Annotated in this window: 50 protein-coding genes and 1 pseudogene (2 of these 51 running past the window's edge); 7 read left to right on the plus strand and 44 right to left on the minus strand. The window is 35.1% G+C overall.

What is annotated here, in order from left to right; translation table 11 throughout:
• Positions 1 to 907 carry the 5' portion of a DUF2877 domain-containing protein gene (locus NW240_RS05175; RefSeq protein ID WP_258436424.1) on the minus strand. 26 nt of this gene lie to the left of the window's left edge, so 907 of the gene's 933 nt are visible here — the first part of the coding sequence; the start codon lies at positions 905 to 907; its stop codon lies beyond the left edge, outside the window.
• Positions 900 to 3908, minus strand: coding sequence for a DUF1116 domain-containing protein (fdrA, locus tag NW240_RS05180; RefSeq protein WP_258436425.1), 3009 nt, complete (start codon positions 3906 to 3908; stop codon positions 900 to 902). The genes NW240_RS05175 and fdrA overlap by 8 nt, the downstream gene beginning before the upstream one ends.
• Positions 3909 to 4169: 261 nt before the next feature.
• Between fdrA and NW240_RS05185 the strand changes: the two genes are divergently transcribed.
• The gene (locus NW240_RS05185; protein WP_258436426.1) at positions 4170 to 4952 is read left to right on the plus strand and encodes an alpha/beta hydrolase; all 783 of its coding nucleotides are present in this window, start codon (positions 4170 to 4172) and stop codon (positions 4950 to 4952) included.
• Between the two features lie 23 nt (positions 4953 to 4975).
• Entirely contained in the window at positions 4976 to 5908 is a 933-nt protein-coding gene (locus NW240_RS05190; protein ID WP_258436427.1) for an AEC family transporter, read from the plus strand.
• 101 nt (positions 5909 to 6009) lie between these two features.
• On the opposite strand, the gene allB is transcribed toward NW240_RS05190, so the two are convergent.
• From allB to NW240_RS05210, 4 genes are all read right to left on the minus strand, one after another.
• Positions 6010 to 7374 carry an allantoinase AllB gene (allB, locus tag NW240_RS05195; protein ID WP_258436428.1) on the minus strand — a complete coding sequence of 455 codons (1365 nt, stop codon included), beginning with the start codon at positions 7372 to 7374 and terminating at the stop codon, positions 6010 to 6012.
• A gap of 52 nt (positions 7375 to 7426) precedes the next feature.
• Positions 7427 to 8875, minus strand: coding sequence for an allantoin permease (locus tag NW240_RS05200; RefSeq protein ID WP_258436429.1), 1449 nt, complete (start codon positions 8873 to 8875; stop codon positions 7427 to 7429).
• Positions 8876 to 8898: 23 nt separating this feature from the next.
• On the minus strand, positions 8899 to 10125 hold the full coding sequence (gene allC / locus NW240_RS05205; protein WP_258436430.1) for an allantoate deiminase: 1227 nt from the start codon (positions 10123 to 10125) through the stop codon (positions 8899 to 8901).
• A 199-nt stretch (positions 10126 to 10324) separates the two neighbouring features.
• Positions 10325 to 11011: a histidine phosphatase family protein gene (locus NW240_RS05210; RefSeq protein ID WP_258436431.1), complete on the minus strand. Its 687-nt coding sequence runs from the start codon at positions 11009 to 11011 to the stop codon at positions 10325 to 10327.
• A gap of 79 nt (positions 11012 to 11090) precedes the next feature.
• Here NW240_RS05210 and NW240_RS05215 point away from each other — a divergent pair, with 79 nt between their 5' ends.
• A complete protein-coding gene (locus tag NW240_RS05215; RefSeq protein WP_258436432.1) occupies positions 11091 to 12020 on the plus strand; it encodes a hypothetical protein in 930 nt (309 codons plus the stop codon).
• Between the two features lie 2 nt (positions 12021 to 12022).
• On the opposite strand, the gene NW240_RS05220 is transcribed toward NW240_RS05215, so the two are convergent.
• The 8 genes from NW240_RS05220 to NW240_RS05255 form a co-directional block, all read right to left on the minus strand.
• Entirely contained in the window at positions 12023 to 12868 is an 846-nt protein-coding gene (locus NW240_RS05220) for a carbohydrate ABC transporter permease (RefSeq protein ID WP_258436433.1), read from the minus strand.
• Entirely contained in the window at positions 12861 to 13730 is an 870-nt protein-coding gene (locus NW240_RS05225; RefSeq protein WP_258436434.1) for a carbohydrate ABC transporter permease, read from the minus strand. Before NW240_RS05225 ends, NW240_RS05220 begins: the two co-directional genes overlap by 8 nt.
• 112 nt (positions 13731 to 13842) lie before the next feature.
• Positions 13843 to 15096 carry a sugar ABC transporter substrate-binding protein gene (locus NW240_RS05230; protein ID WP_258436436.1) on the minus strand — a complete coding sequence of 418 codons (1254 nt, stop codon included), beginning with the start codon at positions 15094 to 15096 and terminating at the stop codon, positions 13843 to 13845.
• A 108-nt stretch (positions 15097 to 15204) separates the two neighbouring features.
• Positions 15205 to 16107 carry a hypothetical protein gene (locus NW240_RS05235; protein WP_258436437.1) on the minus strand — a complete coding sequence of 301 codons (903 nt, stop codon included), beginning with the start codon at positions 16105 to 16107 and terminating at the stop codon, positions 15205 to 15207.
• Positions 16108 to 16349: 242 nt separating this feature from the next.
• A complete protein-coding gene (locus tag NW240_RS05240) occupies positions 16350 to 17351 on the minus strand; it encodes an ABC transporter permease (RefSeq protein WP_258436439.1) in 1002 nt (333 codons plus the stop codon).
• A gap of 12 nt (positions 17352 to 17363) precedes the next feature.
• On the minus strand, positions 17364 to 17768 hold the full coding sequence (locus NW240_RS05245) for a hypothetical protein (RefSeq protein WP_258436440.1): 405 nt from the start codon (positions 17766 to 17768) through the stop codon (positions 17364 to 17366).
• Positions 17713 to 18474, minus strand: a complete 762-nt coding sequence (locus tag NW240_RS05250; RefSeq protein WP_258436441.1) for a hypothetical protein — start codon at positions 18472 to 18474, stop codon at positions 17713 to 17715. Before NW240_RS05250 ends, NW240_RS05245 begins: the two co-directional genes overlap by 56 nt.
• On the minus strand, positions 18475 to 19335 hold the full coding sequence (locus NW240_RS05255; RefSeq protein WP_258436442.1) for an ABC transporter ATP-binding protein: 861 nt from the start codon (positions 19333 to 19335) through the stop codon (positions 18475 to 18477).
• 250 nt (positions 19336 to 19585) lie between these two features.
• Here NW240_RS05255 and NW240_RS05260 point away from each other — a divergent pair, with 250 nt between their 5' ends.
• Both NW240_RS05260 and NW240_RS05265 read left to right on the plus strand, forming a co-directional pair.
• Positions 19586 to 22315, plus strand: a complete 2730-nt coding sequence (locus NW240_RS05260) for an ABC transporter ATP-binding protein/permease (protein WP_258436443.1) — start codon at positions 19586 to 19588, stop codon at positions 22313 to 22315.
• Positions 22316 to 22409: 94 nt separating this feature from the next.
• Positions 22410 to 22877, plus strand: a complete 468-nt coding sequence (locus tag NW240_RS05265) for a dihydrofolate reductase family protein (RefSeq protein WP_258436445.1) — start codon at positions 22410 to 22412, stop codon at positions 22875 to 22877.
• Positions 22878 to 23009: 132 nt separating this feature from the next.
• Here the strand turns inward: NW240_RS05265 and NW240_RS05270 are convergent, their stop codons facing one another.
• Genes NW240_RS05270 through heR form a run of 4 tightly spaced genes read right to left on the minus strand, consistent with a single transcriptional unit; the run spans position 23010 to position 26966 of the window.
• Positions 23010 to 23885 (minus strand): DUF1295 domain-containing protein, encoded by an 876-nt coding sequence (locus NW240_RS05270; RefSeq protein WP_258436446.1) that lies wholly within the window; start codon positions 23883 to 23885, stop codon positions 23010 to 23012.
• A 19-nt stretch (positions 23886 to 23904) separates the two neighbouring features.
• Positions 23905 to 25710: a DAK2 domain-containing protein gene (locus NW240_RS05275; protein ID WP_258436448.1), complete on the minus strand. Its 1806-nt coding sequence runs from the start codon at positions 25708 to 25710 to the stop codon at positions 23905 to 23907.
• A 19-nt stretch (positions 25711 to 25729) separates the two neighbouring features.
• Positions 25730 to 26128 carry a DUF2177 family protein gene (locus NW240_RS05280; protein ID WP_258436449.1) on the minus strand — a complete coding sequence of 133 codons (399 nt, stop codon included), beginning with the start codon at positions 26126 to 26128 and terminating at the stop codon, positions 25730 to 25732.
• A 49-nt stretch (positions 26129 to 26177) separates the two neighbouring features.
• Positions 26178 to 26966 carry a heliorhodopsin HeR gene (gene heR / locus NW240_RS05285; RefSeq protein ID WP_258436452.1) on the minus strand — a complete coding sequence of 263 codons (789 nt, stop codon included), beginning with the start codon at positions 26964 to 26966 and terminating at the stop codon, positions 26178 to 26180.
• 284 nt (positions 26967 to 27250) lie between these two features.
• Here heR and NW240_RS05290 point away from each other — a divergent pair, with 284 nt between their 5' ends.
• The gene (locus NW240_RS05290) at positions 27251 to 29059 is read left to right on the plus strand and encodes a fasciclin domain-containing protein (protein WP_258436453.1); all 1809 of its coding nucleotides are present in this window, start codon (positions 27251 to 27253) and stop codon (positions 29057 to 29059) included.
• 121 nt (positions 29060 to 29180) lie between these two features.
• Here the strand turns inward: NW240_RS05290 and NW240_RS05295 are convergent, their stop codons facing one another.
• The 10 genes and pseudogenes from NW240_RS05295 to NW240_RS08570 form a co-directional block, all read right to left on the minus strand.
• A complete protein-coding gene (locus NW240_RS05295; RefSeq protein WP_258436454.1) occupies positions 29181 to 29876 on the minus strand; it encodes an SDR family oxidoreductase in 696 nt (231 codons plus the stop codon).
• A gap of 192 nt (positions 29877 to 30068) precedes the next feature.
• Positions 30069 to 32666 (minus strand): LPXTG cell wall anchor domain-containing protein, encoded by a 2598-nt coding sequence (locus tag NW240_RS05300; protein ID WP_258436455.1) that lies wholly within the window; start codon positions 32664 to 32666, stop codon positions 30069 to 30071.
• A gap of 291 nt (positions 32667 to 32957) precedes the next feature.
• Positions 32958 to 33305 carry a Rib/alpha-like domain-containing protein gene (locus NW240_RS05305; protein WP_258436456.1) on the minus strand — a complete coding sequence of 116 codons (348 nt, stop codon included), beginning with the start codon at positions 33303 to 33305 and terminating at the stop codon, positions 32958 to 32960.
• Positions 33306 to 33594: 289 nt separating this feature from the next.
• The gene (locus NW240_RS05310; protein ID WP_258436457.1) at positions 33595 to 34548 is read right to left on the minus strand and encodes a hypothetical protein; all 954 of its coding nucleotides are present in this window, start codon (positions 34546 to 34548) and stop codon (positions 33595 to 33597) included.
• A gap of 188 nt (positions 34549 to 34736) precedes the next feature.
• Positions 34737 to 35375 carry a nitroreductase family protein gene (locus NW240_RS05315; protein ID WP_258436458.1) on the minus strand — a complete coding sequence of 213 codons (639 nt, stop codon included), beginning with the start codon at positions 35373 to 35375 and terminating at the stop codon, positions 34737 to 34739.
• A 14-nt stretch (positions 35376 to 35389) separates the two neighbouring features.
• Positions 35390 to 35797, minus strand: a complete 408-nt coding sequence (locus NW240_RS05320; RefSeq protein WP_258436459.1) for a MarR family winged helix-turn-helix transcriptional regulator — start codon at positions 35795 to 35797, stop codon at positions 35390 to 35392.
• Between the two features lie 146 nt (positions 35798 to 35943).
• On the minus strand, positions 35944 to 37845 hold the full coding sequence (locus NW240_RS05325) for a YSIRK-type signal peptide-containing protein (RefSeq protein WP_258436460.1): 1902 nt from the start codon (positions 37843 to 37845) through the stop codon (positions 35944 to 35946).
• Positions 37846 to 38000: 155 nt separating this feature from the next.
• Positions 38001 to 39923 carry a YSIRK-type signal peptide-containing protein gene (locus tag NW240_RS05330; RefSeq protein ID WP_309302398.1) on the minus strand — a complete coding sequence of 641 codons (1923 nt, stop codon included), beginning with the start codon at positions 39921 to 39923 and terminating at the stop codon, positions 38001 to 38003.
• A gap of 157 nt (positions 39924 to 40080) precedes the next feature.
• On the minus strand, positions 40081 to 41889 hold the full coding sequence (locus NW240_RS05335) for an LPXTG cell wall anchor domain-containing protein (protein WP_258436461.1): 1809 nt from the start codon (positions 41887 to 41889) through the stop codon (positions 40081 to 40083).
• A 3-nt stretch (positions 41890 to 41892) separates the two neighbouring features.
• Positions 41893 to 41961 (minus strand): annotated as a pseudogene (locus NW240_RS08570) (YSIRK-type signal peptide-containing protein); the annotation flags it as partial.
• Between the two features lie 211 nt (positions 41962 to 42172).
• Between NW240_RS08570 and NW240_RS05340 the strand changes: the two are divergent.
• Positions 42173 to 43096 carry a glycosyltransferase family 2 protein gene (locus NW240_RS05340; protein ID WP_258436462.1) on the plus strand — a complete coding sequence of 308 codons (924 nt, stop codon included), beginning with the start codon at positions 42173 to 42175 and terminating at the stop codon, positions 43094 to 43096.
• A gap of 132 nt (positions 43097 to 43228) precedes the next feature.
• Here the strand turns inward: NW240_RS05340 and eno are convergent, their stop codons facing one another.
• The 16 genes from eno to NW240_RS05420 form a co-directional block, all read right to left on the minus strand.
• A complete protein-coding gene (eno, locus tag NW240_RS05345) occupies positions 43229 to 44533 on the minus strand; it encodes a phosphopyruvate hydratase (protein WP_258436463.1) in 1305 nt (434 codons plus the stop codon).
• A gap of 85 nt (positions 44534 to 44618) precedes the next feature.
• Positions 44619 to 46136 (minus strand): 2,3-bisphosphoglycerate-independent phosphoglycerate mutase, encoded by a 1518-nt coding sequence (gpmI, locus tag NW240_RS05350; RefSeq protein WP_258436464.1) that lies wholly within the window; start codon positions 46134 to 46136, stop codon positions 44619 to 44621.
• Positions 46136 to 46894 carry a triose-phosphate isomerase gene (tpiA, locus tag NW240_RS05355; protein ID WP_258436465.1) on the minus strand — a complete coding sequence of 253 codons (759 nt, stop codon included), beginning with the start codon at positions 46892 to 46894 and terminating at the stop codon, positions 46136 to 46138. The genes gpmI and tpiA overlap by 1 nt, the downstream gene beginning before the upstream one ends.
• 18 nt (positions 46895 to 46912) lie before the next feature.
• Positions 46913 to 48109, minus strand: coding sequence for a phosphoglycerate kinase (locus NW240_RS05360; protein WP_258436466.1), 1197 nt, complete (start codon positions 48107 to 48109; stop codon positions 46913 to 46915).
• A 66-nt stretch (positions 48110 to 48175) separates the two neighbouring features.
• A complete protein-coding gene (gene gap, locus NW240_RS05365) occupies positions 48176 to 49174 on the minus strand; it encodes a type I glyceraldehyde-3-phosphate dehydrogenase (RefSeq protein WP_258436467.1) in 999 nt (332 codons plus the stop codon).
• 26 nt (positions 49175 to 49200) lie between these two features.
• Positions 49201 to 50241: a sugar-binding transcriptional regulator gene (locus NW240_RS05370; RefSeq protein WP_258436468.1), complete on the minus strand. Its 1041-nt coding sequence runs from the start codon at positions 50239 to 50241 to the stop codon at positions 49201 to 49203.
• 220 nt (positions 50242 to 50461) lie between these two features.
• Positions 50462 to 51160: an SdpI family protein gene (locus NW240_RS05375; RefSeq protein ID WP_258436469.1), complete on the minus strand. Its 699-nt coding sequence runs from the start codon at positions 51158 to 51160 to the stop codon at positions 50462 to 50464.
• Between the two features lie 15 nt (positions 51161 to 51175).
• A complete protein-coding gene (locus NW240_RS05380) occupies positions 51176 to 51436 on the minus strand; it encodes an autorepressor SdpR family transcription factor (RefSeq protein ID WP_258436470.1) in 261 nt (86 codons plus the stop codon).
• A 141-nt stretch (positions 51437 to 51577) separates the two neighbouring features.
• Positions 51578 to 52177: an ATP-dependent Clp endopeptidase proteolytic subunit ClpP gene (gene clpP / locus NW240_RS05385; RefSeq protein ID WP_258436471.1), complete on the minus strand. Its 600-nt coding sequence runs from the start codon at positions 52175 to 52177 to the stop codon at positions 51578 to 51580.
• Between the two features lie 94 nt (positions 52178 to 52271).
• A complete protein-coding gene (locus NW240_RS05390) occupies positions 52272 to 53264 on the minus strand; it encodes a sensor histidine kinase KdpD (RefSeq protein WP_258436472.1) in 993 nt (330 codons plus the stop codon).
• Positions 53265 to 53281: 17 nt separating this feature from the next.
• Positions 53282 to 54160 (minus strand): hypothetical protein, encoded by an 879-nt coding sequence (locus tag NW240_RS05395; RefSeq protein ID WP_258436473.1) that lies wholly within the window; start codon positions 54158 to 54160, stop codon positions 53282 to 53284.
• Positions 54153 to 55076: an ATP-binding cassette domain-containing protein gene (locus NW240_RS05400; RefSeq protein WP_258436474.1), complete on the minus strand. Its 924-nt coding sequence runs from the start codon at positions 55074 to 55076 to the stop codon at positions 54153 to 54155. The genes NW240_RS05395 and NW240_RS05400 overlap by 8 nt, the downstream gene beginning before the upstream one ends.
• Positions 55077 to 55209: 133 nt before the next feature.
• Positions 55210 to 55908: a response regulator transcription factor gene (locus NW240_RS05405; RefSeq protein ID WP_258436475.1), complete on the minus strand. Its 699-nt coding sequence runs from the start codon at positions 55906 to 55908 to the stop codon at positions 55210 to 55212.
• 83 nt (positions 55909 to 55991) lie between these two features.
• A complete protein-coding gene (rpmF, locus tag NW240_RS05410; protein ID WP_258436476.1) occupies positions 55992 to 56171 on the minus strand; it encodes a 50S ribosomal protein L32 in 180 nt (59 codons plus the stop codon).
• A 29-nt stretch (positions 56172 to 56200) separates the two neighbouring features.
• Complete coding sequence (locus NW240_RS05415; RefSeq protein WP_258436477.1) at positions 56201 to 56740, minus strand: DUF177 domain-containing protein; 540 nt, start codon at positions 56738 to 56740, stop codon at positions 56201 to 56203.
• Positions 56741 to 56864: 124 nt separating this feature from the next.
• A protein-coding gene (locus NW240_RS05420) for a nucleotidyltransferase family protein (protein ID WP_258436478.1) crosses the window boundary here: on the minus strand, positions 56865 to 57671 show its 3' portion. The gene runs 414 nt beyond the window's last position; only the last 807 of its 1221 coding nucleotides appear in the window; its start codon lies off the right edge, out of view — the gene reads right to left on this strand; it ends in the stop codon at positions 56865 to 56867.

Consider the following 57671-nt stretch of genomic DNA (forward strand, 5'->3'; position numbering starts at 1 on the left):
TTTTTAGTATTATTTGTAAGTAAAATTGTGCACCCAAGAGCATATCATTTCCTGAAGTATGTCCATATGATTGGATCGAATGAATCGATTGCATTATCTGATCAGATGATTGATTTTTTATTGCCTCAATCAACTTCAGCCAAACAGGATTGACTTGTCTTGCTAGAACAGCTTGATAGTATGCTTCACTGACTTTAGTAGTTGCTTTTACTTTCAATTCTTGCTTGATGAGATCAGATAAAAATATGCTCGATTGTTCAAACGAAACAGTTGAATCTTGACGATTTAAAAGACTTTGTTCCATGACTAACATTCCTTGTAAAAAGTCATCTCCCGAAGGAGTTAGTCCAAGTCCTTTGCCAAAAAGAAATTGGACTAAATCTAACGTTTTAGCTGGGTTAGTCAATAAATCATTTTGCAGATCGCCAAGCAATGTATTTTGATAATATTTTTGTAGTGTACCTAACTTATTAAAAGCCGATTGCTGATAAACTTTGGCTTTTCTCAGGTTATCAATAAGCTGTTTTAAATCTTTAACGGTTAGCTTTAAAGAATAAGCGGGTAAGCCACAAGAATATGATTGATAGTCGACTAGATCAATTTTAAAGGGTAAAGGTCGCGTATATACAGTCCATGAATGATTCTGTTGTCGAATTTGTTCACCCGGATTCAGGTAACGCATCAATTGATTAAACACTTGGTTATTCTTTAACTGAACGCCTATCACAGAAGCCTTTTCTTGGTTAACTGCTGAAAGATAAATCAACTGATTAGAACCCTCTGCTTTTTTAGTGACTAGATTAATCCCATGCTCAAAGACAGAGTCGACCCAATATGTTTGATCTTCTAAGGGGAAAAGATAAGTCGAGATCAATAGAGCTGTTTTATCCGCTACTAGCTTATTCATCCACCTTAATTCCTAAAGATTCTGCAAAAGCGACTAAAGCTTTTTCAAAGCAAGCAATCGGAGCAGTAACCGTTCCAGCACCTACTTGGCCGACACCAGCATTCTTATGAGCGATACCAGTATTAATAATTGGTTCAATTCCTGTCTCGACAACTTTACGAATATCAATTCCTAAGTTAGCTCCACGGAAATCCCAAGTTGGAATAGACCAGTTAGGGTTTTGTGCGCTGACAATTTTTGCTTGTTCATTAGAAATACGAACTGCGTCTTCAAAACCACCTGCACCGATAAAGCGTGTCACTCCAGGTGCCGCTACAATGGCTGATCCACCTAAACCGATAGTCTCTGTAATTGCCGAGTCTCCAATATCCTTACTACCGTCTTCTTCACTATAACCAGTGAAATATAGACCCTTCGGCGTATTAACAGGTGCAGTAAACCATTGGTCACCCATAGCCGCGATACGAACACCAAAGTTTTCACCATTACGCGCCATAGTGGTAACAATACAGCCTTCTTTAATCTTACGTGCATAGTCAACAATTGCTTTACCAGTAGCCATTGCGATGTTGAGGAAGAATTGATCGGTATCTGCTAAGAATTGAATCACTTCTTGCTTTTCTTTGGCATCAATATCTAATGAGGTAATGATTGGAGCAATTTCTTTTAAGAATACGAGAGAAGCTGCAATATTTCTTTGGTGGAATTCATCACCCATGGTGATTGCTTTGGCAATCATTACATTGACATTAATACCACCTTCGATTTGACGCAAAGCTTGTCCTAAAACAGGCCCTAATACATCACGCATCCATTCAAGACGAGTGATAACTTCCTCATTGTTGGCACCAAAACGTAATACCGTTCCGATTCCTTCGTTCATGATACAGTATCCGGTTGTCCCGTCTGTTTTGTTTTCAACAATAAAGACAGGGAAATTAGCAGTGGTAATACCGCCCATAGGGCCTACTGCGCCCACATGGTGACAAGGCATGAAGATGATTTCTCCAGCATCAATTTGCTGTTGTGCTTCTTCATGATTTGAAGCCCAACCTTCAAATAGCATTGCTCCAATAACTGAACCTTGCATTGGACCCGTCATATTTTCATATTTCACTGGTGGTCCAGCATGTAAGATAACTTTTTTATCCGTATTTAATTCTGGGATAACTTCTTTAGCATATTTAACGTCCACTAAATAAGGTTGAGAATCACGCATACGACCAATTACTTTCTGGTTTGCTTCATCAATAGCCTCTGCATGTTTTTCTAATTCATTTAAAATCCTAATTAATTTCTTATTGCCACCTGCTTTTGGTCGCCAGTTGTATTGAATAGCTTTGCCTCCAAATTTAATAATGGGATCCACAAAACTTTCGATACCAATATTTATTACTCGAGGAGAAGTCATCACTAATTCTTGAACCTGTTCACTTGGGCTAGGTAATTCAACTTTCTCACCTGTGTAAGCCACACGCTCTTTAGCAGCAAATTGATAGTGAACGCCCATCAATTCTAATGCCAAACGGATAGCTTTTGCGTTAGTTGCTTCTACATAGACTCCCGCTTCTTTTAAGTTGGCTACAGCCTTATCATAGTCTTGAGGATCATTTGGTGTTCCTGTTACAGTAGCAACAACATAAACTTCACGCTCACTATCAGCCAGTTTTGAGAGATTCTCTTGAATCGTAGGAATCAAAGCGTTAGCCATATCTGGGTGAGAACCATATCCTAAGACAACATCTAATAAAATAACGCCGGTATTTTCATCTGCAAAAGCTTCTTTTAATTTTTCGATTCGAATACTTGGGTCAATCATCGGATGTGGTTTTCCTTGAGTATAGACATCGTCTCCTAAGTCCATTACTTGGAAACCATGCGTATTTAAAATATAACCTTTTTCGTTTTGAATATCTCCTAATTCTAATGCATCTGAAATTAACATAGCTGCTTCATTTGCTAAAGTTCCACCTGAGTAGAGACCTTTAACTGTTTTATCTTTTAATTGAGATTGAATTTGATTATCTAGCTCGTCCACATATTTAGCTTTGACTTCTTCACCATTCGACAAGTCGATGGCAATTCTGGCAGCTTCTTCTAATGTATAAGCTAAAGCCACATTGCCAATATGTTCGGTTGGTTTTTCACCTAAGAAAATAGCTACTACAGGCTTGGATAGGGATTGTAGTACTTTAACAACTTGATCCCTTACTTCTTTTGCAGGTGGTTTAGAAATAACACAAATGACATCTGTCAATGGGTGCTTTTCTAAAGCGATAATCGCGTCAATCATGGTGCGCGCGCCAACCGCTTCCTTCAAGTCTCTACCACCTGTCCCGATAGCGTGAACTACTCCGCCACCTAAACGGTCAATAATAGTTGTAACTTCTTGAATACCTGTCCCTGAAGCTCCAACTACACCAATATTTCCTGGCTTCACCACATTGGTAAAGGCCATTGGTATACTAGAAATGATTCCAGTTCCACAGTCAGGCCCCATAAATAAGAGACCTTTTTCATGCGCCTTTTGCTTTAGTCTCACTTCATCTTTCAATGAAACGTTATCTGAGAATGAGAAAACATGTAAATTATTATCTAGTGCCTTTTCTATTTCATAGGCCGCATACTCTCCTGGAATAGATACTAAGGCTAAATTAGCATCTGGTAATGCTTCCATTGCTTCATCCCAATTATCAACATCTACCTTATTATCAGATTTTTTCTTAACCGATAAATCGGCCAAGAAATGATCGATTTCTTCTAAAACTTTATCAAAAACTGCTTGATCTTCTGTTTCAACTACAATAGCCAAATCATTAGCACCAGCAGATTCTAATTCAGGAGTAGATAGACCGGCTCCTTTAAAGATATCCTTATTTGCATCCGTCGCCATCATAACTTGCGCTTGAGTAACACCATCCACTTTATTAACTTCTGCTGACAAAAGCATCAAGTTAATAGAGTCTTGATAATTCCCTTTTTGAATTTTTGTGAATAACAAGAAAATCCCTCCCTTTGTCTACTATTATATCGATTTTCATCAGATAATTCGATTGCTCAGTTTACAAATAAATCGCCTTCTTTTGTTCATTTCGAACAAAAATAACTTTTCTTTCATTTTAATTTTGTGGTGGATGCGTTAAAAAGAATGTTAGAATAATTTTACAATAATGGGCTCCATCTCCCAATTTAGAAGAAGGTGATTTAAATTAAACAAGTAATTGATATTTTTCAAACTCCTCACTATACAATTTCAGCCACTTTGTATAAGTCTTCAGCAACACAAAGTCAAATGCTGATTTATCTTCACGGTGGTGGACTTATTTTTGGTCAACGTGAAGACTTGCCGAGCGAATATATCGAATTACTTAATAATAAAGGATATTCGATATTAGCTCTTGACTACTTATTAGCTCCTGAAAGTAATTTAGAACAAATCATTAATCTCTTAATCAAAACACTTGAATGGTACCAAAATGAAGGTTATCAATTAGCGGAGCAATCAGACCCAGCATACTATCTCTTCGGCCGGTCAGCTGGAGGATATCTTGCCCTACAATTAGCTACAAAAATGTCGTCTGAATGGCTGAAAGCTATCATCAACTTTTATGGCTATTACAAGTTAAATGATGCGAACTTTATCTATCCTAATCCTTACCATAATAAGGCTGCAAAAGTTTCCAAAGAATTAGTAGAGACTTTCGTTCAAAGCAATCCCATCAGTAATGGAAAACAAAACGAGCGTTATTTAATCTATCTCTATTGTAGACAAGTGGGAAATTGGATTGACTTTCTAACGGACGATCCAAGCAAGTTTTCACTTACTCAAGAACAAATTGTCCAACTACCTCCCCTACTTCTTGTCCACGCTGATAAAGACCCTGATGTTCCTATTCAACAATCAAAACAACTGAACAAATTCGCTAATCAAAGTCAATTGATTGAAGTTGCTTCTGCAGATCATGATTTCGATCGAACAAATTTAATAAAAGGGCGAGAGGTTTATCAGCAAGTCATCGAGTGGCTTGATTCGCTATCAAATTAAATAAAACTTGAAAGGATGTTTTTATGCAATTAGATTTTATGTCCACACTTCAAAGTGTGCTCGTCTTATTCATTCTTATTATCATTGGTTTTTTCGCTGGTAGGTTGAAAGTGATTAGTGCCCAAGGTCAAAAAGATATTACGAACCTTGTTTTGTATATCACCATGCCGGCAACCATCTTTAATGCCATGCAATTAGACTTCAATATGGAGCGCGTACAAAGAGCTTTTACAATTTTAATAATTGTAGCCATTTGTTATACTGCAATGTTGATTTTCGGTTGGCTAGTTGCTAAACAAACTAAGCTAACCATCGCTGAGCAAGATGTTTTTAGAGTGGCCCTTCTTTTATCTAACACCTCTTTTATGGGTTACCCCATTGTCAGTAATCTCTTAGGAGAAGAAGCACTATTCTATGCGGTTATCGGTGCTGGTTTTTTATTTGAAATTATCTCTTGGTCAATTGGTATTTATTTAATGGGAAGAAATGGCTCAGGTAAGGTAGCTTTTAATTGGAAAAAAATTGTCCTAAGTCCAGGCATCTTATCGATAGTCGTTGGTTTAATCTTCTTCCTTTTTAGTTGGCAGGTTCCTCAACCCTTGGATAAAGTTTTGAATATTTTAAGTCCTGCTACTTCACCGCTAGCCATGATTGTTGTTGGTTTAATTCTATCGCGTAGTAATGTTTCTAAAATCTTCGCTAATAAATTTCTATATGTTCAAGCATTCCTCAAACTTGTGTTTATTCCACTAATCATTCTCTTTACTTTAAAAGCGCTCAATTTCTCAAACTATGAGTTAATTATTCCGACTATTATGTTAGGTATGCCTACAGCTTCTTATGTGGCTATGTTTGCGCAAAACTATGATAATCATCCTGAGTTTGCCAGTCAGATGGTCTTTATGACATCCTTATTGTCGGTTGTATCCATTCCTTTAATTACACTACTCTTTTAAATCAAACCATTCATTCAAATAAAAAAGCCCCTATGAACTAGAGTTTATCTAATTCTTAGGGGCTATTCTTTTGGTATTAATACCGAACGAATATTAATGGATTATTTAAATTCTCCGACAAATTCTTCTGTGACTCCCTTATCTTTGCTATAAACCTCATGGCCTCTAACATAAGTAGCCATAACAGTTGCACCGATTTCGCTACCAATATAAGGACTGATCTTATTACGATATTCTAAATCTTCAGCAGCTAAGACATAAGATTTATTAGGATCAATTAGAACGATATCTGCATCTTTACCTACAGATAAACTTCCTTTTGTATCATCAATACCGAAACGACGAGCTGGTTGTGTTGCAATCACTTGTGCAAATTGCTCAAGAGACATGCCACGCTTATTAACTGCTTCATCAAAGAAAACATCAACGTCATTTTGTACGCCTGAGATACCACCCCAAGCATCAAATGCATTTTCTTTATCTTTCAAGTCGGGTGTACATGGAGAATGGTCAGAGATTGATGAAATAATATCTCCTGAGAAGACATAATCCCATAAACCATCTTGAGCTTCTTTATCACGGATTGGTGGTGAACATTTAGCCACATTTCCTATAGCATCTAATTGGTCTGTTGTGAAGTATAAATAGTGTAGACAAGTCTCACAAGTTACATCCACACCTTCTTGTTGTCCTTTAATAACTGCTTCCACACCTTCTGGACAAGCCACGTGACAGATGTGAATACGGCAACCTGTTTCTTTAGCAAAAAGAATTGCACGTTGGATAGGTTCTACCTCTGTAAAGACCGGACGAGTTGCCACATACTCTGATAATTTAGATTTACCTTCTGCTTTTGCTTTTTCACCTAAGCGGTCAGTAATCGCAGCATTTTCAGCATGAATGGCTAGGACTTTTCCTGTCTTAGCAATTTGTTTCATGCCTTCATAGAGTGAGTAGTCATCCACATTTTGGAAGTCTCCATCAATTGAACGGTCGCCACAAGTTGCCATAAAGCATTTATAAGCCGTTACACCGTTCTCATTTAATTCTTGAATACCACCTGTTTCAACATTATAAGGTACAAGTCCTCCGAAAGAGAAAACATCCACCTTTAATTTACCTTGACCAGATTGGTATTTATCCTTAATACTCGCTTCATCCGTTGTTGCTGGCACTTGGTTCAATGGCATCTCTAAGAAAGAAGTTACTCCTCCCTTAGCACAAGCAGAAGTTCCTGTAACATATCCTTCCCACTCATCACGATAACCGCCGCCATTTTCAGTGATATGAACGTGACAGTCAAACATTCCCGGACTCACAATTAAGCCTTTAGCGTCAACCTCTTGATCAGCTGATAAGTTTTCGCCAATTGCAGCAATCTTTCCATCTTTAACTGCCAAATCGGTCACAACTGCGCCACTTTCTAAAATGACTTGACCATTCTTTATGACTAAATCATATGACATAAAATAACCTCCTAATAGATTTTTATTAAGCGCCCAGAATAATTAAAGATCATTACTCTGCACGATTTAATACTAAGTAAGTAAGTAATCCCACAACAAAACCATCAATCCAAGAGATTTGGGATAGAAACTCTAGGACTGGGATAAATTGACCAACAATGGAAACAATAAATCCACAAACGGTTGCGATATAAGCTTTTTTATTGACGCCAGAATAAGGATTGGCCGCTGCTTGCTCTGGTGAATAATATAAAAGATTCAAGTCAATCTTCTGTTTATCAACAAAGTAGAAATGAGCAATCATAACACCGGCTACAGGTCCTAACAAGCTTCCAATATAGTTAAGGAAGACTAGAATGACACTTCCTGATTCCATAAATTTCCACGGCATAATGATAAAACTGATAATACTTGCAACAATTACGCCTTTACGGTAATTAATTTTTTTTGGAAAAAGAGCTGTTAATTGGTAGGCAGCTGGAATAATATTACCAGTCGCATTCGTTGAAACAGTCGTCATCAATAAGACAAATGAAGCCAGGAAAATAGCGGGCATAGAGTCCCATTGATTAATAATTTGTAAAACATCACCTTGATGCGAAACACCTGTGATTGCAGCACCATTTAAAACAGTGATACTTGCAAAAGCAAAAATGACATAGGCAACTAATAACGATAAGGTTTGCCCAATTGTTTGAGACTTTGTGGAAGTTGCGTTTTGAGTAAAGTCAGAAACACTTACTCCTGGAGCAGCCCAAACGGATAAGGTAGATGCAATAATAATCAGATAAGCTAGAGGGGTTGCAACCGATTGATTAGCAGCTGTCACATGGTCAAAAATTGGTCCAAATCCACCCGCTACACTTAATCCCCAAACAACCATCCCTCCAAACACCACATAAATAAGCGGATTTAGTATGGCTGTAAACTTATTTAATACACGACCTCCTCCTAAGCCAATCATTACATTGACCAAGAAGAACACTACGAATGATAAAAAGGCTGGTACAGAAAGGCCTAAAATATTAGTGCCTTCTCCAATATTCAAGAAACCTGGCCAAATTCTACTTACTAATATTAATAAAGCTTTCGAACCTGCATAGTTTTGAACCCCGAACCATGCAATAGCTGCCACAACTCCTCTTAGGAAGCCAGGCAATTTAGATCCTGCACTGCCATAAACTGAACGCAGATGAATTGCAAATGGGATACCGTACATAGATCCTGCTTTTCCGTTAACTGTCATTAGACCCGCAACTGCTAGTCCCGCCAGAATGATAGCTAAAAACACGTGAATAGGTGCTACCCCTAAAGCAAGAAAACCACCAACGGTTAGATAGTTAGGGATATTGTGGACCGATCCCATCCAAAGGGTAAAGAAGTTAAGCGTTGACATACTACGTTGTTCTGGCTTGTTAGGCAATATATCATCATTGGTATATCCCCTTGACTTAAATAAATCAATTTGTTCTTGTTTTACTAAGACATCATTATGTTCCATTATAAAAAGTCCTCCAAATTATTTTAATAGGCCAATTCTTTTAAGGCTTCTGCTAAAGCTTGTATCCCTTCAACAATATCTACCGCCTCGGTATGTTCTTCCGGATTGTGACTGATTCCTTTGATAGAAGGGACGAAGATCATAGCTGTTGGAACTTGTGGAGCAAAAATCTGTGAATCATGACCCGCTCCTGAATGCATGGTCTGATAATTTAATTGGTTAGTCTGACAAACTTTTTCTAAGACCTTAACAATCTTAGGATCCATTGGCACTGGTGGCTCATTCATCCATAAATTCATTTCCACTTCAATCTCTTTTTCGTTACAATGTTTCTCAATAGTGGCTTCAATATATGCAGCAAATTCATCTAAAGCGTCTTGATCAGTATGTCTAGTATCTATTGAAAATTCCATTTCCCCTGGAACAACATTTACCACATTAGGCTTTACTTCTACATGGCCGAAAGTTACCACTAAAGGATCGCCAATTTCATTTGCTTTATCAATGACTTCAGAAACAATTCTAGCGTAGCAGTCGATAACATCTTTACGATATTTCATTAAAGTGGTACCGGCATGATTAGCCTCACCCTTTAATTTTACGGTATAGCGTTTCTGACCTACGATAGCATTGACTATCCCAACTTTTTTACCGGCATTTTCCAAGAAATTTCCTTGTTCAATATGTAATTCAACGAAAGCATCAAATTTATTAAAACGCGGAGAATCTATTAAGTAATCAAAACCAGCTTCCTTCATAGCCGTCTCAAAGGGAATACCGTCATTATCCTTGATTGATTCAACATCTTCTTTTTTCGCTAGGCCAAAAATGTTTTTAGAACCCCAAAAGGCGTATGGAAAACGTGAACCTTCCTCTTCTGCCATCGAAACAATCCGCAAAGATTTCTTTGGTTGACCGTATTCTTCAACCAACCCTTTAATCGCTAAATAGGCAGACATAATACCTAATTGACCATCTAAACGGCCTCCATCTACAACCGTATCAATATGCGATCCTGAGGCAATAATTGAATCTGGTTCTTCACTTCCTTCAACTGTTGCAAACATATTTCCTACTTCATCGAACTCTACCTTCATTCCTTCTTTTTCAAAAAGGTCTTTTAAAGCATTTTGAGCTTCAATCCAAGATTTACTATATAAAAGTCTTGTGGTACCTTTTCCTTCTTTATCTGAAATACTTGAAATCCAATCCATTTGACGATCGATTTCTGCTGGTGAAATTTTTATCATAGTTCGCACCCTTTCAAAATTTTGCCCATTTATATCTTAAGCACATTATAGTGTAAAACGGTTTCATTTCTCATTGTTAAATTTGCTCAAGATGACAATGGAATTTGTCTAAAGTGAACAAAAAACAATATCTTTTATTTATAATAAGAATTTCTAATTAAAAAAAGGCATTCACCTATTGTATAGGTGAATGCTTTTTTTAATCGAATGTTTTATCCATAAACTGCTTGAGTTTAAAGCCGTCAGCTTCTTCTTGAATAATGACTACTCCTCCATTGCTCATCGACCGCATATTATAGAACTCATCGATGTGTTCTGTTTTTGGTAATAAAAATTGTAGAATGTGACGAATATTGATACTGTGCCCGACAAATAGGACACAAGCCTCCGTATCAATTAGCTCTTCTAGCAATTTATCAATTCCTTTTTTTAGCCGTTTACAATAAACAGTATAATCTTCTCCTTGACCGAGAGGGTCTGCATAACGTAATGTCATCAGCCGTTGCTTTTCTGTTGTATTTTTTAGCATATCTTCAACGGAATCAAAATCCAAATAAGTTCTTAAGATATCCCAAGTTTTATAACTTTCCATACCCTCAAAGGATCCAAAGCTAATTTCTCGAAAGTCAGCCATTTCTTTAATAGGAATCATCCAATTTGGATAGCTACTTTGCTCGATAATAATTTCAGCTGTTGTACGTGTTCTCTTTAAATCACTCACAATGGCCGCATCAAATTTCACTTTACTTAAGCTTTTCCCCAAGTCTTTCACCATCTGAATTCCTTCAGGTGTTAATTGAGGGTCACACCAACCTTGAGTACGCGCATTCTTATTAAAAAACGTTTCACCATGACGTACAAAATAAATAGTTAAACCTTTAGACATCTTATCATTCCTTTAACTAATTTATGAATTTTATAGAACCCCATGCTATACTTATTAAGATATTTGAGGAGGATAATCCATGACCAACTTAGCATATTCTTATTACTACCAGAACTATCTAGAAAACTTCTCTATTGATCACCAACAAATTCAAGACTTTTGTCAAAACTACAACCAAGCTCAATCTATAGAAAATCGTCAGATTAAATTAACAACCATTCAAGGCGTTTTGAAAGACTTTCAAGATAAGCAGCCAGTTTATTTAGCTATTTTACAGCAAGTGATCAAGCAAGACTTTTTACTTACAAATATTCAACTAAGTGATTGGCAACGGTTGGTCATTATGGTTGTCTGCCTTCAACCTCTAATTAATCTCTATAAAAGGAACAGCCTTCCTCTTAAAGTATTACGGGAAACACTTTCAGATCTTTTTTTGCGCGTTAACTTATCCCAAGGTGTTGGTTTGTCAGCAGATGATTTTGAGTGGTTAGCACGAATTTTTCGTCTTAGGATTTTTAAATTAGGAGAGCTTCAGTTTGAGTTTACTAACTTTAATTCAGCTACTCTTCCTGAGGACATCTCATACATTAATAACGGCTATAAAATTCTTAAAGATAATCTCCCCATTATTAGTGTCCATATTATGCAAAATAGTCTGATTGATAAAAAACATAGCTTATCCTCTTTCGATCAAGCCATTCAATTTAAACAAGAGTTTCTAGCTGAATTTAATTACAACTACTTCTACTGCCACTCATGGTTATTAAATCCTAATAACAACTCATTACTCGATGCTGATAGTAAAATTCTATCGTTTGCCAAAAATTTTGAACTTTTAGCCTATTCATCTTGTCCCAAAATGGCGATTGAACGTATTTTTGGAACGAAAGAATTGTCATTGAAGAACTTACCACAACAAACAAGTCTGCAACGTAAGGCAATAATCAATTTGAAATTATTAGGTGTTGGCATCGGAATTAAAAAATTTGGAAACACATCAGTCTCATGACATTAACCCTTCACTGACCCTGCTGATAAGCCTGATACCAGATCTTTTCTAAAAATCATTGCAATAACTGCTGGAGGAATAATGGCTAATAAGCCAGATGCTGCTATCATACTATAGTCAATAACATCTCTTGTCATAAACTCAGATAAAACCAAGGTAATTACTTTATTGCTCTGGGAAGAAGTTAAAATCATCGGAATTTGGAATTGACTCCAACTCATCAACAAAAGAATTAAGACACAGGTAATGATAGCCGTGCGAGACATGGGTAAGATTACCTTCCAGAAAAGCTGCCATTCTGTGCAACCATCAAGTTCTGCTGCTTCCCACATTTCTTTAGGAATCTTATTAAAGTGTGTAATGAGCATCCAAGTTGCTAGGGGTAAAAAAGCAGTCACATAAATGACACTAATCCAAAAGAGCTTATCCAATAACTGATAGTTTGAAAAAATAGCAAAAATTGGAATGATAGTGGTAAAAACAGGAATAACAATAGTAATCAACAATAAGCGTAAGATTACTTTCCGCAAGCGAAAACGAAAACGTACCATGGCGTAACTGGTTAAAACCGCTAAGGGCACTCCAATAAAAAGCGTATATAAAGAACTGATTAAAGAATTTTTTAAACCATTAAAAATAGTGATATGTGCTTTATCTGTAGGGTCAAACAAAGTTTGATAATTTGTCCAAGTTGCTTGACTTGGAAGAAAGTGTCCTCCCGCTTTCATTAATTCTGTTTTAGGAGTGACACTGATTATAAAGGCCCAAATAAGAGGGCCTAAAGTGAATATTAGAAAGACAACTACAGTTATAATGTATAACCAATCCCATCGTTTGTTTTTAAGCATGGTCTCCCTCCAATCTTAAAGAACGAATATAAAAGTAACCAATAATACCCGAGAAAACCATGATAATATAGGTAATCGCTGAGCCTAAACCAAAATCTAAAAAGCTAAAGGTATTTAAATAATTATAGATTAAAAGTGTTTGCCCTTCGTAACGGTAACCTACTAAAGAAATTACCTCATCAAAAACATTTAATCCTGCCATGGTCGCTTGGATTAACACAATGGAAAGTGTAGGCAGAATCATTCTCAGTGTAATATAGAAAAATTCTGTATAGCGATTGGCGCCATCCATTTTAGCAGCTTCATAGATTTCTTTGGGTATGGTTTGTAGGGTTGCCAAAATTAAGATGGCACAAAAAGGCACCACCCGCCACGCAATGACAATTGAAACCACAATTAAGAGTAAATAACGATTGTTAATCCAGGCAACCGGCTGATCAATAATTGAAAGACTCATCAATAATTTATTCATAAAACCATAACTGGGGTGAAAAATAAATTGCCAAACAATGCCATTCACTAAAGGGGGCAAAGCCCATGGAATAATGGCAATACCTGTTAGCATAGGACTGATAACTGTCCGCTTATTGAGCAAGAGCCCCACAATAATACTTGAAATAACGGTTAAAATAACGACTAACACAAATACCATCAAACTATTTTCAAAAGCGTGATGAAAATCTTCTGATAGTAAGACCTCTTTATAATTATCGAGTCCGATAAATTTAAAACGATCGGGTCTACTTAATTTAAAAGCGTGAAGGCTATAGATGAAGGTACGTATAATCGGTAAGTAGACGAGTAATCCCATGATAAACATCATAGGCAAGATTAGAAAGATGGCTTTTTTAGATTTTTTCATAATAAACTCCTTTTAAATCATTGATCCCTACTATCATTCTCATAATAGCACGGATCAATCCTTAAAAATTTAAATCTAGGTGTAGTTTCACTACACCTAGATTTATTTTAAATTACTCAGCGTATTCTTCAACAATACTATTTACTTTTTCAACTAATTCCTTAACAGCATCTTCGGCTGAAAGATCTGAAGTTACCATTTTGTTAATGGTATTATAAATTTCAGCACTCATTTCAGTGTAATATTCAGGCACTCCATTTGGGAATGGTGATTCAACCATCTCAGCTAATTCAACCATCGCACCTGTGTTTTGAATCATTTCCTCATCAATTAACTGCTGTAAGATACTTAAACGAGTAGGCAGTGCTCCTACTGCATCAAATAATTCTAATTGAGTTTCTTCGGAAGTATACCATTTAACAAAAGTTTGAGCGGCTTCCATATTTTCTGTATTTGGTGAAATACCAACGGCTTCTTGGAAAGGTACTGTTCTTTCAGCATTGGAATCAACACCTGGTAAAAGAATTGGTTTTACTTGTCCTACTACCGTCGACTCTTCTTCGTTATTCACGCGACCAACAAATGAAGATGGACCTACTATAAAGGCAGTATCTCCTGAATTAATCTGTCTATATGCATCCATTCCTGAACCATTGACATTCCCTGGATTAATTAATTCTTCATCCGCTAAAGTCTTAATGATGTTTAGCGCATCAAGAGACGCTTCTTCATTCAAAGTATTGTCCTCATTAAATACCATACCATTACGTGTAAAAGCCAACCAGAAGAATGTAGTGGTTAAGTTTTCATCTGCACCTAATGGAAGCGATACTGGATATTCTGTAACTCCAGCTTCTTTAATAGTTTTCGCTTGTTCAATTACTTGATCCCAAGTTACTGGTGGTTCTTCTAAGCCAGCCTCTTCATACATATTTGTGTTGTAGTAGGCAATTCGGAAGTCATTTGCATAAGGGACTGCATAGACCTCATCATTTCGCATAAATTGCTCAATTGCCGGAAAGGCATCTGCATCTTCAAGTTCAATAGGAGCTAACCAATCTGCACTGGTAAATTCTCCCATCCAAGACCAATCAACTTCAAAGACATCAGCTGCCACAGTGTTACTTGCAGCGGCAATCGCTAACTTATCACGAATATCATCCCAACTAGTTGGTAAAACATTAACCTTAATCCCATACTCTTCTTCAAAACTAGCCAACATTTCATCCGATGGAGCTCCCCAATCAGGAATCATAAAGCTAATTTCAATGCTTGTTTCCTCTTCTTGAGCCATTGTAGCCATAGGTGATAGAAGGGTTGTAAAAGATAAACCTGCGATTATTAATTTTTTTAAACTTTTTTTCATTTTATTGTCTCCTTTTAATTATGCGCTATTGTTAATCTAATTATATTTTATGACGGTTTTTTCTGAAACCACATCCTTTCAATTATAAAGAAAACTTTCTCAATAGACCTATCTACTATTTGAAACTGCCATTCTTCTTAGTGTGTGGTTTAACCCCCTAACAGCAATCGATAATTGCATGATGTTTTCAAAAGGTGCTATTCCGCCACTGCCAGAACAGCCAATATGAATAATATCAGCTCCAGCTATCTTAGCATCAATAGCTAACTTTATGACAACTTCTTTTTGAGAGCAATCTTGACTCATACCATTAGCCGCCATACACAAAGCACCTTTCTGATGTATTAATTGGCGACTCTGTTCAAAATCTTGAATCGTAAAACCAGGAACCGTTCCGACAGCCGGTAAGAGAATAATATCTGCACCCGCTTCTATAAATTGTGCTACCCATTTGAGCGAAGAAATGGATTCACAATAAGCAGCAGAATGCATCTTACCCGCTATAATCAATCCTGAAAAATATTGTTTAGCTAGCTTGATGCCCTCTAAAATAGCCTGATTACTTACGCCCGACCTTGGATTCCCAGTTAAACAAACAAAATTTAAGCCTAATTCCTCGACTCGCTTTAAACTATTTTTTGAGCATATCCGTCCAGCTGGTAATTTCTCCAAATTTTCCAAGGGTTGATTATTTTCTGGAGCTAGCGGCTCAAGATTAACCCCCATGGGCCGCTGAACAAAACTCTTTAAAGTTTGGATAGGATTTTGATTTTCTGACAAACCCCATATTTGTGGTTGGAAAACATCCATTTGATTTAAAAGAACTAAGTCCGCTCCAGCAGCTCGTGCCAATTCACAATTGGTTAAATCCGGTAAGTGAGGGGTTCGATCTTCTCTTACCTCGACAAGTAAAGTTCGTCCTTCATTCGCACGTATACTATGGAGTAAATCTTTGGAAGTCATTGCCTTGAAATCACTTGCTTGGCAGTCAAGCATCCGTTTATTACCCAACTTTACCCCTCCTTCTAACTTTTAGCTAGTAAATAAACTTATTTAAAAGTTTCGACTATCTTTTTGAAACAGTCACGATCTCTATCTATTATAACTAAGCGAGGAGACATAATTAAGAGCTTACTTATCAGACTTACTGATAAATGAAGGGGATTTATTATCGAACTTACAATTAATTCAACATTTAAATTTTTAAAATACATAGACTAATTTTTCCAAGCGCAAGAAGCTTTTTTGCTCTTTTATTGCAGCTTCTTTTTAATTTGTGGAGCTAAAAACGAGTAAACTAGCGCACAAATAATGAAGGTGATCGCACTATACAGCAACACTTGCCCCCAACTGTCAGTTTGTGATAGAACCAAGTCGTTAGCCTTGTAGGCCCAATAAAAGGGGTCCCAGTAGAAAAACTTTTGCCATTGATCATTTAAAAGCTCAATGGCGATTACAGCAGCTACTAGTGGTAAAAACAAAAGTTTGATACTGCTGGCCGCTCCAATGACATCATTATTATTCAAACCTTGAATAAAACCAACCAATATGCTCAACAGACTGGTAACAAAAACGACTAATATAAGCTGTATAAGGTTAATGGCGGTAAACCCTGTGATGAGAATCAAAGTCAGGGCACCAAAAATAGCTAAGAAAATGCCTATCATTGACTTGCCTAAAATAAAAGTGGTTGAAGTAGTCGGCGTTAAATTGATGGCACTGAGGGTTTTATCTGTTTTTTCTTCAATGATATTTAAGGCGATTAACATTCCTCCTAAGATTGAAACCGTCAGAATAGAAATATTTGCTAATGTTTTCTTAAGCGGAGGTATTTTACGATTATAATCTACTAATTGACTCCTTGAATCTTCCATAGTGACGCCTAGCTCAAAAAAAGTCAGTAACAATTTAGCATAGTCAACAGCGGAGTCACTTTCATTTCCTTGAGTCAGCAAATAATAGCTTTCTTTATCGGGAAGTACGCCAATTATCGTATCTCTTTTTTTTATTCGATCGTTTATCTGATCTTCATTTTTAAAAATCTCCACTTTGGCAAACTTTTGAAAGTATTCGACTTGTTCAGGATTTTCTCCCTCAATTAAAGCCAGGTTGACGGTCGTGTCATTGATGCTTGGGGAAAAGAGATTAATGGCAATACCAAATAGTATGGGAATTAATAAAATATAAAGCGAAAGTGCATCTTTTAAATTCACTTTCAAGTCTCGCATAAAAATAAGCCCTATTCTTTTAAACATGTTTTCTCCCCCTTACTTAACTAAAGCTTTTTTATAGCGAATATTCGCTAGTAAAAATAGCAAGAAGCCACAGATGATAAAAGCAGATGATAAAGTGAAAATATATTGCGATGAACCACTTCCTAATAAGGCCAACTTAAACCCTTCTAACATATGATAAGAAGGTATCCATTTTAACCATGTAGGACTCCAGCTGGGTAGAAAGTAGGAAATAGTTGGCAATATTAACACCATCATTAAGGCATATAGTATGCCGAAAGCTTCAATAATCGTTTGATAAAAGCTAGCAATCAGCAAGCCCAAACTACAGGCAAAAAAGGTCGACGTTAGTAAGATGCTAAAAAGCCACAAATAATTGGGATCAAACTGCATAATTGGTAAAACCACCATCAAGCTGGAGATAATGGTCGTTAACATGACAACTCCTATTTTCCCCACTCAAGTATTGCCAGACAGGTGACGGAGTGAGAGCCAAAGCTTTAATAACTCCCTCCTGCCGGTCTAGAAAGACATAAGCAGCTATAATAAACACGCCCATCAACGCTCCATTAAAAAGTAATACTGAAGGTAGTAAATTTTCCTTATCTGAAAGTTCTTTAAAACCATTCGAAAGAGAACGCACCTCTTGGCGTTCAACAGCTTCTTCTAGCTCTTTAAGTGGTTTGACATGTAAGATTTTTAATAGGTTTCGAAATCTTGATGATTCGTAGCCTTGTAGCAAATACTCATAGGAGATTTCTTGCTTATCAGTCATCTGAATGATAGCTACCATTTCGCCTTCTTTATCAGCTAAGAACTCTGCTTGCTGACGGTTATCTATCAGATTAATTTGCTTATCTTGAAGAGTATATTGGGTGATTTCTTTTTCCTCGTCATTGATTTTTATTTTCACACTTTCTTCTTCCACTTCTGGTTGAGTATCTTTTAAAGACTGAAGATAGCTCTCTTTATCTTGAGCTGACATATCTAAATATAAATATTCGGTTGATTGTCGATTGAAATTATCTGGGACGGCAAATAGAAAGAGTCCCACAATTATTAAAGCCATCACTAATTCAATATAAAAATAAAACCCACGTGAAGCTATTTTTAATTCCTTGATAAAGCTTGAGTGGACTTTCATTTAAACCAAGCCCCTTCCTGTTACCTTTATAAATATTTCTTCTAAGGTTGCTTCCTTAGTATGCATGGTTTGAATCGGATATTGGTTAATAATCGCTTGCAGTGCTTGCTTGTCTTCATCTATTACTAGTGAAAAGATTTCTGACTTAATTTCTTCGCAATCAAGATACTTCACATCTACCACTTTATCACCATATTGAAGCTTTAAATTTTCTGGTGAGTCTATCAACTTAATTTCACCGTCTACAATAAAAGCCACTCGGTCGCATAGTTCATCAGCTATCGCCATATTATGAGTGGTTAAAAAGACAGTCGTTCCTTCTTTATTCTTTTCTTTAATGATCCCTTTTATATCCGCTGCAATGGAAGGATCTAAACCTGTTGTTGGTTCATCAAGAAACCAAAGCTTCGGTTGATTAATCATTGATCGCGCAAAGGTCAAGCGGTGCTTCATTCCTTTTGAAAATTCTCCCGCTTTAATGTTTTCTTTTCCATCAAGTCCAACCATTTTTAAAAGTTTTACAGGCTCAAGCGTTGGTCCATCAAATAATTGACGGTAAAATTCTAAGTTTTCACGCGCTGTTAGCTTACTGTATACATTCGACTGCTCAAAACTCATGCCTATCTCGTTAAAACGTTTTTTGGACGCTTGCCTCACATCATAGCCTGCAACAGTAACTTCTCCTTTATCTTTATCCAAAGGTAATAGTCCTGTTAAAATATTTTGAACAGTTGATTTCCCAGCCCCCGATGGGCCTAAAAAACCAAAAATCTCGCCATCTTCCACTTCAAAACTGACATTCTTTACTTGGTATTTATCGTCCTTATTATAGGAATAAAATAAATTTTCTACCTTTATCATTCTCCATTTTCCTTTCATGAATATTCTAAGCAGTTACTATCATCTTTTTAATTGCTATTTTACTATAAACAAATAATCGCATGAACCTTATAAATAATTTTTAGATTTCAATTAATTAGCCAATTATTTAATTAAACATATCCTTATGCAAAGCCTACTTAGTCGTATAGACTGAAAATTAGTGATATACTCTGACTGACAAGAAGCAAAACAATTTATGCTTCATACCATTCAATGAGGGAGTCTTAAAATGCATCAAATAAAAAATATTACAAAAACATACAATACCGGAGGTTTCGAACAAAAAGCCTTAGATGATGTCACTTTTAATTTAAGAGATAATGAATTTGTATCCATATTAGGTCATAGTGGATCGGGTAAGACAACATTACTTAATATTATTGGTGGCTTAGATCGCTATGACAGTGGAGATATTATTATCAATGGTGTCTCAACTAAACAATATAAAGATCGAGATTGGGATTCTTATCGCAACCATTCGGTCGGTTTCGTCTTTCAAAGTTATAATCTAATCCCCCATCAATCCGTTTTAGCTAATGTCGAGTTAGCCCTAACTATTTCAGGAATATCTGCTAAAGTTCGTAAACAAAAGGCTATTAAAGCTTTAGAAGAAGTAGGTTTAAAAGATCACATTAGTAAACAACCTAACCAATTATCAGGCGGTCAAATGCAAAGAGTGGCTATCGCAAGAGCTTTAGTCAATGAACCCGATGTTCTATTAGCCGATGAACCAACGGGAGCCTTAGATACAGAGACCAGTCTACAAATAATGGATCTTTTAAAAAAGGTGGCAAAAGATCGTTTAGTTGTAATGGTCACTCATAATGCTGAATTGGCTCATCAATATTCCAATCGTATTATCGAATTACAAGATGGAAAAGTCATTTCTGACTCCCACCCATTAACTATCGAAAAAGACAAAACATCTAAACATCAGAATATGGGCAAGTCTTCTATGTCTTTTCTAACTGCTTTGTCCTTGAGTTTCAATAATTTGAACTCTAAAAAGGCTCGTACCTTTTTAACGGCTTTTGCAGGATCGATTGGCATTATTGGTATTGCTCTTATTCTTTCCTTATCGACGGGAGTAAATGATTACATTGATGAAGTCCAAGAGGAAACGATGACTGCCTATCCCATTACGATTGAAAAAGAGTCTGTCGACTTTAACCAATTAATGTCAGCAAGTAGGGAAGAAAATCCAAATCAACAATCAGAAGAGAACAAGTCTGAAAATGAGAATTTAAACGCAATCTATGGTAATAAAGAATCGCTAAATAGGATAAGCGAATTCAACTCTTCATTTCGTCAAAATAACTTAAAATCTTTTAAAAAATATTTAGATCAAGACAACAACGAATTAACTAATTATGTTGGTAAAAATGGTATTGTCTACTCATACAATGTCAACTTTGATTTGTTCGCCTTTGATGAAAATGATCAGTTTATTAATACCGATGGTAGCTCTTTTGAAAATGATATTCGACAACCTAGACAAGGTTTCGGTCCCCCATCTGATTCATTTAATCAAGGAAACACAAAAATTAGCGAGCTCATTCCCGGTCAAGGGGAACAAATCATAAGTCCTGTTATTAAAGATAATTACCAACTAGTTGATGGTGAATGGCCTGAAGAATATGATGAAATCGTCTTGGTTGTCAATGAAGCCAATGAGATCAATCTTTCTGATCTTTATGAGCTCGGAATACTTCCTGCAAAAGAGTACGAGAAAATTCTCGATCAAATAGATAAGGATGAAGCACTCGATTTAAAAGAAGAAGAACTTAGTTTTAAAGCACTCAGAAGCCAGATCTTTTATCTATTACCAAGCAGCGATTATTATGAGAAAAATGTACAAGGAAATTATCAAAAATTAGCAGATGACCCTTTAACACTTGAAAAAGTTGTCAAAGAAAAAGCGGTTCCTTTAAAAATTTCTGCAATTATAAAGCCTATTAAAGATGCTAAAACTCTAGTCATTGACACTCCACTAGCATACACTAGCAAATTACGAAACTATTTAATGGATTATGTCAATCAAAGTGAAGTCGTTCAAGCACAAAAAGACCAACCCGAGACTAATGTATTGAATGGCCTTGATTTTGAAGCGACTAATGATAAAGAAAAAATCGAAGATGTTTATAGCTACCTTAATGATTTCACTACCAGCCAACAAGCTGAATTTATTCAACAAATGCAAGCTAGACAGCAAGGTTCAGAATCATTCCCAGAAGCAGCTGCGGACGTCAATGGAAATCAAACTAATATATCTGAACAATTTGACCAATTAGTCGATAATCTAGATGATCAAGCCTTACTTGATATATATAATTCATCGATTGCTCAATCTAGTTATGATGAAAATTTACAAGAGTTTGGTGTCATTTCAGATGATAACCCTTCTGCAATCAATATTTACGCAGATAATTTTGCTGATAAAGAAGCCATTTCTAATGCAATTGAGTCCTATAATCAGACAGTTGATGAAAATGAAAAAATCACCTACTCTGACTTTGCTGGCTTAATAATGTCTTCTGTTTCAGAAATTGTAAATGTGATTACTTATGTCCTCATAGCTTTTGTGAGTGTCTCCTTATTAGTTTCTTCAATTATGATTGGGATTATCACTTATATTTCTGTCTTAGAACGGACCAAAGAAATTGGTATTCTGCGAGCCATTGGTGCCTCTAAGCGGAATATCTCTACTGTATTTAATGCCGAAACCATAATTATCGGCCTCTTATCAGGTTTATTAGGGATTGGTGTGACCTACTTACTACATAATCCACTAAACAGTCTATTGCTACGCTTATTAGAAGATGATGTGACAGTCAGTCTATCCTTGCAAAATGCCTTGATTTTAATTAGCTTAAGTATCCTACTTTCCTTTATTGCTGGTTTAATTCCATCTAAACAAGCTTCACAAAAAAACCCAGTTGATGCCCTAAGAAGCGAATAAATTGACGAGTTTTACCAACTTCAAGTTATGTTCAGTCTTGTTTACTAATAACTTGAATTGATTTCAAAGCTCTTAAAGGAGAAAGGATAGAATTATGCGGAAAATAATACTCAATCTAGCAATAAGTTTGGATGGCTATATTTCTGATGAAAAAGGTGGATTTGATTGGATTGCAGGTCAAAACGATCATACTAGTGACACTCAAAATGCTTATGATTTCGAATCCTTTCTAAATAATATAGATATTATAGTAATGGGTTCTAAGGCATATGAAGATGTTGTTTTATCTAATTTAGATACCTTTAAAGATAAAAAAATACTGGTAGCTACCAGCCGACAATTAGAAAAGCGTGAGAATGTGACTTTTATCCATGGGGCTATCACCGAAGAAATTTTAATCTTAAGAGAACAAGTGGGCAAGAACATTTGGTTGTTTGGTGGTGCCGGTCTAACAGACCCCTTTATTCGTGAAAAGTTGATCGATGAATACATCATTGGTATCATTCCAACCATCCTAGGAGGAGGCAGGTCGCTATTCAAGGGAGGCCACCCTCCCGATTGACCTTCATCTTCATAAAACTTATACGAATGATGGTATCGTCATTTTAAACTACACTCAAAGAAAACAATAACTAAAACTAATCTCAAAAAGAGACTCTATCAAAATTTTCCTTTTGATAGAGTCTCTTTTTACTTATTTTTTAGCCCAAGGAAATAGCATAGGAACTCTTTGCGTGTACTCATTCCAACCTTCGTATTTCTCCATATTTTTTTCTAATAAAGGTGTGGATACCTTAATTAAAACGGTTGACATTAATAATGGGGAAATGGCTAGAACAATATAATAAATAGGATGAACGGCTTGAGTGAATAATAAGGTGAAGCCAGAAATATATAAGCCCACCCAAATTAAAATTTCTCCAAAATAATTGGGATGACGAGTTATTGACCATAATCCTGATTGAAGTAATTTTCCTGTTTTTTTATTGATATGTTGTCTGAGTTGTTCATCACCAACCACTTCAAAAAACAGACCAATCGCAGCAATTAACAAGCCGATTATCACAATATAATTATGACTCATTGAAAAATTAAATTGATTATATTTAATGATCGAATAGCTAGCCGATCCCACAATAAAGTTAATGATTCCTTGAACCATAAAGACTCTAAAGAACGCAATTATAACAACTTTATCGCCCCATTCTTTACGCCATTGTGCATATCTGAAATCTTCTGGTTTACCAAAATTGCGTTTGAATAACCGAATAGATAAACGAAGACCCCACACTGTAATAAAGGCAACAATCAGATAGGATAGCAGGGTCGGATTTTCGGTGACAAATAATGTTAACCACGACCCAACTACAAAGCCGAGTCCCCATCCCATATCAACAATCGAATTGTCCTTAATTTTAGTAGCAATTAGGAAAATAATAGTGAAATAGATAAAGGTAAACATCAGTGGTACCATCAAGCCGCCTAACCATCCAGTTGTAAAAGCTTGAGTGGCAATTGCCAAAGTGGCTATAAATAACATACTATATATAATTATTCTTTTTAAATCCATTTAAATACTCCTCTTCATTCTATTCCGTAGTTAAAGCGATGGCGACCGCTCCAATACCTGCACTCATAGCCACTATGGCTGAAATTTCCATGGTATAATCCGGCGCCTTACCAATTAATTGAGTATAATATTCTTCAAATTCCTTTACGCGCTGACCACCATTAGCATGAACAATCGCATAATTAGTGATTCTATGATTTTTCATAATCTCTTTCACTAATTCTTGAATCTTTTTAGTGTTGCCTTTTTGACTAAAGGTCTTACCGATTACAATCCCATCACCAGCCTCATCAATTGAAACTACTGGCTTTAAGTTCACTATATTAGCGGCAAAAGCTTGGGCTCTACCGATACGACCAGACCGAAGCATATATTTTAAAGTGGGAACACTGACAAAGATATGAGTTTTTTTAATGGTATCTTCTATAATTTTAACTGTTTCTTTGAAATCATGTCCAGCGGCTAAAGCTTCTGCAGCCTTTTTTACCACCAGTCCCTCTGCTCCTGAATTCAGTTTCGAATCAATGACTTTAATATCAGTATTAGCTAAATCCTCATGTTTACTAGCTCTTAAGATCGTTTCATAAGTTCCACTCATTTTACTTGAAACGGTAATGACAATAATTGAATCGTAGTGACTGGCTAATTCTAGTAATATTTTTTCTGCTTCTCTCTTGGTTGGTTGTGCAGAAGACGGATAGGTATCTAATCGATCCATTAACTTATAAAAATACTGAGCCGTAATTGTCACTTTATCCAGATAATTACTATCTTCGATTAAAATATTTAAAGGCAAAAGATGTACTTGATGTTGATCCATAAATTCTTGAGGCAAATCAGCTATCGAGTCCGTCAAAATAGCTACCTTATTTTTACGATCATAAATTGATTCATATTGGCGTTTCATATCATCGGCTTTTTGAAAAACTATTTTTCCATAGTCTTTTAGCTTAAAAAATAGTTCTTCAGGATTATTCGAGTGAATGTGTAAACGAATTTTGGATTGATTTCCAGCTATAATTAGAGAATCTCCCATTTGGCCTAATTCTGCTTTTATTTGTTCCAGATTAAGCGCTTCATCCTCACTTTGAATAATTCCTTCTACACAATAGCGATAATTTTCATCAAAGTTCTCATGAACATTCATGACTAATTCATTGGGTTTAAAGCTTTCAACTTGTTTAGATAAGTTTTCGATTTCGCCAGTTTCAAGATAGTGAAGCATTCCTTCTATAAAATGAACGAAACCTTTGGCCCCTGAATCGACCACATTGGCATCTTTTAAAGCCTGTAGTTTTTCTGGGGTTTCATTTAATGATTTCCAAGCGGCTGATAAAGACTGGGAAATTAAATCTAAAAAGTTTTTGGCCTTATCTTTTTCATTAATTAAGGAATCTGCCCAGTCTTCAATGACTGTAATCATTGTTCCTTCAACCGGATTTGAAATGGCTTTATAGGCATAGGTGGAAGCCTTTTTTATGGTCTGGGCGAAGTCAGTCACTCCCACAGATTCATTATCTGAAATTTCCATAAAAACTCCATTGACAAACTGTGCAAAGATAATACCAGAGTTCCCTCTCGCCCCCATTAAAGCTGCATCAGCAATGGAAGCTAAAGTCTTTTTAGGCGAGTCCATCGATTGAGCATTTTCAATAATTGAACGCATGGTAAAGGCTAAGTTACTACCCGTATCACCATCAGCAATCGGAAAAACATTGATACGATTCAATTCGATTTTTTCTTTAATAACCTCATAGGCTCCAGATAGAAAGGCTTGATAGATTCGTTCACCATCAAGTTTTAATATTTGATCTTGTTCTTCCATTTATACACCCTCTTATAAATTAACTTAGGAAGCGAATGGCGAAATATGATAACATGGCTGTTAGTCCATTAAGGACTGTTCCCCATATAATATCAGCGACTGCCACTTTTATCGGCCAATCTTTCAAAACGGCTAAGTTAGTCATGTCATAAGTGGAATAGCACATTAAGCCAAATAGCCCTCCAACTAACAATGCATATTGCCAACTTTCTTTTTCAAGTGCAGGATTAACGGCAAAAAAGATTAAACCAGCCATAAATACTAAATAGAAAACAATCGCTGCTGCCCAGTTAGGCTTATCTGCCATCAAATGTCCAATATTATCGCGGAAGAAATCTTTAGCTATAAAGCCTAACCATACAATGTCCAACGCAAAAAAGATAACAAATGTAATAAGATACGTTTTAATATAATTCATACTATCTCTCCTTAAATTTAAATTTCAACTTCAACTTCAACTTCCATCATTAAGCTGGTTGCATAACACCCCCAAAAGCAATCCATGCAAGAACTGTTTTGGCTACAAGACTTAAGATAATATAGCCTCTTTCCCCGTAAAGATAGTTTTCCCATTTACCTACTCTATTATATTGAAGCAACATATTAATTGGGAATAAGTTAAAGAATAAAAAATAAGATCCTGCTAGAGCATATACAAACCAAGGCACATCTGCTGGGTTGGTATTTCCAAAAGCATAGAGAGCAATGACTATCCAAGGCGTAATTCCGGCAATCGAACCAAAAATGAAAGGTTTCCAATTTAAATGATCACGTTTACCTATATTTATTTCTTCCATATCTAAACCAAACAAGTTCATACAAGCATTTAAAACAAAAATTAACACTAGTGAACCAATATCATAAACCCCGAACAACATTGCAATTAAAACAATCATTAAAGAAGAACTCAAAGCATATTCATACCATCTAAAACGGTTTATTCCTCTTTTCAAATCTTCATTATAAATTTTATTTCCCCAAGGTGACACTATTATAAAATGAGCAAAAGCTGATATAAATAAAAATAGTGAGACAGCAATGCCAAACGGTACATTGAACTGCTCTTTCATATCTGTCACTAAACGCATTTGCTCCGAATCAAAAGTTAAAAAATATGAACGGACAGAAATTTGAAAATCTGCTATCTTATCGATAAATAGAGCAAAAGCTAACATTAAAATTGCTTGGATAAAATGTAAGACACCCATTACCCCATTAAAACGCCGTAAAGATTGAAAACTTATTTCTTTTGACACCATTCTCCTCTTTTCTATTAAAAATATTTATTATATAAAGTATAGCATAACTAAAAAAATATATAAAAAATTTGATGTTAAAATTTTGAAATTATTTTTTAACGGATTATCCTTATTTTAGTTAATAATATATTTTAATTTTAAAACCATTTAAAGATTGTATTATTTGACTTAAATATAATTCGCTCTTACAATGAATTTGAATGAAATTCGTTTATTAAAAAATAAACTTTTTCATTTTAGTAGTTGTTGCTCTATATTTTTATGTAAGAAAGGGAGATTTTATGAAAAAATCAATGTTAAATCAAGTGAAAGTGGGGTTGCTATCTCTATCGGCTATCGCGCTATTAGTTGGTTGTACGAATGATGATAATGCGAACGATTCAACTGTTGACGATACAACAGTTACTGAAGTAATGGATGAAGAAACGGAAGAGGACACAACAACTAAAGAAGAAACGACTGAAGAAGAAACGGAAGAAGACGCAACAACTAAAGAAGAAATGACTGAAGAAGAAACGGAAGAAGACACAACAACTAAAGAAGAAATGACTGAAGAAGAAACGGAAGAGGATACAACTAAAGAAGTCATGGATGAGGCGTCTGATGAAGACACTACCAAAGAAGACATGGATGAAGAGTCTGATGAAGATACAACTAAAGATGATATGGACGAAGAGTCCGATGAAGACACTACTACAGAAAATGTGGACAAGGAAATGGACATTGTTGCCACTGCACAAGACAATGAAGACTTTAGTATTTTAGCAGAGGCTTTAGAAGAAGCGGATTTAGTAGAAACTTTACAAGAAGATGGACCTTTCACTGTTTTTGCTCCGACTGATGAAGCTTTCGCACAACTATTTGAAGATCTTGACATCACTAAAGAAGAGCTTTTAGCTCAACCCGATCTTGACAAAGTACTTACTTACCACGTTGTTTCTGATAAAGTAATGGCTGATGACTTAGAAGATGGTATGACGGTTGAAACAGTGAATGGTGAAGAAATTTCCTTTGATTTATCAGAAGATGAGCCATTGGTTAATGACTCAATTATCTCAACAACAGATCTTGAAGCTTCCAACGGAGTGATTCATGTGGTTGACGCTGTCTTAGTTCCTGAAGGTTTCGAACTTCAAGAAACTGAAGAAGATATGGCAGTTGCTCCAGGTATGGATGAAGAGTCTGATGAAGAAACCACTACTGAAGAAGATATGGCTGAAGAAATGGATATTGTTGCCACTGCACAAGGTAACGAAGACTTCAGTATTTTAGCCGCGGCTTTAGAAGAAGCTGATCTAGTAGAAACTTTACAAGGAGATGGACCTTTCACTGTCTTTGCTCCGACTGATGAAGCTTTCGTGCAATTGCTTGAAGACCTTGACATCACTAAAGAAGAACTTTTAGCTCAACCTGATCTTGCCAAAGTACTTACTTACCACGTTGTTTCTGGTAAAGTAATGGCTGGTGACTTAGAAGATGGTATGACGGCTGAAACAGTGAATGGTGAAGAAATTTCCTTTGACTTATCAGAAGATCATCCAATGGTTAATGATTCCAACATTACTGCAACAGATATTGAAGCTTCTAACGGAGTGATTCATGTGGTAGATACTATCTTGGTTCCTGAAGACTTTGAACTTCAAGATGTTGAGTTGGATATTGTTGCAACTGCTAGAGACAATGAAGATTTTAGTATTTTGGCAGCTGCTTTAGAAGAAGCTGAATTAGTGGAAACTTTACAAGGAGATGGACCTTTCACTGTCTTTGCTCCGACTGATGAAGCTTTCGTGCAATTGCTTGAAGACCTTGACATCACTAAAAAAGAGCTTTTAGCTCAACCTGATCTTGACAAAGTACTTACTTACCACGTTGTTTCTGATAAAGTAATGGCTGATGACTTAGAAGATGGTATGACGGCTGAAACAGTGAATGGTGAAGAAATTAACTTTGACTTATCAGAAGATCACCCAATAGTTAATGAATCAAATATTACTTCTACTGACCTTGAAGCTTCCAATGGAGTGATTCATGTGGTGGATACTGTCTTAATTCCTAAGGACTTTGAGCTACAAGAAGTTGAAGCTGAATAAAGGAAGTTAATAATTATTATTAAAACTTCTTATTAAACAAAAAGCACCCCTTAATTTCCAATGAACTTAAGGGGTGCTTTTTTTGTTTTCTTGATAATAGCCATGAATGATACTGTATAGACTAATGATTTTTAATAGTAATTTCTGGTATATTAATATTTTTCCGCAATTCAGTATTAAAGATGATAATATCTGCAATATCATCTGGGCTCATTAAACCAGTTTCCTTCTCATCTTGTAGCTCATCGCCCCAAAAATGAGTATTCATCCCGCCCATATAGATGCCATGAATATGGAGCTTTGTATCGGCTACTTCTTTAAGAATACTTTCAGTAAATCCTTTAACACCAAACTTACTAGCGCAATAAACGGATTCTGTAATTTTACCTTCTAAGCCAGCAGTGGATACAACATTAATAATTGAGCCTACATTTCTTTCTTTCATTGACGATAATACTTGTTGACTGCAAAAAATAGTCCCTTTTAAATTAATATCAATCATTTGATTAATTTGATTTAAAGTAATTTTTTCTGCTAAGTCAAAATATCCTACACCTGCATTATTAATTAAGATATCAACGGGACCGTTATCTTTAACTATTTGGTCAAAAGTAGATTTAACGTCTTCAAAAATTGATACATCGAGCGCATAAATAGAATAGCTTGAATTAGAAAAGGATTGGACTAGCTTTTCTAACTTTTCTCTTGTTCTACCGATTAGGCTTACATGATATCCTTTTTCATTATACTTTTTAGCCAAAGTTGCCCCTAAACCACTTCCTGCTCCTGTTATTACAATATGTTTTGTTTTTTTCATTTAATATACTCCTATCTATTTAATACTTCATACTTAAGAGTAACTAATAAGCGAAGCCGTTACAAGGAATGTAGTTTCATTTAATCAAATTAAAATCAGACCATCCTGCCCGATAGAAATCGTTTGGGATAGTCTGATTATTTTGCTTTAACTAAAATCTATAGCATTAGGTCTTTTTGTATTGATATGTATTTACGCATCCTTTTCCTTCTTTTTATTGCCCAAAGCAACTAATCCCAATCCAGCTAGAATTGAAAGGGCTGCTCCAGTAAAGACTACAGTTTCTCCTGAATCTCCTGTTGCTGGTAAAACAGAAGCTTCATCCATCTGACCTTTAGGAACTTCAGGTGTTTCTGGTTTTAGCTCTTCAGGCACTTCTGGAGTGTCTGGTTCAGTTGGAACCGTTGGCTCATCATTTTTAGCTTTTACAGTTACAACTGCTGTTTTTGTAATGCTTGCCCCATCTTTATCCGTTACTGTAAAGGTGGCTGTATATTTTCCTGGAATATCTCGGTCAAATCCATCATTATCTGTTATAACAACTTCATCAATCAAATTACCATCTTCAGTATCCTGAGCCTTTTCAATTAACGATTCCAATTTGAAGGTCTCGTCACCTTGTGTTATTGATCCATCAGTTACTTCTAACGTTGGTGCTTCATTAATTGGTGTCCACTTCATTAATACGGTTACGGTGGCATCAGCGGTTGTAGTATTTCCTTTACTATCAATTACTGTGAAATCAATTCGATAAACCCCAGGTACATTGATATCAAAATCATCAATGTTCACAAGATTAATAACAGGTTTAAGGGTGGCATCATCATCTTCAAAGTCAGATACTTTGGCTAGCAGTGACTTCAAATCCAAATCATCACCAACATAAACAACTTTGTCCTTAGTTACTATAGTCGGGAAGTAATCAGGATAAACTTTTGTATCTTTCGAAATTGGGCGGTCTTCTGTGTATTGTTCATCCTCTAAATCCCACCAAGTTGCTGGTTGATTGAGTACTGGAATATTCCGATCGACTAAATCTATTTTCTCACCTCGTGGAAGAAAGACTTCATCATCAATTCGGTTTATTCCATTTTTTGCATACGCTTCTGATAAATAGAATTCTAATTTAACGGATGGTGCCCAAACGAATGCTATATCATTATGAAGACCATTTTCATCTAACCCATATGGATAATCTAAATCATTGGAATCTTCTTTCAAGATATTAATCACATAATTACGATCAATTAACTTGTTTCGACCCACTTTAAATAGTCTTAAATCTTCACCATTGCTATTTTGTAGCAATGTGCCTTGAGGAACACTCGCTTCTACTCCATTGTTAGGAATATTTACAGATCCCCCATCAATGATAATTTTTTCTAAGTTAGATGAGTTTAAATCAAAATCATTAATGGTTAATTTAGAGCCACTATTAACAAAGATAACTTTGTTTATGTCAGCGGTTAAATCGTTAAAACTCTGCGATCCTAGGGTTCCTATATTTAATTCTCCTTGATCTAAAGAGATCTCAGTATTTGCCATGGATAAGCCAACTGTTCTTTTTTCATCAAACCCTTCATTTGTATGACTAATACTACCATTGTTGATAATATTAACCTTTGTATTATAAGTGTTTAATCCAATTGAGTCTTCATTAAACTTCAATCCCCATCTTTCACGAATAGGATTTGCATCTTTCGGTGTAATTAAATCGATATCCGAATTATCAATCGTAAAGTTTTGTACTATATCTTGAGCGCTTGATGTTATCTCAAAATTATAATGTGACTTAGATGTCGACTTAACTGAACTGTCCTTAATTACTATATCTTTTGCGTTGGATGTAAATGGTACTGATGTATGAGCGTTACTAGGTGTTTCAATATCTAAGCCAACGTTATCTAGTAATACACTACCAGATCCTGATGTGTTCCCTAAATATAATCCACTCTCAACTGACTCTACATCTGCTCGCACTGTAATATCTACATCTTTAAACTCAATATTACCTGCAAACTTATCTAATGCTGCAATCGCATACCCACGATTTCCTGTAACATTAATTTCACTCTTAGGTGCTGTTTCATCCGGATTACCTAAAATCTCAAAGCTTCCTGTCTGTCCACTTCTTTCATGTACCCACATTGCTCGATTAAAATTATCAAAATTCATAATACCATAGTTCTCTACAGTAAATGTTTGATCCTGTCCAAGCACTACATTAAATGCGGTAGAAGTATCTGGGCGCTGTGCATTAAATGTTACTTCTGCACCTTCATCTACTACTACCCTAAAATCACGACTAATTGATAAATTATCCCAATTTAATGTTCGTGTTTCAATAAAACGTAATGTATTAATACTAGTATTTGCTAATGCTGTCTTGATTGTTGCAAAAGTATCACCAGCTTCTACAATGTATTCATTGTTTTGAACAGCAAAAGTAGACATTTCAGGTACAGATCTATTTATTGCCATAGTAGTATTTTCTAATTTTTCAGGTTCTTCTACTGTTGTCTCTTCTACTGTTGTCTCTTCTACTGTTGTCTCTTCTACTGTTGTCTCTTCTACTGTTGTCTCTTCTACTGTTGTCTCTTCTACTGTTGTTTCCTGACTTGAGTCTTCAACCATCTTTTCTTCAATTACTAATTCTTTTGAAGATTCCGTCTCAATTAACTCTGCAGCTACAGCGGAAATACTATATGTTCCACCCATCAAGAATGCTCCGATGCAAACGGAAACTAATCCATAGACCTTATGCTTACGATAAGAAAATTTTTGTTTCATTTTGAATACCCCTTTTTATATAACCCGACCATTAACATCTCTTGTTATTATAATATTAACACAAATTAATGTATATAGCTATAAATTTAACTTTTAAAATTATACTTATTAAGTAAAATAAATCAATTCGTTCAAAAATACTTATGATATTCCGTAATAATGGATTAAGTAACTATTATGTCTTTAAAAGTAAAATAAAGAAAGATTAGCCATTAAATACCTAATCTTTCTTTATAAAAAGGATATCTCTATTTCAATTTTTTACGTTATTCAATAAAAAGTAGAAGGCTTCTAATTTTCTTCTTTCTTTCTAGTTCCAACAACTAATCCTAAACCACTTAAAATTGAAAGTGCTGCTCCTGTAAATAATGCATATTGATCGGATTCTCCCGTTTTTGGTAAAACACTTGATTCTGAAGGAGAATTTATTGAATTATTATTATCACCTACATTTGAATCTGAAGCTGATACAATCACTTCCACTTCAAAGATTTCTGAAGATCCATCAGGATAAGTTACTTTAACTAAGCTAATATATTTACCAGCAGTATTAAAGTCAATTGCTCCTTCTGGTGTTACATCTTCAAAGGTTGGTTGACCTGGATAATTTGAATCTTCAACATAATCAGCAATAATCACATTATATGATAGAGCAACTTTTCCTCCTGCCCCATTATCACTCCTAAATTTTTTATGAGATATTTAAAACATCCTAACATATAGAGGCTTTTCGACTCGTAAATTTTTCACCATCCCCCTAAATATTCAAACAATTTATGCTTATTTTATTAATTATATTTTACTTATTGATATCAATCATTATGCAAAACCCACTTAATTTTAATTTGATTTGATATTTGATTAATTTTACGTATTTAAAAATATGTTTTAAACTATAATTTCTCTGCTGTTTTATGTTTAATTTTTACTACTTCAAAATAATAATTAATATTAGAATAATAATCAAAATACTATTTAAAACTAATCCTTTTTTAAATAGTTTACGATGCGCTTCTGCTGTATAATCAGGGATTATATTCAGATTTAAACTTTGATATTCATCTACCATTTCTTCTATATTAGTAATCCGACTCGTATGTCCTGGACTATCTGATAGAAAATGTTGTGCATAGGGGAAATAAACCACATGGTCTGGTTCTTCTTTAAATAACCCTTCAAACCAAGTGTTCTTATAAATATGTACTTGGTCATTTGGAATTTTATTAGCTCTTTCAACCTCCTTAGGATCGAATTGTAAACAGAAAACTTCGCTAGAGTTTTGCGAAAGCTCTCTACCATAACCTACTGATAAATTGCCTTCTAACCATAATTTTTTATCCAATATTTTCCTTTCAGAATTCAATATATTAGCATCATATACTAGGCTACGTTTTTTATTTTCATTTACGATATCTACTATTATATTGCCATCATAATCGGTTGTTAAGAGTGCTTGTTCATTGGTGGATCCGACTACCCCTTTAGAAACATCATGACTGAGAGTGTTGGTATCATAATCAATAATGACCCAGCTCAATAGATTATTTTTTTTATTTCTTGCAATGATATTTACCTCCAACCTTGTCCCCCAAAAGGCAGAGGTATGCACATTAAAAGAGCCAAGTATCGCATAAAATTTCGGTTGATCATCAGTAAATATCTTTGTTTTTATTAATTCAAAACCATCTGGTATTAACTTTCGAGCCCAATCTAAATCGACTAGTTCGTAACATAAGAAAGTACTGTAAGGTTCAACGACAAAGCCCATATAAGGAGTCGTCTTAGCAGACTCATTCATCACTTTATTTTGAAACTTACTGGGAATGTACTTAACCAACGGCGCAACTAAATGCAAAGTTGCTATGTCGATAGGTTTAATCATATCTTCTATTTTTTTATGAATTCAAATTTTTTCACTGGCATTCTCTCCTTGAATTAGAAAGATAAAATTTTTTATATCACCACTAGTGTAGCTTAAAAGCTAATATTACACAAAAAAAGAGGTACGCAATATTCAATTAAATTGAATATTGCGTACCTCTTTTAAAGTTTTAAATTATCTATAATACTTTATTTAAATTCGGTGATTTTCTCTGCTGCTAAACGCACTGATTGATAGCCAGATTCTTTGGCTTTACCAATTGATAAAATCATTACTGGAACGTAACGTTCTTTATCCAATCCAAAGGCTTCTGCTAATAAATCCTCTTCAAAACCACCAATTGGATTCGTATCATAACCATGTGCACGAGCCACAAGCATTAATTGCATGGCTGCTAAGCTGGAATCGATTTTTACAACATCGTTCATTTTTTGTTTAGAAAAATTTTTATAATAAGGAAGAATGACTGATAACTGCTGGTCTCTTGTCTCTGCAGGCATTTTACCTTCTTCAACTGCCTGATTATAAATTTCTTCACCCAATTCATAACACTGCATATCACCAAATATTAATATCATAGCCGATGAAGTATCATTTTGAAGGGTATTGAAACGGATAAGTGGTTTCAACTTAGCTTTTTCTTCCTCACTTTCAACCACCACAAATCGCCACGGTTGCATATTGACAGATGAAGGCGCTGTTGTAGCTTCTTGAATCATATCAAGCATTTCTTCATGGCTTATTTTAACGGTTTCATCATAGGCTCGGATTGATTTTCTACCAAAGGTAATTTCTGAAAAATCGTTGTTAATCATTTCTTTTGTCATAATATTCTCCTTTATTATTTAGTTAATTTACTCAGCAATTTAAATAAGGTCTGTACTTCTTCTTCAGAAAGAGGCAATAGTTTCTCTAGATCTGCTTGACAATGCTTTTGTTCGCATTGTTTTAAATCTTCAACTGCTTTTTTAGTGATGGTAACAAGAACCTCTCGATTGTTTTCGCTATTTCTTTCACGCACAACATAATTCTTCTCTTCTAAAACTTTAAGATGCCTGGTAACCGCCGCACTATCGATCTCCAATTCATTTTGCAAGCGCCTTTGAGTACAAGGGCTTTGATCTTTTAAAATAATCATTAACTCATAACGAGTAATACTAAATGAGGTTTCCTTTTCAAATTTACTAATCAAGTCTCGGTTAACCAATTTTAATTGATAAAACAACCGACTCACTTCTCTAAGTTTCATTAAAGCCTTCTCACAGCGATTGATTTGTCACCTATTGACTTGTCAATTATGAACCTTCCACAAATAAATTTATAGTAATAACGTTCTAATAGATTATAAAGCTTTTCATTTTAGGAATGAAAAGCTTTATAGAGCAATTGTAATATTTAATATTTCTTTTTGAATGAGAAGATAGTTGTAAAAACTCCCATTATACCTGTTAATACTGCAAGTATTGGTAGATTAGATTTTTCTTCTCCCGTTTTTGGTAGCATCGCTGTACTTGCCTTATCCACTTCAACCTCTGGAGTTTCAGATTCCACTGGTGGTTCTGCCATTTCTGGTGTCTCTGGTGTCTCCGGTGTCTCTGGCTGTTCGGGTATTAAAGGAAGTTGAGGATTGGCAGGTATAACTATCTCAGGCGTTTCTGAAACATCGGGATTTCCAGGAGTTTCAGGCTTTGGATCAACTGGAGTTTCTGGTGGTTCTACTTTTGAGTAGATATGAAGATTATCACCATTTTCTTGTCTGATTGTTTTTTCAAATTTATACCCTGCTATCTCTACTTCGGGATTCAAACCAAATTCAGTGTCTATTATTTCTTCGCCATCTTCATCTACAAAATGAGTATAATCAATACCTACTTTTAAAATCCTTGTAAGAGGATTAGTAATCTTTAAGTCAGATTTACTATTCAACTTCCAATATTTATTATTTAATAAAGGATTATTATCAGAACTTATTAAGCTTCCATCTTTAAAATATGCATTGCGAACGACATCAAAATGCTTATGTAATTGGCTAATTACAAAATCAGCATGATTTTGTCGATATTCCTCAACATTCATTTCATCAAACTTCGCTCCTAAGTTATGATAGGGCTTTTTATTACTAACATTATAATGTATCCTATCTTCAAGATATGGGTTTTTATAAAAGGCAAGGTCATAATCTACAGCAATATTTCCATAGCCTCCTTTTTGAACTACTATTTTGTCCTCTTGCTTTAAATTTTCATCAATTTCAAGTATAGTCTCATACTCGATATCTTCAGAAATCGTCGCGATTAGTCCGAAGTATGTTCCAGCAAGTTCATATCTATCCATATCATATAAAGGTTGGTTAATATCTTTAATTTTAAAACGAGGATCTGCAGCTTCAACAGGAACATCAGCAAATATAGCGGCACTATGGACAAAATATTCATTCTCAAATTCTCCCTGATTATTAAACATAGGTCGAATTTTAACTAATGGAACTTTTATCTCTTTTTCTCCTAATAAAAATGTAACATTTTTAGCATACATAAAATTCTGATACTGTAATTTCAAACGATAGAAATCAACTGAATTAATATCTTTTATTCTCACTTCTCCTAGAGAACTATCAGATGGTAATGGGGCAATGAACTTAAAATCTTCAGATAATTTAATCTTCTCAGCATATTTTGTGAAGAAAATCGATTCATACTCATCAATGCCTGGAAACTCATAAGTTTCTTCAAGTACCGGAATAGTTGCGACTTTTTTATCGCCATCGACTGGTTTTTTTTCTAAAAAGTCTTCAATCAGCCTTTTATCCTCGTCGGTCAAAGTTCCTGTTGAATCTTTAGCATTCATTGATAATGATGATGGCGTGGCTTGAACTAATGATAAAGCCGTTTCCTTATTATTTTCATCGACGTCATCAGAAGTTTCTTTAACAACTTCATTGAAATCTTCTCCATTTGCTTCGGAAGATTTTATATTTAATTCATTAGAATTTAGGTTTTCTGCGACTTTGTCAACGGACTTTACTTCAGATAATTCTGTTTCACTGGAACTATCTTCGACTACTGTATTTTCTGTAACAGTTTCATCAACTGCATTTGTCTCTAAAATAGAATCCTCTTCTATAGCTGTTTCTTCATTAAGAAGGTTAGGAATTTTATTTTCGTCTATACTTTCTGCGTATACATTTTCTGCCCCAATACTCATAGGCATTACTGATGCACACATTAAACTTGCCCCGATACAAATCGACCCGACACCTAATTTTGTTTTTCTGATACTAAATTTTACTTTTTTCATAATGCTCCTTATTGTTGATAATTGTAATATAATTTTATTATAAAACTACATTACCATTTGCAGTTCCCAGAAGCAATAAAAACATCTCCAATTCGAAATGAATTTAAAAAGCTTTCCGTTATAAACGAAAAGCTTTCATAGTCAAAAATCTTTTATTAATTCTTTTTTAATGAAAAAATTGTAGTGAAAATTCCTATTATACCAGTCAATATAGCAAGAATTGGCAAGTTGAAAGTTTTTTCTCCCGTGTTTGGTAGCATCGCTACGGTTGCCTTATCCACTTCTTGCTCTGATGCTTGGGGCACTTCTGATGTTTCAGGTACTTCTGGTGTTTCGGGTACTTCTGGTGTTTCTGGAACTTCAGGTCTCTCTGGAACTTCAGGTGTTTCTGGAACTTCAGGTGTCTCTGGAACTTCAGGTGTCTCTGGAACTTCAGGTGTCTCTGGAACTTCAGGCTCTGGAATTTCTTCATACACATAAATTATATCGCCGAATTCTCCATCTTTTGTTTCTTTCAGTCTGTAACCTTCAAAATCCTTAGCAGAATTTAAACCAAACTCTTTGTCTGAGAGAACTTCACCGTCAATGTCAACATAGTGTGTATAATCAATACCGACTCTTATAATTCTTGTAAGAGGATCTGTAGTTTCAGTGTCAGCAATTTTTTTTAATAACCAATATTTATTATTTGATAGAGGATCAATATCGTATTTTATTAAGCTTCCGTCTTCAAAATATGCTTTACGAATAACATCAAAATGCTCATGTAATTTGTTTATTATCAAGTCAGCATGATTTTGACGATATTCCTCAACATTCATTTGATCAAATTTTTTCCCAAAATAATAATCGCTGTAATCATTTAGATTCATGTGAAAACCTAATTTATAGTCTACACTAATTTTTCCGTAATTCCCATTTTGTTCTACAATTTTATCCTCTTGCTTCAGCTTTTCATCAATCTTAAGTATTGTTTTATACTCAATATCTTCTGAAATTGTAGCAATTAAGCCGAAATAGCTCGCAAGTTTATCTTCGGTAGTGCCAAGCTCATAACGAAGTGCAGTATCTATTCCCTCGAAACTTTCTTCATCTATCTTAAAGCGAGGGTCATCAGCCTCAACAGGAATATCAAGAAGTATAGGCTCACTGAAAAGAAAATACTCATTTTCAGCAATTTCCCCATATTCATTGAAATTAGGTCCGATTTCAACTAAAGGAACCTTCATCTCACTAGAATCTTTTAAAATCAAAGTTACATTTCTTGCGAACATTTTAGTTCCATACTGTAAATCTATAAAGTAAAAATCAGTTGAATTAATATCTTTTATTTTTACTTCCCAATCATATGTAGAAGGGAGTTCAGCAAAAAATCTAGCATCTTCAGACAGTTTTGTTTTTTTAAAATATTTTGTGAAGAAAATAGATTCATAGTCATCAGTACCTGGAAACTCATAAGTTTCTTCAGGAACCGGAATGGTTACAATTTTTTTATCGCCATCGACTGGTTTTTCAGCTAAAAAGTCTTCAATCAACTTTTTATCCGCTTCTGTCACAGTTTCCGTTGAAGCAGTGGCATTCATTGTTACTGCTGACGGGGTGGTTTGCGTTGATGCTAAATTCGCTTCTTCAACATTATTTTCTCTATCCTTTTCGTCAATGCCATTTGGATTATCTGATACATCCTCATTCAGACCTTCCTCAATTATTTCAGACACTTTTAAGCTTGATTCATTAGAATCTACATTTTCTGTGTTTTCGTTAACGGTATTGACTTCAGCTATTTCTATTTCTTTTGAACCCTCTTCGACAATTGCATTTTCTTCAACCATTTCATCTTCTGCATTTGTTTCTAAAACAGAATTTTCTTGCTTTTCAATTTCATCAACTGAAGCTTCATCTATAGCTACTTCTTCACTGAGAGACTCAGCAATGTTATTTTCGTCTATGCTTTCTGCGTGTATATTTTCAGCCATAATACTCATAGGTATTACTGATGCACACATTAAACTTGCCCCGATACAAATCGATCCGACACCTAATTTTGTTTTTCTGATACTAAATGTTTCTTTTTTCATAAATTCTCCCTAATATTAATGATCACAATAATTTTTTATTATAAATATACGATAGCACTTATGGTGCTCAGTCACAAGATAAATAGTTTCAATTTGAAATAAAATAAAAAAAGTCTTTCGTTGTAGCACGAAAGACTTTCTAAATTGACTAGAAATTTTAATGGTTTTTCTTGAATGAGAAGATTGTTGTAAAAACTCCCATTATACCTGTTAATAGTGCAAGTATTGGTAAGTTAGATGTTTCTTCTCCTGTTTTTGGTAACATCGCTACGGTTGCCGTGTCCACTTCAATCTCTGGGGTTTCAGATACCTCTGGTGTTTCTGGAACTTCTGGTGTTTCTGGAACTTCTGGTGTTTCTGGAACTTCAGGTGTTTCTGGAACTTCAGGTGTCTCTGGAACTTCAGAATCTGGAACTTCAAGCTCTGGAATTTCTTCATACACATAAATTATATCGCCGAATTCTCCATCTTTTGTTTCTTTCAGTCTGTAACCTTCAAATTGCTTAGCAGAGTTTAGACCAAACTCTTTATCTAAAAGAATTTTACCGTCAGCGTCAACATAGTGTGTGTAATCTATACCAACTTTAAGAATTCTTGGAGAAGAAAGTTCTGTTAGAAGTAATTTAAAATAAGTTACAGTCCAGTATTTATTATCAACTAATGGATACGGGTCATCATAAGCTAGACTTCCTGTTTTTTTAAGTTCTTCGATTTGTGATTTAAGGTGTTTTTCTAGCTCTCCATATATATAATCCGCATTATACTTTCGATAGTTTTTCAAATTAAGATCTTTTTCTTTTGTTATTAATGGAAGGTAATCGTTTTTTGTGGTAGTCAGCGTCTCTTCGTTTTGTTTTGTATGTAAAAAATATTCAATTGAATATTTTCCATATTTCCCTTCTTGAATTAAAACCCTTTCTCCAGTTTTTAACTTCTCATCAATTTCTAAAATTGTCTCATATTCAACGTTTTCCGAAACCGTCGATACTAATCCAAAGTATGGGCCAAGATCATGTTCATCCATATGTTCTAAAATCCAATTAAAATTACCATCTTTATCTTTCCAACGAGAATCAATTTCAAATCTAGGATCAGAATCTTCTATAGGCATATCAACATAAAATCTTGTATTGTCGACGTAATAAGTATTATCCGTTTCATTATAATAAAATGTAGCTAATGGAAGATTTAATTTCTCAGTATTTCCTATAACAATAGTAACATTTCGAGCAAATTTTAAATCTAAAGTTCCGTATCCAGGATCATAAGCTTCGATCATTTCAATATTTTCTACTTTGATTTCTTGGTATCCATTATTATCAATATTCGCCTTGAAACCAGCTTGAGTGTCAAGCTTGACTTTTTCACCAAGTGTCGTAAAGTAGATAGATTCGTAATTTTCTTCACCAGGAAACTCATATGCATCCTCTTTTGGTTTAACAGGAATTTTTACAACTTCTTTTTCTCCATCACTTGGTTCTTTTGCTAAAAAGTCTTCAATTAATTTTTCGTCTTCTGCAGTCACGGTGCTCGTTGAGGCAGTAACATTTATCGATAAAGATGATGGAGTGGATTCAACTGATAATAAATCAGATTCTTCCACATCTATTTTTTTATTATTTTCGTCAACGTTATTAGAATTTTCTAAAACAACTTCAGCCAACTCTTCTTCAGAAGCTTCTGACGTTTTTAAATTTAACTCGTTAGAATCTAAATTTTCTGTGTCTAAGTCCACAGAATCATCTTCAGATAACTCTATTTCATTCGAACTATCTTCGACTACTGCATTTTCTTCAGTCACTTCATCTAAAGTAAGTGTTTCTGAGTCAGAATCTTCGGCTATTTTAACTGAGTCTTCATCTAGGGCTGTTTCTTCATTAAGAGGATTGGTAATTTTGTTTTCATTTATATTTTCTGCGTATACACTTTCAACCCCAATATTCATAGGTATTACTGATGCACACATTAAACTTGCCCCGATACAAATCGACCCGACACCTAATTTTGTTTTTCTAATACTAAATTTTTCTTTTTTCATAATGCTCCTTTTAATTACTATAGAAACGATGTTATAGCAAATACGTTTGTATATACTCAATTATATAATAACATTACGAATTTAATAAAGCAATTCCTATAGTTAATACTACGCTCTATGAATTTTGAAAAATCAATAGATCTATTCTCAATTGATTTAATTTATAAAATTAATTATACTTTGATATATAAAATATTTAGGGTGTGAAATTATGAGAGTCGAAACAGAAATGAATCCTCTTGTATCAATAATCGTTCCTATTTATAATGGGGAATCATTTATTCCTAGGAGTTTAGAGTCTATAATAAATCAATCATACCAAAACATAGAAATTATATGTATTGTGAATGGTTCTACAGACGCTTCAAGTGAAATTATTAAAGAGTATCAAAAGAAAGATCCACGCATTCATTTAGTTGAATCTGAAATAGGTGACCTTGGAAGGGCATGTAATATTGGACTTGATTTAGCAAAAGGGAAATATATTAGTTTCGTAGATATTGATGATTGGGTGACTGAAGATTACATCGATATATTATTAAGCGGAATGAACAAGGGTTATAAATTATGCAAATCAAACTTACGCTATTTTGATAACAAAGAAAATCCATTAGTATATAATAATAAAGAAACGGGTTTTGTTTCTATTCGATCAGCGACATGGATGTTACCGGTTAGAACATGTGCAATGTATGATAAATCTTTATTTCAAAATTTTAGGTATATCGAATTTACTTATTATGAAGATTTAGCCGCTTGGCCAATACTTGTTGGCCTAGCGGGAGGAGTATATTTTATTAATGAACCGTTATATTATTACAATACTACGAATGAAACTTCCATCATGAGCCAAAAAAATTCTAAGCATCTTGTCATGGATAAAGTATTTGAATTTATTTTTAATAATATGACCCCAGATATAGATAGAGAGACAAATCTTTTAATTACGGCTCTATTTTTACAATCTTTTTGGACTTCTAATATTAAATATATTAATAATGATAAAGAAGGAAGAGCATATCTTAATAGAATTTATTCAGTAATTAAAGATCGGTTAATTGGTTACCATTATTTAGTTAATGAAATGCCAGTTTCTGAGCAGACCAAGCAAAAAATGATTCAATTTTACCAATAATTTAAGAATATAAATCAAAACCTACGAACATCTTGCTATAATTATGCAAGATATTCGCAGGGTTTTTTTAATTTTATCATATAGAATTAGATTTTAAAGCTAAAGATGAGTTACAATACATTTTAAATAAAACTATTTAAAATCCTTTAAGTTATAGAAAACTTTCTTCCCATTGTATTGAGCTAAGTCACTTAACTCATCTTCGATACGTAATAATTGGTTATACTTAGCGATACGATCAGTACGAGAAAGAGAGCCTGTTTTGATTTGACCAGCATTAGTGGCTACTGCAATGTCGGCAATGGTTGAATCTTCTGTTTCTCCTGAACGGTGAGAGATTACTGCTGTATATCCCGCACGTTTAGCCATTTCAATCGCATCAAAAGTCTCAGTTAAAGTACCTATTTGGTTTACTTTAATTAAGATAGAGTTACCAACTCCATTTTCAATTCCACGTGAAAGAATTTCAGTGTTGGTTACAAATAAGTCGTCTCCGACTAGTTGAACTTTTTCTCCTAAGCGTTCAGTCAATAACTTCCAACCATCCCAGTCATTTTCATCCATACCATCTTCAATAGAAATGATTGGGTATTTATTAACCAATTCTTCCAAATAATTTACTTGCTCTTCAGCTGTACGCTTCTTGCCGCCTTCGCCTTCAAATTTTGCATAATCATAAACACCATCTACGTAAAATTCTGAAGCTGCACAGTCAAAGCCTAAGAAGATATCTTCACCTGGTTTATAGCCAGCTTTTTCAATGGCTTTAAGAATGGTTTCAACACCGTCTTCAGTACCTTCAAAGCGTGGAGCAAAACCACCTTCGTCACCTACAGAAGTCTCTAAACCACGGTCTTTAAGGATTGATTTTAAAGCGTGGAAAACTTCTGCTCCCCAACGTAATCCTTCTTTGAAGTTTTCTGCCCCCACCGGTAAAATCATAAATTCTTGGAAAGCAATAGGCGCATCAGAGTGTGAGCCGCCATTGACAATGTTCATCATTGGGACTGGTAACTCTTTGGTATTAAAACCACCTAAATATTGATATAAAGGCATATCTAAGAAGTCAGCCGCTGCACGTGCAACAGCAATCGAAACACCTAAAATAGCGTTTGCTCCTAATTTTCCTTTATTAGGAGTGCCATCCATCTCAATCATCATTTGATCAATTGCTTGTTGTTGCAATACATCAAATCCTAATAAGGCATCTGCTAAAAAGTTGTTCACATTATCAACTGCTTGGCTAACACCTTTACCACCATAGCGCGTTTTGTCACCATCACGTAATTCAACAGCTTCATGTTCGCCAGTAGACGCACCTGAAGGAACCATTCCGCGGCCAAAGGCACCACTTTCAGTATAAACTTCTACCTCAATGGTAGGGTTTCCTCTTGAGTCAAGAACTTCGCGTGCGTATACATCTGTAATATATGGCATTTTATTCGCTCCTTTAATTTGATTGAAACGGTTTCGTCTCAATCTTATTTTATTGTTTTAATTCTTTAATTTCAATCAATTGTAATTAATGTTCTATCAAACTTTGACTTGTCATCTCACTTGGCTGTTCAATTTCTAAAAGATCCAACATGGTTGGTGCCAAATCAGATAAGATGCCACCTTCTCTTAAAGTAAGACCTTCTTTAGTAACTATTACAGGCACTGGATTGGTTGTATGGGCAGTCATCGGCTTGCCATCCATGGTAATAACTTCATCTGAGTTCCCATGATCGGCTGTAATGATTGCCACTCCATTTTTGGCTAGAATCAAGTCAACTATTTCTCCTAAACATTCATCCACTGCTTCAATGGCTTTGACTGTAGGTTCCATCATACCTGAATGACCGACCATATCTGGATTAGCAAAATTAAGTATAATCGCATCAATGGTGTCTTCATTAATTTTGTCAATTAAAGCGTCTTTCACTTCATAAGCAGACATTTCAGGTTTCAAATCATAAGTAGCAACCTTAGGAGAAGGAATTAAAATTCGCTCTTCTCCAGGGAAAGTCTCGTGTCGTCCTCCGGACATAAAGAAGGTAACATGAGGAAATTTCTCTGTTTCAGCAATTCTTAACTGCGTCTTACCTGCCTTAGAAATTACTTCACCAATAGTATTAACTAGATTAACTTTTTTGAAGGCTACTTCTGCTAGGACATCTTCAGAATACAAGGTGAAGGTTACAAAAGAAAGATTCTTAGGTCGATTGGCTGTATCAAATTCAGCAAATTGTGGATTACTTAAAGCGGTCGAAAGTTGAATAGCGCGATCTGGACGGAAGTTATAGTAGATAACACTATCCCCTTCTTTAATGTGCCCTTCAGGATCGACTACAAATGGACGAACAAACTCATCATAAACTTCTTGATCGTATGAAGCTTGGACGCCTTCTTCAGCACTAGCAAATTGTGGACCTTCACCAGCTACCAATGCATCGTAAGCCAATTTTACCCGATCCCACCGCTTATCACGATCCATGGCATAGTAACGACCAGAAACGGTTGCTATCTTGCCTAATCCTTTGTCTTTAATAAAATTTTCAGTCTCTTTGATAAAGCTTAACCCTGTTTGAGGACCGACATCACGGCCATCTAGAAAAGCATGTATGTACACTTTATCAAGTCCCATTTCTTGAGCTAATTCAATCATTCCAAATAGATGTCCAATATGCGAGTGAACGCCTCCATTAGAAAGTAAACCCATCAGATGCAAGGCACCATCGTTTTCTTTGGCATGTTTAATGGCTTTAGTAAGCTCCGGTATCTGCTTAATGCTACCATCTTTAATTGCTTTGTTAATACGCGTGAGTGATTGGTAAACAATTCTACCCGCACCAATATTCATATGCCCTACTTCTGAATTACCCATTTGTCCTTCGGGTAATCCAACGTTCTCGCCTTCGGCTCGCAACTGTTGATGAGGAAACTGTTTCCAATAACGATCAAAGTTCGGCTTATGCGCCGCTTTGACTGCATTACCATAGCTTTCTTCACGAATACCAAATCCATCTAAAATAATTAAAGCAACCGGTGCTTTTGTCATTATTTAACCGCCTCCAATAAAGATAAGAAAGAATCTGCTTGTAAACTAGCGCCTCCAACTAATGCGCCATCAACATCTGGGCAGGCTAGATATTCTGCGATATTTTCTGGCTTGACCGAACCGCCATATTGAATACGAACCTGATCAGCTACTTCTTTGTTGTAATTTTCAGCGATTACTTGACGAATAGCCTGACACATAGTTTGTGCATCATCTTTAGTAGCTGATTTACCTGTTCCAATGGCCCAAATTGGTTCATAAGCAATCACCAAGGATTGCACTTGACCTTCAGTAAGCTCTTTTAATGCGGCTGAGACTTGTTGACCTACAAACTCTTTGGCTTTTCCAGCTTCATAGGTTTCTAAAGTTTCTCCACAGCAAATAATGGGTTTCATTCCATTGCGGAAAATAGCATGCGCTTTTTTATTAACTTCTTCATCTGTTTCATGGAAGTATTGACGACGCTCAGAATGTCCTATAATAACGTAATCAACTCCCAAGGCAGATAAAGTTTTCGGACTATTTTCACCCGTAAAGGCTCCTTCATCTTCCCAAAAGCAGTTTTGAGCAGCTACTTGTAAGTCCGTATCTTGGACAGCTTCTGTAATCGCCTCTAGAAAAATAGCAGGTGCTCCGACAACACTATCCACCAAATCGTTAGCAGGAATTGCTGACTTCACTTTTTCAATAAATTCGCGAGATTCTTTAGCTGTCTTATTCATTTTCCAGTTACCAGCAATAATTGGTTTGCGTGACATAATTATCTCCTTTTCTATTTACTTATCATTGATTGAGTCCACTCCTGGTAGTACTGCTCCCTCAAGGTAAGTTAAGGATGCACCTCCACCTGTTGAAATATGAGTGAATTTGTCTTCGTAGCCTAATTGACTAACAGCCGCTGCCGAGTCTCCGCCACCTACGATTGTCGTGGCACCTTCTAGATGAGCGATTGCCTCACATACTCCAATCGTTCCTTTTGCAAAATTTTCCATTTCAAAAACACCCATCGGACCATTCCAAACTACTGTTTTAGCATCGGATAAGGTTTCAGTAAACAGCTTAACTGTATCAGGACCGATATCCATCCCCATATAATCTGCAGGAATTTTATCAGAAGCAACTACTTGAGTATCGGCATCGTTGGCAAATTCTTTAGCCACTACATTATCAATTGGTAATACTAACTTGTCACCAGCTTTATCCATAATTTCTTTAGCCAGTTCCACACGGTCGGGTTCACAAATTGACTGGCCAATTTCAAAGCCTTTGGCCTTAAAGAAGGTGTAAGCCATACCGCCACCGATAATCACTTTATCGGCTCGATCCAATAAGTTTTCAATAACTTTAATTTTATCAGACACTTTAGCTCCACCAAGAATTGCAACAAAAGGTCTTTCAGGCTGGTCTACAGCTTCTCCTAGGAACTTCACTTCTTTTTCCATTAAGAAACCAACTGCTGATTCTAAGTGAGCAGCAATTCCCACATTGGATGCATGCGCACGGTGAGCGGTCCCAAAAGCATCATTCACAAATAAATCTCCTAAGCTAGCCCAGTATTTACCAAGTTCAGGATCATTGCCTGATTCTTTTTTACCATCCACATCTTCAAAACGAGTATTTTGAACTAATAAAACATCTCCCGCTTGTAAGTCTTTAACCGCAGATTCTAATTTAGCGCCACGTGTTTCCTCAACGAAAACAACCTCTTTTTCCAGTAGTTCTGATAAGCGCTTAGCTACAGCTTGTAGATTACGATCTGCTTTTGTAATATCCTCTTGAGACTTAATTTTACCTAAATGAGAGAACAATACAATCTTTGCTTGATGATTGATTAAATAGTTGATTGTTTCTAAAGCCGCAACAATTCGCTTATCATCTGTGATTTTATCGCCATCCATTGGAACGTTAAAGTCAACACGGACTAAGACTGTTTTATTTTCTACCTTTAGGTCTCTAACGGTTTTTTTAACCATTCTACTTCCTCCTTTATAAAAAGAGCGGAGAAGCGCGTTTGCTTCCCCGCTAGTGTGGGTTTTTTATTAATTTAAATTAACAAAATGCTCTAATGTTGAGATCATATTTGATGTAAAGCCATATTCATTATCATACCATGCAGCAGTCATTACAATTTGATCATCGCCTTCGCCCATTACTTTTGTAAGCGTAGCGTCAAATACAGATCCTGCTGGATAACCAATAATATCTGCAGAAACGATTTCATCTTCTTCATAAACAAAAGCATCTGATTCATATTTTTTCATGGCTGCATTAATTTCTTCAGCTGTTACTTCTTTATCTAAAACGGCATAAACTTCAGTTAATGAACCAGTGATAGTAGGAACACGCAGAGCCGCACCGTCAATCTTACCATTTAATTCAGGAATAACTTTTCCGATTGCCTTAGCCGCACCTGTTGAAGCAGGAATAATAGAGAAAGCTCCTGCACGATGTTTACGTCCTCCAGGTGAATCTTGTAGTTTTTGAGTAGAAGTATAAGCATGTACAGTTACCATTTGGGCAGATTTAACGCCGAACTCTTTGTTTAACACATTAACCATAGGAGCTAAACAGTTGGTTGTACATGAAGCAGCTGAAACAATCACATCATTAGCAGTTAATACATCGTGGTTAACACCATAAACAACTTGTTTTGTTTCTGCTGATTTAGCTGGCGCTGAGATTAAAACACGTTTAGCACCTGCATCGATATGCGCTTGAGCTTTTTCAGCTGAATTATAAAATCCTGTACATTCCAGAACGAATTCCACGCCTAAATCTTTCCATGGCAACTTGGCTGCATCTGGCTCAGCATAAGCTTTAATTTCTTTGCCATCTACAACAATGGCATCTCCTTTAGCTTCTACAGAGTATGGGAAGCGTCCCTGAGCTGAATCATATTTTAATAAGTAAGCCAAATCTTCGTTGTCTGTTAAATCGTTGATAGCTACTACCTCTAAATCTGAACCTTTTTCTAAGATACGGCGTAATGCTAATCGACCGATACGACCAAAACCATTGATTGCGATTTTTGTTGACATAATTAATTTTCCCCCTTAGGAATTTTTTATTTAAATTGGGTAACCCCATTTAAAACAGCTTTAGCAAGACTCTCATCACAGACTAACCACGTTTCCTTTGGCATCATCTTATAGAAAGCCCGGGTAGCAGATGCTTTTTGTTCGCCTGCTACTATAGTTAATAATAACGGAAATTTAAGTACATCTTCAAGTTGTAAGCCTAAACGTGGTATTGAAAAGACCACATTACCAGCAGCATCGTAGAAAAAGCCAAAAGCTTCTCCTACCGCTCGACCTTCAGTAATTTCCATTTCTTGTTGTTGACTCAATTTTCGACGATGGGACATGACATCAGCAGCTCCAACACTTAATAAGAGACAATCTGCTGATCGACTTAAATCAAGTGCCTTTTTAATGGCTGGGTCTTTTACAATTTCTTGGCTCAATTTATCAGTTAATTGATCCGGAACATATAATGGTACATAATCCGCTTGCGTTTCCTGAGCCATAATACCGGCTACCGTATTGGATTGAATATGGAAAGACCCTTCCATACCCCCTCGACTGGGGACAAAGGATAAATGTCTGTTTTGCGACAAGTCTTTAGTAAAATACTGACCCATATTAGCTAAAGTAGAACCTCCAGTAACAGCTACAACAGCTTCTTGAGGTAATTCTTGGCCCAGAATAGTTTGAACCGCTTCAGCTAGCATTTGGTAAACAGTTGGATCACTTTCAACATTGCCGGCAACTACCCAACAATTTTGAATTTGTAGTTCCTTAACTAGAGCTTGCTCATATTCAGGTAGTCGATCCTGTCCCATTCGTAACTGATGAATCAAATGGCCTAATCGTTGACCTTCCTTAGTAATGCGAATACCTGCTCGAGTAACATCTACTAATTCTTGCTCTCTTAGAATTTGCAAATTAGTACGTAATGTACGCTCAGATAGTTGAATCTGATCAGCTAACGCTTTGCGACCTATTCGTAATTGATGCTTAGATAATGCTTTTAAAACATTTAAACGAATATCTAACATCTCATCGAGCTCTGGCGCAAGTTTTCCTAATACATCAATTAAATCCATAGCCAGCCCCCCGTTGGTCACTCAATGACCTTTTAAAAACTATTGTAGAACGGCTTTTTATATTTAGCCTAAAGTAATAGTACCATTCTTAGTGGCGAATTACAATTCAAACCCCCCAATATGTTGGGCAAATATCGTCCTAATAATATACTAATTGGTCACTATTAATAAAGCTTTAAACTTAGACTTGTATAGGTATAAAAATAGACAAAGCGATTGATTAGGTCGCTTTGTCTATTTTTAGTAAAATCAAATTCCAAGACTCCATAAGGCTGTTTTTATGCTTTTGAAAAAACCAGTAAGAGGCTGCATAGATAATGAGGACACCACCTAATGCGATAACTAGAAAAGTCCATTGCCTAATCTCTGAAGATAAAAGAGTATTTAGCATAATTAAAATCCCCATAACAACAAATACCTTACCGCCAAAACGATGAGTCAGATACCAGACTTTTTCATCAGCTAAAGCCCATGGCGTACGAATTCCCATAAAGTAGTTTTGCTTTATTTTAGGCATATAGTTCCCTAGAATAATGAACAAAATCCCAACGCTTCCTTCTAAATAGGAAGGAAGTTGGTCAATCCATTTTAGAGCAAAGGCACCCATAGCAAGTTGCATAAAAAATAAGAAAACATTCGTCACAAAAATAATTAAATAGAAAGGTCTTTCGAAACGTTTAAAGTTTTCTCGTCTGGGATCGATGCGTCTCAATAATTCTGCCAAAAGATTAAATCCCACCATCATACCAGGAAACATAAAAAAGTTAGCTTTAGAACCATAACTATCGGCTTTTCCTGCAAAATCGAAATGCGTAGCGATAGTCTCTGGCGCTTTAAAAAAGAAATAAGTTGCTAAAAGCAGTGAAACAAGTGTTATTATCCAATTTATATAAAGATATTTCGATACATTCTTAGTCATAGTTATCTATACCTCCTATTTTTCCAACTCGATTAACCACTGAATAACACTATCTAAAACTGAAGTGTTTAATTCATAATATATGTATTGGCCATCTCTTTTATCAGTCACTAAATCTGCTTGTTTTAAAATCGAAAGATGCTTGGATATAGTAGAACCGGCAGAGTCAAAATGACTGACAATTTCTCCAGCTGTTAAGGGCCCGGGTCTTAATAACTCAAGAATTTTCCGACGATTCGGATCGCTTAATGCTTTAAAGAGCAACTGAAAGCTCAAATTATCCACCTTCCTTACTTCTATATTTCGATATTTAGCTAAATAACTAATTTCAAGTTTAACATATAATTTTTTAAATTCAATAGTCTTTAATTTAAATTAAAAAAAGCACTAGCTAAAACCTGCTAGTGCTTTTATATTTTATTTGGCTTTTTTGTCTTTACGATTTTCCATCACTTCATCAACCAAACCATAAGCTTTAGCTTCTTCAGCCGTCATGAAGTTATCTCGGTCAGTATCTTTCTCAATCACTTCAATTGGTTGTCCAGTCGCTTCAGACAAGATTTCATTTAAGCGTGTTCTTGTTTTCAAGATGTGGCGAGCTGCAATTTCTATTTCAGTCGCTTGACCTTGTGCACCACCTAAAGGCTGATGAATCATGACTTCTGCATTTGGAAGAGCAAATCGTTTACCTTTGGTTCCTGCTGCCAATAAGACAGATCCCATCGAAGCTGCCAATCCTATTACAATAGTTTGGACATCCGCTTTGATAAAGTTCATGGTGTCAAAAATAGCTAACCCGGCTGTCACACTTCCACCTGGTGAATTAATGTATAGGTAGATATCTTTTTCAGGATCTTGTGCATCTAAGAACAACAATTGGGCAATCACTGAATTGGCCATGTGATCATCAACTGGCCCAGATAGCATAATAATACGGTCTTTAAGTAGACGGGAATAAATATCATAAGCACGCTCACCGCGTGAAGTTTGTTCAATTACTGTTGGCACTAAATTCATTTTATTTCCTCCCTTTGATCAGAGTATTTGGATTTACTTTGACAGTATAACGCATTAGGTCAAGAATGGTCAAGTTTTTTGGCTGTGTCTTATCCTAGTTCGATTCAAACGGCAAATAAAGATGAATCATCAGGTCTAAATCGGCTGTTTCAAGATAAATTCGTCCTTCTAATTTCTCAACAACCGTCTTAATAATACTTAATCCTAAGCCAGTATTATACTTACTGCTTTGTCTATTATTTTGAGATTGATAGAATCGATTTAGCAAAACATTGGGATTTTCATCGATTGTTTTAAAAATACGATTGCAATACGTTACTTTTATAAGATTTGCTTTTCTATGCATTGTTTCGTTCTTTGTCTGAACAAGTAAGGTATTTAAATTAATTTGATTTAATTCTTGGTCAATATAATGGCTAGTGAGTGTAATTTTCAAATAATCTTTACCATGATCTAAAACATTTTTGACCAAATTATCTAGAACATGATTTATTAAATCTAAATTGGACAAAATAATAACCGGGTCATTTTTTAGATTTAACTCAACATCAATTTTAGCAGTTTTTAATTGATCATAATATGATAAGACATGTTGTGTAATTATTTCTTTTAAATTTAAAGGTTCTGTATCATAATGGAATTCTGAATCATTCAATCTTTCAATTAAGAATAGATGATCTAACAACTTTTTTAAGTAATCCATTCTTTGATAAATGATACCAAAATAACGTTTTCTGTCTTCCTCATTATCACTAGCCTCCATTAACTGAAGATAACCCATGAGTGAGGTCAAAGGCGTCCTCACATCATGGGATAGATTTATCATTAGTTCTTGCTTAGAACGTTGTTCAATTTGTAATTCTTTATAAAGATCTCTTTCTTTGATTAAGGCCAAATTTATCATTTGAACAAGTTCTTGCATTTCTGAAGAAAAGATTTCTTGAGTTAATAATTGGTTAGTAGAGATTTTACTAATATTTTTTAATTGTTTTGCTAAATCATAGACTTGGCGTCGATAATAGTAGTGATGGCCGATACTTAAAAGTAATAAAACTAATAAAATAATTAATGCGCATATCATTAACATACCAACCTTCTTAAAATTTAATGATCAAATTTAAAATCAGTTCGATAGATATACCAGCGATTGAGACAATATAGCATTAATAAATAAATTAATCCTACACCTATAACCGGAAGGGCTTGATTTATATAATCTGCTCTTAAGGTCATTAATTTATTAGAAAACAAAAGGGAAGTTATATTTATATTCAAAAAATTGTCTATAAATCCAATTAATGGATTATGAAGACCTGATCCCATTAAAACAGCTACTACAATTACAGTTATCTTACTTTGTAAATATACATTTAAAAACACTAGAAATAACATAATAATTGAGTACATTAAGATTTGTGGAAACATTAAAGTTAAATATTCTTGCCAGGCAAAAGGTTGATCCAACTGTTTAGTTAAACCCGCTCCTACAAGAGAAAAAGCAAAAGAAATAATTTGAGTTATAAAATAAACTACGGAAGCCACGAACACTTTGGCCGTTACCCACTTCCATTTAGCTCCTTTTATAGCTAAAATATTTTTAAAATATCCAGAAGAAAAATCTTTTCCTATAAAAATCGCAAAGAGAATATAAACGAACATAAAAGTAAAATCGAAATTAGTTATCACTTTATTTGATAATTTTAAAGCATTTTTCTTTTCTTGAATCATTAGTTCATATTCTTTTTCAGATAATATTGATTCAGAATCTGAGAAATTTATTTCTGCAAATTGTTTACTGCTTTCCTCTTCATCCTCATCATTAATTGAAGTCATTGAAACAATATAGTCATTGTAGGGTTTTTCAATATCTTTATGCCCAACATAAACATTTATACCCAAAACTAAAGAGAAAAGAAAAAAAGAAATCCAAGTAGCCCGCATGTGGAGCAATTTATAAATATCGAAACGGATAAAGTTAAACATTAGCTTGTCCTCCTGTAACATCAATGAAAAATTCTTCTAAACTAGAACGCTCAATTGATATTTGTTCAAATAAAATCCCTGATTGAATAAGTTCATGACTGATAATAGCAGGATTGTCCAAATGTTCATACACTCGCAATTCTACATCGCTCACTTGTTTTAGATACTTAATTGATAACTTTTCCTGTAAATGAGAGATAATTTTAGCATGATCCTTACCAATAATACGAATATAATCTTGATTGATTTGGTTCAATTCATCGTTACTCATTTCTTTAATTAATTTTCCACGATGAATTACACCTATTCTGCTCGTATATTTGGACAACTCTCCCAAAATATGACTTGAAATTATGATAGTTAAATGTCGTTCACGATTTAACTTAATAATTAACTCACGAAATTCATTCATACCTTGCGGATCCATTCCATTAGTCGGCTCATCCAATAACAAAATATCCGGATCTCCTACCAAAGCTAAAGCGATTCCTAATCGTTGTTTCATTCCCAATGAAAAATTTCTTACTTTCTTTTTATTTATCTGACTGGATTTAAACCCAACCAGACTTAAAATTTCTGAAACATAATTGGAACGTCGAATACCACAAGCTATACATTTCAATTCGAGATTTTGGTGCGCAGTTAAATCGTTATAAAGTCCAGGCGCTTCTATTAAAGTTCCAATTCTTATATCATAATTGTCTTTTTTTGAAATATCTTGACCATGAATCCAAATTTTTCCACTTGATGCATGTATTTGACGATTGATAATTTTCATTAATGTCGTTTTACCAGCCCCATTACGCCCAATCAAACCATATATATCACCTGATTGAACATTAATACTAACGTTAAACAAAGCTAACTCGTTCTTATATTTCTTGCTTAAATTTTCACTTTTTAAAATTGTTGTCATTCACTTACCTCCTTCGGTAAATATATAATACCTTAAATGAAAAATTTAATGGCAAAGCAAAAACAAAGAAACTATTAAGAAAAGGTTAAGATACATAGTAAGGAAGCCGCAATAGTAAAAATTAATAGACAGGTTACTTGTCGTTTTTAATAGAAACCAAACGAAATCCGATGCCCCAAACGGTTTCAATCCACGGCCTGCTACTTATTTGGTCTAATTTCTTACGCAAATTTGAAATGTGCACGGTCAAGGTCTTATCATCCGCTAAATAATCTGCTCCCCAAGCATACTCATATATTTCAAGTTTAGAAAAAACCTTCTTTGGTTGACTTAATAAAAGTTCTAAAATTCTTCTTTCTTGAGGGGTTAAACTCAATTCTTGCTTATTATAAGTGATTGTTTGGGTTTCAAAATCAAAAATTAATCCCTCAAAATATATTCTTTCAATACTTGATGTATCTTGTAAAGTTGATTGCTTTCGCTTAAGAGAGACATTAATTCGTGCTTTTAATTCTTTAAGATCAAAAGGTTTTACCAAATAATCATCTGCCCCAGCTTCCAAGAGTTCGACTTTATCATCTACTTGCTCCTTAGCTGAAACAACAATTATGGGAACCTCATTATTTAAACGGATTCTTTTAAGTAAATCTAAACCTGAAAGACCTGGCAACATTAAATCTAATAAAACAAGATCAAAATTTGACTGCGTGATAAGAAGTAATCCCTCACTGCCTGAATATGCCGATGTTACAGTGTACCCTTCCTTATTCAAAGCTTCTACTAACAAACTATTAATCTGTATATCATCTTCAACAATCAGAATCGATGCCATAAGATCCCTCCCTTTTGAATATTATATCAAATAAGAGTCAGTATTTTTTGCAAAAAAAAAGACCGGTTCCCCGATCTTGAAAATTATTTAGCTGTTTCTTCTACGTTTTTGCCTGCGTAGAAACCACAATTACCGCATACACGGTGGCTTAATTTCATTTCACCACACTCAGGACAAGCATTCATTCCTGGTACACTTAATTTGAAGTGAGTACGACGCTTTCTTTTTACTGATTTAGATGTTCTTCTTTTTGGTACTGCCATGTTTTACACCTCCTGGTAGTTGATGACCATTATTTATCTTGGTCTGATAATAACGTTTTTAAGGCTGCAAATCTTGGATCAACTTGATCCTCTTCTGCTTGGTTTTGAAGAATATATTCTTCTTCGGTTACGACTGCCCAGTCTTTGCCTGAAGGAAGATCTGTATCATCCTCTGCAATGACTTGCCTTGGAATATTCAAAAGAACATTATCAACGGCAGATGCTGCGAGGTCAATATAGTCATGTTCAAGAACAATAGTAGTTTCCTCATAATCTTGGGCATTAAAGTCTAAGCTTTTATCAACATAGCGTTCTCTCACTTTTATCGATAAGGGAACAACTACCGGCTTCAGACTACGAGTAGAAGGCAATGTCACGTCCACATCAAATTGACAGTGGAGTAAAAACTCTTCATTACGCAAAAGGAAATATCCTTTAGCATGCACTTCATCAATGTGGATTATATCCGACTTGCGTTCACTTATTTGTGATCGAATATCGATTCGCTCATCAAAGGAATAGATACCGTCACGACAAGCCTCACGCAATTGACGAAGGGTCCATTTCATATATATCACCTCTAAAACGACAAAATAAATTATACTTAAGAAAAGACAGCTTGTCAATCACAATAATCAATTCTAAACCATTATCAGTATAACTGATTGACGTTCATATTACTAGTTCAGCTTGCTATAAATAAGGCTCATTTAAATGAATAGGATGTCTAGCTATCACTTGTTCTTCGATATTTTTATATGGATTCGCCTGGAAGATATTATCTACTTGCAAGGACAAGTGATAATTGTCTGCTATTTCTTGCGATAAATTAGAAAAAAGTTCTATTTTTTCCGAGTTAAAGTTGCTTAAAAAGTTTCGTCCCACTTGATTAAAAGCCAATATACGAATAATTTTTTGCACTTTATTTTTCGTTAAATAACTTTGCCACATTGCTTGATCAATATGTAATAAAACCATCATCAATAGACGCTGAACAGCTGAACGTGTCCATCGACTCGAAGTAAGAGCATCCACTAATTCCACCCAAGATCGAGTCTTGAGATTTTGCTTATAGATAGCCGACTCCATTCCCTCAACCATTCCTTGGATTTTAGCAAGACCTTCTTTCCCCAAGGCTAAGATGGCATAGTTCAGTAAGGGATAATAATCCTGCCATTCGATTATGGAATGCATTTGCAACTTCTGCCAAGTCATTATCGGCAGATCTTGAGCTTTTAGAATATCCTCTTGGACTTCCTTTCTAATTTGACTGCCTGAAAGAATAGATGTTGGCTGTAGTTGGTGTGGTAATTCAATCCATTCTAATAACTCTTGCGTTTCTTTAAGACGAGGGATAACGATTGGTTGAACTTTAGAGCCTTTTAGTGCTTTTAAGTACAGAATGCCTAGCATATGATTGGCGGCCGAGGGATCGAAACTTAAGCTGTAGTTATACTTTTTCAATTGTTGAGCGACAGCTGTTTGATAGGCTGCTGGGTA

It is taken from the genome of Facklamia sp. 7083-14-GEN3, from assembly GCF_024742075.1.
GTDB lineage: Bacteria > Bacillota > Bacilli > Lactobacillales > Aerococcaceae > Facklamia.

Bases quoted from the DNA above. Each gene is read 5' to 3' on its own strand.
- NW240_RS05400 (WP_258436474.1), bottom strand. From the start codon at position 55,076: ATGACAACAATTTTAAAAAGTGAAAATTTAAGCAAGAAATATAAGAAC.
- NW240_RS05335 (WP_258436461.1), bottom strand. From the start codon at position 41,889: ATGTGTGCATCAGTAATACCTATGAATATTGGGGTTGAAAGTGTATAC.
- NW240_RS05405 (WP_258436475.1), bottom strand. From the start codon at position 55,908: ATGGCATCGATTCTGATTGTTGAAGATGATATACAGATTAATAGTTTG.
- allB (WP_258436428.1), bottom strand. From the start codon at position 7,374: ATGTCATATGATTTAGTCATAAAGAATGGTCAAGTCATTTTAGAAAGT.
- NW240_RS05340 (WP_258436462.1), top strand. From the start codon at position 42,173: ATGAGAGTCGAAACAGAAATGAATCCTCTTGTATCAATAATCGTTCCT.
- NW240_RS05300 (WP_258436455.1), bottom strand. From the start codon at position 32,666: ATGAAACAAAAATTTTCTTATCGTAAGCATAAGGTCTATGGATTAGTT.
- tpiA (WP_258436465.1), bottom strand. From the start codon at position 46,894: ATGTCACGCAAACCAATTATTGCTGGTAACTGGAAAATGAATAAGACA.
- NW240_RS05415 (WP_258436477.1), bottom strand. From the start codon at position 56,740: ATGAAATGGACCCTTCGTCAATTGCGTGAGGCTTGTCGTGACGGTATC.
- NW240_RS05215 (WP_258436432.1), top strand. From the start codon at position 11,091: ATGACCAACTTAGCATATTCTTATTACTACCAGAACTATCTAGAAAAC.
- NW240_RS05240 (WP_258436439.1), bottom strand. From the start codon at position 17,351: ATGTTTAAAAGAATAGGGCTTATTTTTATGCGAGACTTGAAAGTGAAT.
- NW240_RS05325 (WP_258436460.1), bottom strand. From the start codon at position 37,845: ATGAAAAAAGTAAAATTTAGTATCAGAAAAACAAAATTAGGTGTCGGG.
- NW240_RS05255 (WP_258436442.1), bottom strand. From the start codon at position 19,335: ATGATAAAGGTAGAAAATTTATTTTATTCCTATAATAAGGACGATAAA.
- gpmI (WP_258436464.1), bottom strand. From the start codon at position 46,136: ATGACAAAAGCACCGGTTGCTTTAATTATTTTAGATGGATTTGGTATT.
- rpmF (WP_258436476.1), bottom strand. From the start codon at position 56,171: ATGGCAGTACCAAAAAGAAGAACATCTAAATCAGTAAAAAGAAAGCGT.
- NW240_RS05190 (WP_258436427.1), top strand. From the start codon at position 4,976: ATGCAATTAGATTTTATGTCCACACTTCAAAGTGTGCTCGTCTTATTC.
- allC (WP_258436430.1), bottom strand. From the start codon at position 10,125: ATGATAAAAATTTCACCAGCAGAAATCGATCGTCAAATGGATTGGATT.
- NW240_RS05315 (WP_258436458.1), bottom strand. From the start codon at position 35,375: ATGACAAAAGAAATGATTAACAACGATTTTTCAGAAATTACCTTTGGT.
- NW240_RS05390 (WP_258436472.1), bottom strand. From the start codon at position 53,264: ATGTTAATGATATGCGCATTAATTATTTTATTAGTTTTATTACTTTTA.
- NW240_RS05330 (WP_309302398.1), bottom strand. From the start codon at position 39,923: ATGAAAAAAGAAACATTTAGTATCAGAAAAACAAAATTAGGTGTCGGA.
- NW240_RS05370 (WP_258436468.1), bottom strand. From the start codon at position 50,241: ATGGATTTAATTGATGTATTAGGAAAACTTGCGCCAGAGCTCGATGAG.
- NW240_RS05280 (WP_258436449.1), bottom strand. From the start codon at position 26,128: ATGAATTATATTAAAACGTATCTTATTACATTTGTTATCTTTTTTGCG.
- NW240_RS05360 (WP_258436466.1), bottom strand. From the start codon at position 48,109: ATGGTTAAAAAAACCGTTAGAGACCTAAAGGTAGAAAATAAAACAGTC.
- NW240_RS05295 (WP_258436454.1), bottom strand. From the start codon at position 29,876: ATGAAAAAAACAAAACATATTGTAATAACAGGAGCAGGAAGTGGTTTA.
- NW240_RS05260 (WP_258436443.1), top strand. From the start codon at position 19,586: ATGCATCAAATAAAAAATATTACAAAAACATACAATACCGGAGGTTTC.
- NW240_RS05270 (WP_258436446.1), bottom strand. From the start codon at position 23,885: ATGGATTTAAAAAGAATAATTATATATAGTATGTTATTTATAGCCACT.
- NW240_RS05275 (WP_258436448.1), bottom strand. From the start codon at position 25,710: ATGGAAGAACAAGATCAAATATTAAAACTTGATGGTGAACGAATCTAT.
- NW240_RS05375 (WP_258436469.1), bottom strand. From the start codon at position 51,160: ATGACTAAGAATGTATCGAAATATCTTTATATAAATTGGATAATAACA.
- eno (WP_258436463.1), bottom strand. From the start codon at position 44,533: ATGCCATATATTACAGATGTATACGCACGCGAAGTTCTTGACTCAAGA.
- clpP (WP_258436471.1), bottom strand. From the start codon at position 52,177: ATGAATTTAGTGCCAACAGTAATTGAACAAACTTCACGCGGTGAGCGT.
- NW240_RS05220 (WP_258436433.1), bottom strand. From the start codon at position 12,868: ATGCTTAAAAACAAACGATGGGATTGGTTATACATTATAACTGTAGTT.
- NW240_RS05395 (WP_258436473.1), bottom strand. From the start codon at position 54,160: ATGTTTAACTTTATCCGTTTCGATATTTATAAATTGCTCCACATGCGG.
- NW240_RS05250 (WP_258436441.1), bottom strand. From the start codon at position 18,474: ATGAAAGTCCACTCAAGCTTTATCAAGGAATTAAAAATAGCTTCACGT.
- NW240_RS05290 (WP_258436453.1), top strand. From the start codon at position 27,251: ATGAAAAAATCAATGTTAAATCAAGTGAAAGTGGGGTTGCTATCTCTA.
- NW240_RS05265 (WP_258436445.1), top strand. From the start codon at position 22,410: ATGCGGAAAATAATACTCAATCTAGCAATAAGTTTGGATGGCTATATT.
- NW240_RS05320 (WP_258436459.1), bottom strand. From the start codon at position 35,797: ATGAAACTTAGAGAAGTGAGTCGGTTGTTTTATCAATTAAAATTGGTT.
- NW240_RS05245 (WP_258436440.1), bottom strand. From the start codon at position 17,768: ATGTTAACGACCATTATCTCCAGCTTGATGGTGGTTTTACCAATTATG.
- NW240_RS05225 (WP_258436434.1), bottom strand. From the start codon at position 13,730: ATGAAAAAATCTAAAAAAGCCATCTTTCTAATCTTGCCTATGATGTTT.
- NW240_RS05310 (WP_258436457.1), bottom strand. From the start codon at position 34,548: ATGATTAAACCTATCGACATAGCAACTTTGCATTTAGTTGCGCCGTTG.
- NW240_RS05230 (WP_258436436.1), bottom strand. From the start codon at position 15,096: ATGAAAAAAAGTTTAAAAAAATTAATAATCGCAGGTTTATCTTTTACA.
- NW240_RS05200 (WP_258436429.1), bottom strand. From the start codon at position 8,875: ATGGAACATAATGATGTCTTAGTAAAACAAGAACAAATTGATTTATTT.
- NW240_RS05210 (WP_258436431.1), bottom strand. From the start codon at position 11,011: ATGTCTAAAGGTTTAACTATTTATTTTGTACGTCATGGTGAAACGTTT.
- gap (WP_258436467.1), bottom strand. From the start codon at position 49,174: ATGTCAACAAAAATCGCAATCAATGGTTTTGGTCGTATCGGTCGATTA.